Source organism: Paraburkholderia sp. TE9906, from assembly GCF_056279605.1.
The window spans coordinates 799,864-855,617 of sequence record NZ_JBWCCT010000002.1 but is presented as its reverse complement, the minus strand read 5'-3'; the positions used below and the strand labels follow the sequence as shown (position 1 = coordinate 855,617).

The window sequence follows — 55,754 nt, the reverse complement described above, 5'->3', positions numbered from 1 at the left end:
GATAGTGGCGGCCCAAAGCAAAAGAGGCGCACGCGTCACCGTGCGCCTCTTTTTTCCCAGCGTTCGTTTCAGGCAAACGTCTCCACGTGCCGCAAAATCGCCTGCAACATCGCGGCGCCAAGCGACGCACTGCGCTCGCCGTTCCAGCCCACCCGCTCGTCGGGCAGATTGGCGTTGTCCTTGAACGGCATCTCCAGCGTCAGTGACAGGCAGCCGAATTGGTTGCCGATGTACTTCGACGCGAGCTTCAGCGCATCCTCGCGATACTTGCTCGCGGCATAGCCGTACTTGTCCTGGAAATCCGGACTCGCGTGCTTGAATGCGTCGATGAACGCCTTCTGCTCCTGACCTTGCCGTTCGGTGAAACCCGGCAGCATTTCGGAACCGGCCACGAACACATAGGGCAGCGCTTCGTCCCCGTGAATATCGAAGAACAGGTCGCAGCCGGTCGCGTGAATCGCGTCGCGCACCAGCAGCACTTCAGGACTGCGCGCGGCGTCCGGCTCCATCCACTCGCGATTCAGGTTCGCACCGGCCGCGTTGGTACGCAGATTGCCGTGCACGCTGCCGTCCGGATTCATGTTCGGCACGATGTAGAACACCGCGTGATCGTAGAGTTTGCGCGCGACCGGATCGCCCGCCCAATCGCCCCAACCCACGAGGCGTTTGACGAGACCTTCGATAAACCACTCGGCCATCGTCTCGCCAGGATGCTGACGCGCGATCAACCAGATCTTCTTCCTGGGCGTCTCGCCGGTTTGCGGCGTGCCGAGCGTGAGCAGCGACATCGGCCGGCCTTCGACGCTCGTGCCCAGTTCGGTGAGCGTGGCCTGCGGCATCTGCTGCACGGCACCGAGAAACTCCGAATGACGCTCTTCGCTATACGGCTCGAAATACGCGTAGTAGATGCGATCGAAATCCGGCGTGTGATCGATCGTCAGCACGCGACCGTCGTACGCGGTCGGGACGCGAAACCAGTTCACCCGGTCATAGCTCGCCACCGCCTGATAGTCGCGCCAGCCTTCGGCGAACGCGCACGCGGCGGCATTCTCGAAAGTCATCACGCAGCGCGTGCCCGCCGCGCCCGACACGCGGAAATAGAACCATTGCGCAAACTCGGCGTGGCTGTCCGGCCGCACGCGCAGACGGATATTGCCGGCGTCCTCGCAGGACAACACTTCAATTGCGCCGGCGTCGAAATTGCTCGTAATCGATAACGTCATGATGTTCTTCCCTGCCTCCCTGCACGGTGCAACGCTTATTCAGCGACGCGGCGGCGGAATACGTAAGTGGAATCGTTCGAAGCCGCGGCGTCGAACCCATAGCCTTCGGCGTCGAATGCCTTCAACTGCTCGGGCCGCTCGAGGCGGTTTTCCACGGCGTAGCGCGCCATCAGGCCGCGCGCGCGCTTTGCATGGAAGCTGATGATCTTGTAGCGGCCGCCTTTCCAGTCTTCGAACACCGGCGTGACGACCGGCGCATCGAGCAGTTTCGGCTTGACCGACTTGAAGTACTCGCCCGACGCGCAATTCACCAGCACGCGCGACGCCTTGGCGTTCTTCTTCATTTGCGCATTCAACGCCTGCGTGATGCGCTCGCCCCAGAACGCGTACAGATCCTTGCCGCGCGGATTGGCGAAACGCGTGCCCATTTCGAGCCGGTACGGCTGCAGCAGATCGAGCGGACGCAGCAAGCCGTACAAGCCGGACAGCACGCGCACGTGATTCTGCGCATAGTCGAGGTCGGCCGACGAAAGCGTCTTCGCGTTGAACCCTTCGTACACGTCGCCATTGAATGCGAGCACCGCCTGCTTGGCGTTGTGCGTGCCGAACTGGGGCGACCATTCGGCGTAACGCTGGAAGTTGAGATGCGCGAGCTGATCGGAAATGTCCATCAGCGAAGCGATCTGCGCGGGCGACAAACGGCGCAATCCACCGATCAGTTCGGCCGCGTCGTCGACGAAATCGGGGATCGTGTGCTTGCTGACGTGCGGCGGGGTTTCGTAGTCGAGCGATTTCGCCGGCGACAGAACGATTATCATAGAGGCTTGCAGGCACGCCGTGCCTGGCGGTCAAAGACGAAAGCCAGATTGTAACGAATGCCCGGTTCCCATGCCTCACACGGCGCTTTGCGCGTCGTCCTCGATTCCAATGTATGGATCGATATTCTCGTGTTCGACGACCCGCACACGCGGCCGATCGCGGCCGCACTCGAAAGCGGCGCGCTGGCCGCGCTGATCGACGCGCGCTGTCTCGCCGAACTCACTTTTGTGCTCGACTATCCGCAATTCGTGCATCGGAACGTGGACAAGGCCGCCGCGCTCGCGGTCGTCGCACGTCTCGCGCAACTGGTCGAACCCGCTGCACCGGCGGGGGACGCCAAGCCCTTGCCCAAATGCAAAGACCGCGACGACCAGAAGTTCCTCGAACTCGCGCACGCGGTGCAGGCCGACTGGCTGGTGTCGAAAGATCGCGCGGTGTTGAAGCTCGCGAAACGGATCGCGCGCGACTTCGGCTTCCAGATCGCGCAGCCGGCGCCGTTCGTCGCCGCGCTCGGCGCTTCGATGAGCGCCGCCGGCGAGCCCGCACCCGCATGACTCCGACGCCATGACATCCTGGCCAAACGGCCAACGCGGAGCCCGTGGCGCGCACAGAGCGCCGCGATTCCCTACAATCAGGCTTCGTCCTTGTCGACGGCTCCGTTCGTCGATTTCGCCAACCCACTCGCCCACGCTCCGGACAGCGCCATGAATGCACCGCACGATACGCCCATGAGTCCCTCGTTTCCGTCTCGCCTGCCGAACGTCGGCACGACGATTTTCACCGTGATGAGCGCGCTCGCCGCCGAGAAAGGCGCGGTGAATCTGGGCCAGGGCTTTCCCGACTTCGGCTGCGATCCGCGCATTGTCGACGCGGTCGCGAACGCGATGCGCGACGGCCATAATCAGTACCCGCCCATGGCCGGCGTCGCACCGCTGCGTCAGGCTATTTCGGACAAGATTGAGAACCTGTACGGCCGCCGCTACGACGCCGCGAGCGAAATCACCGTGACGGCAGGCGCGACGCAAGCATTGCTCACGGCAATTCTCTGCACCGTCCATCCCGGCGACGAAGTGGTCGTGATCGAGCCAACCTACGACAGCTATCTGCCGTCGATCGAACTGGCCGGCGGCAAGCCGGTCTTCGTCACGCTCGAAGCGCCCGACTACGCGATCCCGTTCGACAAACTCGCCGCCGCGATCACGCCAAAAACACGGCTGCTGCTGATCAACACACCGCACAATCCGACCGGCACGGTGTGGCGCGCGGAAGACATGCGCAAGCTCGAAGAGATCGTGCGCGGCACCAACGTGCTGATCCTGTCCGACGAAGTGTATGAGCACATGGTCTACGACGGCGCGCCGCACGAAAGCGTCGCGCGTTATCCGGAACTCGAGCAGCGCAGTTTCGTGGTGTCGAGCTTCGGCAAGACCTATCACGTGACGGGCTGGAAAGTCGGCTACGTGGCGGCGCCCGCCGCGCTCACCGCCGAGTTCCGTAAGGTTCACCAGTTCAACGTGTTCACGGTCAACACGCCGATGCAGATCGGCCTCGCCGACTACATGAAAGACCCGGCGCCGTATCTCGACCTGCCGGCGTTCTATCAGAAAAAGCGCGACTTCTTCCGCGCGGGCCTCGCGAATTCGCGCTTCAAGTTGCTGCCGTGCACGGGCACCTACTTTCAGTGCGTCGACTATTCGGCGATCAGCGATCTGCCCGAAGCCGAGTTTGCGCAATGGCTGACTGGCGAGATCGGCGTCGCGGCCATTCCAGTCTCGGCCTTCTATCACGAAGCGCACGAATCGGGCGTGGTGCGCTTCTGCTTTGCCAAACAGGAAAGCACGCTCGCCACCGCGCTCGACCGACTGGCGCGGCTCTAGGATGTCCCGCGCGATGCTGCGAACGAACCCATGTTCCTCGCCATCGCGCGCCGCGGCCAACACGTGCGTGCCCCCTTGCCCCGCATGCAGCGGCCCGTTTCAACGGCGGCGCCTGCGCTCACGCGGAGCGCGTTGCCGCGATATACGCCTTGCGGTCTTCGGTCACGCGCTGCGCGGCCGGCCGGGCGCCGAGCGTCTTCACATAGCGCTTCCAGTCGATGCCCGCGTCGAGCAGAAAATCGCGGCCGTAGATGGCCTGCGTTGCCATGCCCACGAGCGGCAAGCTCACATACCCTGCCGTATCCGCGACGCCGAAGCGCTCGCCGCACAAATACGGCCCGAACTTCGCAATCCGCCTGAAGCCGGCGATGTGATGCGCGAGCAGCTTCTCGACACGCCCTTTGGTCGCATCGCTCACCGTCCCGCCGAAGAACGCTTCCTTGTAGAGATTTCGCACGGTCAGTTCGAGATGCACATCGACGAACATGATCATCTCGCGCTCCTTGGCTGCTTGCCACGGGTCGGCGGAGAAAATCGCCTTGTCGGGAAAGCGCGCGGCCAGATACTCGACGATGCATTGCGATTCGCACAGATCACCCTCTTCGGTTTGCAGGTAAGGCACCTTGCCGAGCGGCGAATGCGCGAGCACGGCCTCGTCCTGGCTCGGCAGCACCAACACCTCTTCGAACGCAATGCCGTGTTCGAGAAGCACGAACTTCACTTTGTTGTAGTAGTTGGACAGCGCGAAACCGCAGAGTTTGATCATCGGGTGTCTCCTTCGAGTTGTATGAGACCGCCTATCACTGCCGACGCGACAGCCAAAGCAACGGCCTTCGAACAATCATCCAGTAAATTGCACGATCGTGCTATTCTAAAATAACCATGGAGCCGAGCATCACAATGAACTCTCGCAATTTCAGCATCGAGACTATCGGCATTGTCGGCACCGGCGCAATGGGCCGTGGCATTGCGCAAATCGCCGCGCTCGCGGGCCTCAAGGTGCGCCTGTACGACACCAACCCCGCCGCTGTCGGCGCCGCGCGCGACTATCTCGCCGAGACTTTCGCCAAGTTGACGGCCAAAGCCAAGCTCGACCAGGCACGCTCGCTTGCCGCGCTGGCCAACGTGAGCGGCGCGCAGGCGATCGGCGAGATGGCGGGCTGCGACCTGGTCGTCGAGGCGATCGTCGAAAAGCTCGATGTGAAGCAGGCGCTCTTTCGCGAACTCGAAACCGTGGTGAGCGGCCGTTGCGTGCTGGCGTCCAACACATCGTCGCTATCGATCACGGCAATTGCTGCCGGTTGCACCGATCCGTCACGCGTGCTCGGCTATCACTTCTTCAATCCTGTTCCGTTGATGAAGGTCGTCGAGGTGATCGACGGTCTGCGCAGCGACCCCGCGGCGGGCGATGCGCTGATGGATCTCGCGCGCCGCATGGGCCACACGCCGGTACGCGCCAAGGACATGCCCGGCTTCATCGTGAATCACGCGGGGCGCGGCATGAACACCGAGGGCTTGCGCGTGGCGGGTGAAGGCGTCGCGAGTTTCGCGGAGATCGACCGCATCATGCGCGAACAGGCGGGCTTTCGCCTCGGACCGTTCGAATTATTGGACCTGACCGCACTCGACGTCTCGCATCCGGTGATGGAGTCGATCTACCACCAATTCTATGAAGAGCCGCGCTTCACGCCGTCGCCGATCACCGGTACGCGGCTCGCGGGCGGACTGCTCGGCCGCAAGACAGGCGAAGGCTTTTATCGCTACGTGGACGGCAAGCAGCAGGTGAGCGCCGAAGCGCCCGCACCGACGGCACTGCCGCCGAGCGTGTGGGTCAGCAAGCGTTATCCGCAAGCGTGTGAGGCCGTCGTGCAACTCGTCGGCAACGCCGGCGTGAAGCTCGACGACGGCGTCACCCCCGCAGCGGACTCGCTGATCGTCGTGACGCCGTTCGGTCACGATGCGACTACGTCCGCCGTCGACGAAGCGCTCGACGCGAGCCGCGTGGTCGCCATCGACGCCCTCTTCCCGCTCGTCGGCGCACAGCGCCGTACGCTGATGACCACGCCGGCCACCACACGCGCCACACGCGACGCCGCGCATGCGCTGTTCGCCGCCGATGGCGTGCCCGTCACCGTCATTCGCGACTCGACGGGCTTCGTCGCGCAACGCGTGGTGGCGACGATCGTCAACATCGGCTGCGAGATCGCGCAAAAGCAGATTGCCACGCCCGAGGACATCGATCTCGCCGTCACGCTCGGTCTCGGCTACCCACGCGGCCCGCTCGCGCTCGGCGACGCGCTCGGCGCCACCACCATCCTTACGATCCTGCGCAATATGTTCAGCGTGCTCGGCGACCCGCGTTACCGTCCGTCACCGTGGCTCGCACGGCGCGCACAACTGGGTCTGTCGCTGACGCAACGCGACGCGGCGGATAGTCAAACGCAAACGCAAAAGGAGACCCTCGCATGAGCGCCGAACTACTGACCTCGCGCCCGACCGAAAGCGAATCGACGCTGGTTCTCACGCTGTCGAACCCCGGCGCGCGCAACGCGCTGCATCCGGACATGTACGCGGCCGGCATCGAAGCGCTCGACTCGGCGGAGCGCGATCCGTCGATCCGCGCCATCGTGATCACCGGCGCCGACAACTTCTTCTGCGCGGGCGGCAATCTGAACCGCCTGCTCGAAAACCGCGCGAAAGATCCGTCCGTGCAGGCGGAGAGCATCGATCTGCTCGGCCAGTGGATTTCGGCGCTGCGTCTGTCGTCGAAACCGGTGATCGCCGCGGTCGATGGCGCCGCCGCCGGCGCGGGCTTCTCGCTCGCTCTCGCGTGCGACCTGATCGTCGCCGCGGACGACGCCAAATTCGTGATGTCGTACGCACGCGTGGGCCTGACGCCCGACGGCGGCGGTTCGTGGTTTCTCGCCCAGGCACTCCCGCGCCAGTTGGCCACCGAAGTGCTGATCGAAGGCAAGCCGATCGGCGCTGCGCGTCTGCATGAACTCGGCGTCGTCAACAAGCTGGCCAAGCCGGGTTCCGCGCGCGATGCCGCCGTCGGCTGGGCCGACGAACTCGGCAAGATCTCGCCCAATTCGGTCGCGCGTATCAAGGGGTTGATCGGCGCGGCCGGCACGCAGCCGCTCGCCGAGCATCTGGTCGCGGAGCGTGACAGCTTCGTCGCTTCGCTGCATCACCGCGAAGGGCTCGAAGGGATTTCCGCGTTCCTCGAAAAACGCGCGCCGGTCTATAAGTGAACCGTGAGTGAACCCTGAGTGAACTGCGATTGAACCGCGATTGAACGAGGAATGAACCCAGCGACCATGCCTGACTACCAACTGCCCAAACGCCGCCGCATCTTTCTGATGCGGCACGGCGACGTCACCTACTTCGACGACTCCGGCCGCGCGATCGATCCCGAGACCGTGCCGTTGAACGCGAACGGCCGCGAGCAGGCGAGCGCAGCGGGCCGCGTGTTCACCGGGCAAGGGGTGCGCTTCGATCGTGTGATCGTCAGCGGTTTGCCGCGCACGGTGGAAACCGCTCAGCGCGTGCTGGCCGAAACGGGCCAGCAGATCGAACTCGAAATCGAGCCCGCGTTGCAGGAGATTCGCGGCGGCAAGCTCGGCGGCATTCCCATGCAGGACCTGGAAGCCGCGTTTCTTGGCGTGTTCGACGGCATCGTGCCGGAAAGCACGCGCTTTCTCGATGGCGAAACCATTGGCGCATTGTTCGACCGCGTGCTGCCGGCAGTCGCTGCGCTGCGCGAAGACAGCTCGTGGGACACCGTGTTGCTGGTCCTGCACGGCGGCGTGAATCGCGCGATTCTGTCGCACGCGATCACCGCGGGCGGCCGCACGTTCTTCGGCCACCTGGCGCAGGCCACCGGCTGCATCAACGCGCTCGATGTCGGCGCGGCGCCGCGCGACTGGGTGCTGCGCACGCTCAACTATTCACCGCCGTCGCCGCTGCATCGCGACGTCCGCAACACCACGATGGAAATGCTCTACGCACAATTCATTCAATACAAGCGTAGCTGAACCCGAACTGGAGGAGACACATGGTGCAAGCCACATCGACTGGCGAACCCGCACACAAGCCGGACTATTCGGCCTTCGAGGGCACGCGCCCGGTCAACGAGCGGCAGCGCTTCGACACCGACGCGCTCGCCGCATGGCTCACCCGGCAGGTTGACGGATTTGCCGGACCGCTCACGCTCGAGCAATTCGCGGGCGGCCAGTCCAATCCCACGTTCAAGCTGGTTACCCCGTCGCGTTCGTATGTGATGCGCGCGAAGCCCGGTCCCGCGGCGAAACTGCTACCCTCCGCGCACGCCGTCGAACGCGAGTATCGCGTGATGCGCGCACTCGCCGATACCGGCGTGCCGGTCGCGCAAATGCTCGCGCTATGCGAGGACGAAAGCGTGATCGGCCGCGCGTTCTACGTGATGGAGTTCGTCGAGGGCCGCGTGTTGTGGGACCAGTCGCTGCCCGGCATGACGCCCACCGAGCGCGCGGCGATCTACGACGAAATGAATCGTGTGATCGCGGCGTTGCACAGCGTCGATGTCGAGGCCGCAGGTCTCGCCGACTACGGCAAGCCGGGCAATTACTTTGCACGGCAAATTGGCCGCTGGAGCAAACAGTACCTGGCGTCCGAGACCGAACCGATCGACGCGATGCAGCGGCTGATCGAATGGCTGCCGCAGCACATGCCGGCCGAGACCCGTGGACGCGCATCGGTCGTGCATGGCGACTACCGGCTCGACAATCTGATCTTCCATCCACACGAACCGCGCGTGCTCGCGGTCCTCGACTGGGAACTGTCCACGCTCGGCGATCCGCTCGCCGACTTCGCCTATCACTGCATGGCGTGGCATGTCGATCCGGCGCAGTTCCGCGGCATCGCCGGCCTGGATTGGGCCGCCTTGGGCATCCCCGATGAAGCGCAGTATGTCGCACGTTATTGCCAGCGCACCGGCTTTGAGATTCACGGCGACTGGAATTTCTATCTGGCCTACAACATGTTCCGCATCGCCGCGATCCTGCAAGGGATCATGAAGCGCGTCGTCGACGGCACCGCGGCCAGCGCGCAGGCGCTCGATGCAGGACGTCGCGCTAAGCCGATGGCCGAACTTGCGTGGCGCTATGCGCAGAAGGTGCGCTAACTGAATTCGCGCGCGGGGCCGGGTGTCCGGAGCGATGCGCTACGGGCTCTGCGTCCCACACGACGCGCTCCGAACCCACATCATCCGCTGTCCGTTATCCGCGAGGTCCTAGATGAATTTCGATTACACCCCGAAGGTTCAGGCGTTGCGCGAAAAGCTGCTCGCCTTCTTCGACGAGCACATTTATCCGAACGAGCAGGCGTTCTATGCGGAGATTGCGCGCAATCGCCAGAACGGCAACGCATGGCTGCCGACCGAGCTGATCGAGGAACTCAAACAGAAGGCGCGCGACGCGGGCTTGTGGAACCTGTTCCTGCCGGACTCCGTGCGCGGCGCCGGGCTGACGAATCTCGAATACGCGCCGCTGTGCGAGATCATGGGCCGCGTGCCCTGGGCGCCCGAAGTGTTCAACTGCAACGCGCCCGACACCGGAAACATGGAGACGATCGAACGCTACGGCAGTGAGGACAACAAACGCGAGTGGCTTGAACCGCTGCTGCAAGGCCACATCCGTTCGGCGTTTCTGATGACGGAGCCGGAAGTGGCGTCGTCGGATGCGACCAACATCCAGACCCGCATCGTGCGCGATGGCGATTACTACGTGATCAACGGCCACAAGTGGTGGTCGTCGGGCGCGGGCGATCCGCGCTGCAAAATCTATATCGTGATGGGCAAGACCGATCCCGACGCGCCGCGCCACCAGCAGCAGTCGATGATCCTCATCCCCGCCGACGCCACCGGCATCACCGTGCACCGTCCGCTCACCGTCTTCGGTTACGACGACGCACCGCACGGCCACATGGAAATCACGCTCGATAACGTGCGCGTGCCCGCCACCAACCTGCTGCTCGGCGAAGGCCGCGGCTTCGAGATCGCGCAAGGCCGCCTCGGGCCGGGGCGCATCCATCACTGCATGCGCTTGATCGGCCTCGCCGAGCGCGCCATCGAACTGATGGCGAAACGCTCGCTGCAACGCATCGCGTTCGGCAAACCGGTCGCGGCGCAAGGTGTCACGCAGGAGCGCCTCGCCGAGGCGCGCTGCATGATCGAGCAGGCGCGCCTGCTCACGCTGAAGACCGCGTACATGATGGACACCGTCGGCAACAAGGGCGCACGCGGCGAGATCGCAATGATCAAGGTGGTCGCGCCGAACATGGCGTGTCAGGTGATCGACTGGGCGATTCAGGCGCACGGCGGCGGCGGTGTCAGCGACGACTTTCCGCTCGCGTATGCGTACGCGTCGGCCCGCACACTGCGCTTCGCCGATGGTCCCGACGAAGTGCACCGCAACGCCATCGCCAAACTCGAACTCGCGCGTCATATGGATGCGGGCGCGGCGGCTCGCGTGGAGATGCCGGTTACGCGTGTTTGAGCACGCCGGCGTTTGAGCCGGCGTTAATGCACGGCTCGAAGGGATCGTAGCGTCGAGTGTGGCTCGCGGCGCCGCAAGCAGCTTCGTGCGAACTATGCTCTAATTTTCGTCAATGGCGGCGCCTTGTTCGGCGCCGCTTTCACGAACAATGGAGCCAGGATGATCGACGTCTATAGCTGGGCGACCCCGAACGGCCACAAGGTCCACATCATGCTCGAGGAAACGGGCCTCGCGTATACCGCGCACGCGGTGAATATCGGCGCGGGGGACCAGTTCAAACCCGAATTTCTCGCCATCAGTCCGAACAACAAGATCCCGGCGATCGTCGATTCCGACGGCCCGAAAGGCGCCGACGGCAAACCGTTCGCGTTGTTCGAGTCGGGCGCGATCCTGATTTATCTTGCCGAGAAAACCGGCAAGTTTCTGCCGACCGATCCGGCCGCGCGCTATTCGACACTGCAATGGCTGATGTTCCAGATGGGCGGCCTGGGTCCGATGCTCGGGCAAACTCACCACTTCCGTATCTACGCGCCTGAGCCGATCGAATACGCGATCAACCGCTACACGAACGAGACGCGGCGCCTGTATGGCGTGATGGACACGCAACTCGGCAAGACGCAGTACCTCGCGGGCAACGACTATACGATCGCGGACATCGCCGCGTTTCCGTGGACCCGCTCATGGAAAAATCAGGGTGTCGACCTCGATGCGTTTCCAAACGTGAAGCGCTGGCATGAAGAGATCGCGACGCGGCCGGCGGTGATGCGCGGTGTCGAAGTGCTGGCGTCTGCCCGAGTACCGCTGATGGACGACAAGGCCAAAGAGATGCTGTTCGGCGCGACGCAGTACGCCAAGCATTAGGCATTTCCGCTGCATTGGCGGGGGCGCTGCCGCTTCTTAGGCTCGACCCATTCCTCACTGCTCATTGCTGTTAAAAAAGCGCGAGCCGGCATGCATGCCGGCTCGCGCTTTTTTACGACATGTCCGCGCTGAAGCGCTAGAAGTAATGCCGCGTGATGAACTCTGCCACACACACCGGCCGTTCGCTGCCCTGCCGCTCCAGCGTGACGCTCCATTGGACTTGCACGCCGGCGTTATCGACATCCGTGACCGCCTCCACCGCGAATTTCGCGCGCAGGTGCGAGCCGACCAGGACCGGCGATGTGAACCGCACGCGGTTCAGGCCGCAGTTGACGCCCATGCGCTGGTCAATCGCCAACGTCTTGCCGAGCAGAGCCGGAATCAACGACAACGTCAGAAAGCCATGCGCGACCGGACCGCCAAACGGCGACTCGCGCTGGGCACGCTCCGGGTCGACATGAATCCATTGATGGTCGCCCGTGGCCTCGGCGAAACGATCGACCCTGGCCTGACCGACGGTCAGCCATTCGCTGACCAGCGGCTCAGCGCCGATCAGCGCACGCAAAGCCGCCGCATTATGCAGAGTCGCCGCAGGCGCCGCGACGGTCGTCATGCTGCGGCTCCCGGATGACGTAGTCCAAACATGCCCTTCGAGCGCACCGTGATCACCGTTTCGCCATGCTGATTGATGCCCTCCCAGCGCGTCGACACGATGCCGCGATCCGGCTTGCTTTCCGATACCCGCTTGTCGACCACGACGTTCATCATCGTGATCGTGTCGCCGACACGCACCGGCTTCAACCAGCGAATCTCGTCGATACCGGGCGAGCCCATCGACGTGGAGCCCGCCAGCACGTTGCGCACCAGCATGCCCATCATCACCGAACAGGTGTGCCAGCCGCTTGCCACCAGGCCGCGAAACGGCGACTCGGCCGCTGCGGCTTCGTCCAGGTGGAACGGCTGCGGGTCGAACTTCTGCGCAAACTCGACGATCTCTTCACGCGTGAACGTGTGCTTGCCGACTTCCGTGGTCGTGCCGGCTTCCATGTCCTCGAAACTCAATCCCATCGTCGCACCTCTTTTTTGTCCGGTTGAAGGAGCTGATCAGGCTTCGGCCGTGATGAAGCCAGGCAGCGCGGCGAATCGCGCGAGATGATGATCGACATCGCCCAATGTGGTTTCGATGATGGCGAGGCGCTTGAACAGATGCGCCGCGGCCACTTCGTTCGTCACGCCCATGCCACCATGCAACTGCACCGCCTGTTGCCCAACGAACCGCGCGGCCTGACCGACCCGCACCTTCGCGGCGGAAATGGCGCGGCGGCGCTCATCCACGTCTTCGCTCGAATAGCGCATCGCGGCCAGATACGTGATCGAACGCGCCTGCTCGGCGTGGATCAGCATCTCGACCATGCGATGCTGCAACGCCTGGAAGCGCGCGATCGGCTGGCCGAACTGTTGCCGCGTCTTCGTGTAGTCGACCGTGGCAAGATTCAGCGCGTCGAGCGCGCCGATCGCCTCCGCGCACAGCAGCAACGTGCCGTAGTCCGCGATATGTTCGAGCGCTGCCGCGCCTGCATGTTTGCCGGCGAGCCGGCGCCCGGGCGTGCCGTCGAACTCGAGCGTCGCGGCGCGTTGCCCGTCGATCGTGCGGCAATCCGTGACCTTGACGCCGGCCGCGTCGCGCGCAACGACAAAGAGCGCGATTTCGCCGTTCAAACGGGCCGGCACGATCCACGCATCCGCTTGCGCGCCGTGCAGCACGACCGATTTCGTGCCGGTGAAGGTGTGCTGCTCGCCCTGCCCGCTTGCTGTCGTCTTTACGTCGAACAGCTCATAGCGCGCGTGCGGCTCGTGAAATGCCACGGCCAACTTGAGCTCGCCTTGCGCCGCGCGCTCCAGCAGCGACGCCTCTTCCCCCTCGCCCGTGCCCGCGAGGCGCAGCGCCTCGATGCCCACCGCGGTCGCCCAATACGGCTCGACGACCAATGCTCGGCCAAGCTCCTGCATCACCACCAGCATGTCGATCGGACCGCCGTTGAAGCCACCCTGCGCCTCCGGCACCGGCAGCGCGGTCAGACCCAGTTCGGTAAAGGCCGCCCAATGCGTATCCGACACGCCGGACTCCGAGCGCACGATCGCCTGGCGCGCTTCGAACCCATAACTCTTGTCCAGATAACGGCGCAGCGCGTCCGCGAATTGCTGCTGCTCGTCGTTGAATGTGAAGTCCATGCGCCGCTCCTCAAAGTCCGAGAATCATCTGCGCGATGATGTTCTTTTGAATTTCGTTCGAGCCGCCGTAAATCGACGTCTTGCGGTAATTGAAGTAGTAAGCGGCCAGCGGCGCGGCATCGTCGTCGCCGGCGAGGCTGTGCTCGCGCTCGCCTTCGAGGAACGGCACGTCGAACGGTGCCGCGAGCGGCCCGACGGCGTCGAACATGAGTTCGGTCAGGCTCTGCTGCACTTCCGTGCCCTTGATTTTCAGCATCGACGCCTCCGGTCCTGGCCCGCGTCCGCCGGCCTCATTGGCGACCACGCGTTGCACGGTGACTTCGAGCGCCATCAGCTCGATCTCGAGACTCGCGACTTTGGCGGCGAATACCGGGTCCTGCAGCAGCGGTTTGCCGTTTTTTTTCTGATTCAGCGCAACGCGTTTCAGGAACGCGAGCTCGCGCTTCGACGAACCGACGCGCGCGATGCCCGTGCGCTCGTGGCCGAGCAGATACTTCGCATAGGTCCAGCCGCGATTCTCTTCACCGACCAGATTCTCGACCGGCACTTTCACGTCTTCGAAAAACACTTCGTTGACTTCGTGATCCTCGTCGAGCGTGATGATCGGCCGCACGGTGATGCCCGGCGTCTTCATGTCGATCAGAAGGAAAGAGATGCCCTCCTGCTTCTTCGCGCCACTGTCGGTGCGCACGAGGCAGAACATCATGTCGGCGTACTGACCTAACGTGGTCCAGGTCTTCTGACCGTTGACCACGTAGTGGTCACCAACGCGCTCGGCGCGTGTGCGCAGCGACGCGAGATCGGAACCTGAGCCCGGCTCGGAGTAGCCTTGGCACCACCAGTCCGTGCCGTCGAGAATGCGCGGCAAATAATGGCGCTTCTGCGCGTCGTTGCCGTATTTCATCAGCACCGGCGCGACCATCGAGACGCCGAACGGCAGCACCGACGGCGCGCCGATACGCGCGCACTCTTCTTCCCAGATGTGTCGTTGGGTCGCGTCCCAGCCCGGGCCGCCGTACTCCTGCGGCCACGCAATCGCCGACCAGCCGCGCGTGCCGAGCAGTTTGTGCCAGCCTGCGAAGTCTTCGCGGCCAAGACGCTTGTGATTGAGTACTTTATCGCTTAGCTCGCGAGGCAGGTTCGCTTCGAGCCAGGCGCGGATATCGGCGCGGAATGCGTCGTCAGCGGCGGAATAGTCCAGATTCATGCGTCGTGTCTCCTGGCCGCCACCACCCGCCGCCACGGAGCCACTGCGCTATTGCAGCGGTTCCTTCAGGGCAGCCGGGACCGGAAGCGGCATCACTTCGATGCCTTCTTCGACCAAGGCACGCGCATCCTCAGGTGTCGTGACACCGCGAATGTTGCGTGCAGGCGCTTCGTTGTAGTGAATGCGCCGCGCTTCCTCGGCGAAGCGGTCGCCCACGTTCTCGGTCTTTTCCAGTACCTCGCGCAACGCACGCATGACACGCGCCTGCATATCGCCTACGCCCGCCGGAACTTTCGCTTCGGTCGCGCCCGACAGATTCAGTCGGGGTGCCGACGGCAAACGGCTGACTTCATTCGCACCGCAAATCGGACATTCGACGAGCTTGCGGGACTGCTGCGATTCGAAGTCATCAGCCGAAGCAAACCAGCCTTCGAACCGATGGCCATGCGGACACTGTAAATCGAGGACCTTCATGTGGAATCAGGGCTTGCGTGCCAGTTTAGCGCAAAACGAAATTTTGTGAACGGTCGTTCGTAAATTTTTACGGACGATGCCCCGACGTTAGATGCTGCGGATAAATCCAACGCGGTGCGCGATTTTAACGCTTTGCGCAAAGGGCTGCCGAAGGCAATCCGACGTATAAAACAGGAGGCAGCCCGGACGAAAAGCGGAGTCGCTACTAGTATCGACCGCCACGGCCTTCGCGTGCTGCCCGCCATCATGGCTTCTATGCCACGAGACTCGCGAGTTCGCGGTTGAACCGCGGTTCGAGTTGATGTGCTTCCCTGGCAAGGTTGATTTGCTTCGCCGATTTTGCGACATCCGCCACGTCGGCCTTGATGTCATATCCACCGCGCTCGGTCAGCCAATCCAGAATGTCCGACAGATGCCATACCGATGCGCTGCCCTCGTGGACCGGAGGCGGGAAATCGATTGAGTGGCTCAGCATCAGCTTGCGCATGTTTTGCCGCGACACGCCGGCAACCTCGGCAACATCAGTGAGGCCGACAAAATCGGGACCCGCTTCGACTAGCCGCGCCGACGGCACTGCTCGTTTGATATCTTTGAGCGCGCTGACCAATGCCTCGAACGCGGACGCCGCTTCGCGCGAAAAAAGCAGCGCGATACGGCCAGATTGCCCCACGCCCACTGTCGCGTCGTCGCACCCTGCTTCGCCCAGGCGTTCGACGATCTCGTCGGAATCGCAATCCTCCGCCGCGAGCCGGTACTTCAAAGTGAACACATATTCCATACGTTACTCCTGCGTCATTCACGCCTTAGCCCTTCGCCGTTGAACAACCCTACCGCTACCGACGAGCAGTACAGTTGTCGACGATGCGCCGTAAGTGCCGTGCGTGGTTGCCGGGATTCTTCGGCGTACTCCACACACTCGATATGCAGAACTCGCCGCAACGACACTCCGCGTCGTTGTAAGGACAGTAGATTTTTCCCCACGCGTGGCCTTTACCACCGCTTTGAACCCGCCAGCCGTGTTCCTCCGCATGGGCCAATGCGGCCTCGATCTCTTTCTTGGCGTGAGTTCCTCTCACCATCGATACCCTCCCAATTTAGCAGCTTCAAGTTTGGTTGTCAAATGACAACCAAACTTGAAGCCAATCCGGCCACGCCCACATGATTCGTTATCCAAAGCAAATGGGACTCAACCGCCCTCTCTCGGAAGATCCATACTAGCGCTGCGACAGGCGCCCGGCGAGACTGCCGGATGGCATAGGAAAATGACACCTTTTTTCAGACACGCAAAGGCCCTCGCTCGATATCTCGCCCACCAAGACAAAGCCCCTGCCGGTCATGGACCGACAGGGGCTTCTTCCGGCGGACGTCAAACCGATGCGCGCCGCACACGCATCCCGCCCGACAGCGTTACTCCGGCGCCGCCATCGGCCACTCACCCGACAGCACCTTCTCCAGCCAGAACGTGCCGATGATCGTCTTCACATCCGTGATCTTGCCGGTGCGCACCCACTCGGACATATCGGCGATGGTCGCGGTGAAAAGTTCGAGAAACTCGCCCTCGTCGAGGCTGCGCTCGCCCGCCGTCAGACCGCGCGCGATGTAAATGTCGATAAACTCGGTGGAGTAGGAAATGATCGGGTGAATGCGCGTCAGATACACGTATTCACGCGCCGTATAACCGGTTTCCTCGCGCAGCTCGCGTATTGCGCACGCCAGCGCCCCCTCGTTCGGATCGAGCTTGCCGGCCGGATACTCGACCATGACCTTGCCCATCGGATAGCGGTACTGGCTTTCCAGCAGCACGCGGCCGTCGTCGAACAAAGGAATCACCATCACGGCGCCCGGATGCTGCACGTATTCGCGGGTCGCGTGCTTGCCGTCCGGCAGGCGGACGGTATCGCACTTGAGCGTCAGAAACGGGCCTTCATGGACCGTCTTGCTGTCGACACAGGTCTCGGTAAGCGCGGCGTCGTGATTGGGAAGTTCAGCCATATGCGGACCTCGGGACTGCCTGGTGCGCGACGGCGATACGCCGTCAGCGGCGTTTGACGAGATATTGGAAGGTAAAGCCAGGGAAGGCGAACACGACGAAAAGGGCGAACGTGATCGCGTAGAACTGCCAGCCCTGCTCGAAGCGGTTTCCCGCTCGCGCTTCGAGCAAAAACCCGAGCGCGCCGACCACGAAGTACAGCACGATCAACTCGGCGATCCGGATCCATGCGCTCTTCTTCGCCGCTTTCAGCGGCACCGCAGCGAAGAGGCGCTGATTCAGGAAAGGCAGGTTGGCGCCGACGAGCGCCAACAGCACGATAAACCAACCCGCAGCCGACATCAGAGCAGCAGCGTGTGCTGGATAGCCTGCAGGCAGGCGCGCAGCAGCGGATCCGGGACGATACCGAGCACCAGCACCGCGACACCGTTGAGCGCGAGCAGCGCACGCGTGCCGGTGTCGGCGACGATCGGCGACTTGTCTTGCGGCTCGTCAAAGTACATCAGCTTGACGATACGCAGGTAGTAGAACGCGCCGAACAGCGACGTGATCACCGCCAACACCGTCAGCCAGGTCAGGCCAGCGTTCATGGTTGCCTGCAGCACCGCGAGCTTCGCATAGAAGCCGACCGCGGGCGGAATGCCGGCGAGCGAGAACATCATGATCATCATCACGAAGGCAAACACCGGGCTGCGCTGATTCAGGCCCTTGAAGTCTTCGAGCGTGTCCGCTTCGAAATCGCGGCGCGCCAGCAGCATGATGACACCGAAGGTGCCGAGCGTCGTGATCAGGTAGACGATGCTGTAGAACATTGCCGAGCCGTACGCGCTCGCGGCGCCTACGGTCTTCTGGTCGACCACGCCGGCCAGCAGACCGAGCAGTACGAAGCCCATGTTCGAGATCGCCGAGTACGCGAGCATGCGCTTGACGTTGCGTTGCACGATACCGGTGATGTTGCCGACGATCAACGACAGCGCCGCCAGAATCACCAGCATCTGCTGCCATTCGACCGCGAGCGGCAGCAGGCCCATCACGAGGAAACGCAGGCCCCACGCGAATGCCGCCACCTTCGGGCCACCGCCGACGATCAGCGTCATCGCCGTCGGAGCGCCCTGATAGACGTCGGGCACCCACATGTGGAACGGCACCGCGCCCATCTTGAACGCCACGCCCGCCACGATGAAAATCACACCGAACAGCAGCACGCTCGGATCGTAATGGCTCGAGCCGATCGCCTTGAACACCTCGTTCAGGTCGAGCGAGCCGGTTGCGCCGTACAGCATCGAGATGCCGTACAGCAGGAAACCGGAAGCCAGCGCGCCGAGCACGTAGTACTTCATCGCAGCTTCGTTCGACTGCGGCACTTCGCGGCGCAGCGCGATCACTGCGTAGAGCGACAGCGACATCAGTTCCAGACCGAGATACAGCGTCAGGAAGTTGTTGCCGGAGATCATCACGAGCTGGCCGAGCAGCGCGAACATGCCCAACAGGAAGAAGTCACCGCGGAACAGATTGCGATCTTCGAGGTAACGGCGCGAATAAACGATCGATACCGCGTAGCCGAGCGACACCACCGCCTTCATCACGCTGGCGAACGGGTCCACCACGTACATGTGGCCGAAGAAGTAGCGGACTTGCGGGTCGAACGCATTCACCGCAAACCAGATGCCGGCAACCAGCGTCGAGAAGAATGCGATGAAATACGTGGTACGGCGACCGTCCTGGCCGACGAACGTGTCGTTGAGCCACGCGACGACAACGGCGAGCATCACCAGTGCGTCGGGCAACAGAGCAGTCATAGGGGCGTTTTGCATGGTCTTTAAATTCCTCCGCTCGGCGTTACTGAGGCAACGGCAGCTTCGATTGCGCAACGTGGGAGAGGAGGTTTTCCACGGATACGTGCATCACATCGGTAAAGGGCTTCGGATACAGGCCCATGAACAGCGTCAGTGCAGCGAGCACTGCCAGCATGAAAAATTCGCGGCGGCTGATGTCGAGCAGGCTCTTCACGTGATCGTTGGCGATCGCGCCGAAGTACACGCGCTTGTACATCCACAGCGTGTAGGCCGCGCCGAGAATCAGCGTAACTGCCGCACCGCCGGCAATCCAGAAGTTGTACTGGACGGCCGCGAGAATCACCATGAACTCGCCGACGAAACCGGAGGTGCCCGGCAAGCCGCAATTGGCCATCGAGAACAGCATCGCGAACGCGGCGAACTTCGGCATCACGTTGACGACGCCGCCGTAATCCGCGATCTGGCGCGAGTGCATACGGTCGTACAGCACGCCGATGCTCAGGAACATCGCGCCCGACACGAAGCCGTGCGAGATCATCTGTACGATCGCGCCTTCCGCACCGAGCTGGTTGAAGATGAAGAAGCCGAGCGTGACAAAACCCATGTGCGCGATCGACGAATACGCGACCAGCTTCTTCATGTCGGCCTGCACCATCGCGACCAGGCCGATGTAGATCACCGCGATCAGCGACAGCGTGATGACAACCGGTGCCAGAAAGTGGCTTGCGTCCGGCGTGATCGGCAGCGAAAAGCGCACGAAACCGTAGGCGCCCAGCTTCAGCATGATCGCGGCCAGCACGACCGAGCCGCCGGTCGGCGCTTCCACGTGCGCGTCAGGCAACCACGTGTGCACCGGCCACATCGGCACCTTCACGGCGAAAGCCATGAAGAACGCGATGAACAGCAGCACCTGAGGCGTCATCGCGATCTGGGCGTGCTGCCACGTGGCGAGGTCGAACGTGCCGGTCTCGACGTACAGGTACAGCAACGCGACCAGCATCAGCAGCGAGCCCATCAGCGTGTACAGGAAGAACTTGAACGCCGCGTACACGCGGTTCGCCCCGCCCCACACGCCGATGATGATGTACATCGGGATCAGCGTCGCTTCGAAGAACACATAGAACAGCATGCCGTCAGCCGAGCTGAACACGCCGACCATGATGCCCGACAGGATCAGGAACGCCGCGAGGTACTGCGCGACGTTCTTCGTGATCACCTCCCACGCGGAGATCACGACGATCACCGTGATCAGCGCGGTCAGCACGACAAACCACATCGAGATGCCATCGACGCCCAGGTGATACGAGATGTTGAAGCGCTCGATCCAGTTGGCCTTTTCGACGAACTGCAGATCGGCGGTGCTCGAGTCGAAACCGGTGATCAGCGGGATCGTCACGAGGAAGCTGACGACCGAGCCGATCAGCGCGATCCAGCGTGCGGGTGCCGGATTACGGTCCGAACCGACAGCCAGAACCAGAAGACCGACGAGGATCGGTAACCAGATCGCGATACTGAGAATCGGATAAGCGTGCATTAGTGTCCCTCGCCTTATTTGCCGCCGAGCGTTACAAACAGGGTCAGGAGCCCCAACATGCCGATAATCATGGCAAACGCGTAGTGGTAGATGTAGCCGGATTGGAGGAAGCGGATCACGCCGGCAAACCAGCCGATAAAGCGTGCGCTGCCGTTGACGATGCCGTCGATCACGACGACGTCGCCTTCCTTCCAGAGACCACGGCCAATTGCCACTGCGCCCCGCGCAAACACGACTTCGTTGATCTTGTCCATGTAGTACTTGTTATCGAGCAACGTGTAGATCGGGCCAAATGCGCGCTTGATGACAGCCGGCAGGTCCGGACGAACCAGGTATAGGAACCACGCGACCACCACGCCCGCGAGCGCGAGCCACACCGGCAGACCCGACACCGAGTGCAGGCCCATCGACGCCCAGCCGCGGAACTCCTCGGCCATCTCGTGCAGCGCCGGATGGTTCTCGCTGATGTAGATCACCTTGTCAAACGCCACGCCATGCTGGAAGAAGTCGCCGAACAGCATCGGACCGACGCCGATCGCGCCGATCACCACCGACGGAATGGCCAGCAGCACCAGCGGCAGCCACACCACCCACGGCGTTTCATGCGGCTCGTGCGCGTGGTCGTCGTGACCGTGGCCATGGCCGTGCGCGTCGTGACCATGCGCGTCATGCGCATGCGCCGCGGCTTCGATGCCCATCGGCGATTCCGGATGTTTCGGACCGCGGAAACGCTCCTTGCCGTGGAACACCATGAAGTACATACGGAACGAATACAGCGCAGTGACGAACACGCTCGCCACCACCGCGAAGTACGCGAAACCCGAGCCCGGCAGATGCGACAGCTTCACTGCGTCGATGATCGAGTCTTTCGAGTAGAAGCCCGAGAAGAACGGCGTACCGATCAGCGCCAGCGAACCGACCAGCGACGTGATCCACGTGATCGGCATGTACTTGCGCAGGCCGCCCATGTTGCGGATGTCCTGATCGTGGTGCATGCCGATGATCACCGAGCCCGCGCCGAGGAACAGCAGCGCCTTGAAGAACGCGTGCGTCATCAGGTGGAACACGGCCACGGAGTACGCCGACGCACCGAGTGCGACTGTCATGTAGCCGAGCTGCGACAGCGTGGAATAAGCCACCACGCGTTTGATGTCGTTCTGGACGATCCCGAGGAAACCCATGAACAACGCGGTAATCGCGCCGATGACCATGACGAACGACAGCGCCGTGTCCGACAGTTCGAACAGCGGCGACATGCGCGTGACCATGAAGATACCGGCCGTCACCATGGTGGCCGCGTGAATCAGTGCGGAGATCGGCGTCGGGCCTTCCATCGAATCCGGCAGCCAGACGTGCAGCGGGAACTGCGCCGACTTACCCATCGCGCCGATGAACAGGCAAATGCAGGCAACCGTCAGCAAACCCCAGTCCGTGCCAGGGAAAGTCAATGCCGCGAGTTCGGTGCGCTTCGCGAACACGTCGCCGTAGTTCATCGAGCCGGCGAATGCGAACAGCAGGCCGATACCCAGCAGGAAACCGAAGTCGCCGATGCGGTTCACGATGAACGCTTTCATGTTCGCGTAGATCGCGGTCTCACGCTTGAAGTAGAAACCGATCAGCAGGTACGACACCAGGCCCACCGCTTCCCAGCCGAAGAACAGCTGCAGGAAGTTGTTGCTCATCACGAGCATCAACATCGAGAACGTGAACAGCGAGATGTACGAGAAAAAGCGCTGGTAGCCGTCGTCGTCGGCCATGTAGCCGATCGTGTAGATGTGCACCATCAGCGACACGAAGGTCACCACGCACATCATCATCGCGGTCAGCGAGTCGACCAGGAAGCCGATTTCGAACTGCGTCTTGCCGATCGCCATCCATTGATAGACGGTCGCGTTGAAACTCGCGCCATTCAGCACCTGGAAGAACACGATGGCCGACAGGATGAACGAGATCGCGACGCCGAGGATCGTAACCGAATGCGCGCCCGCTCGCCCTACCGCCTTGCCGAACAGCCCTGCAACCAGGCAGCCGGCGAGCGGTGCCAGCGGGATCGCCAACAACAGGTTTTCATTGAGTATCGTGGACATAACCGCTTTTCCTGAAATTAACCTTTGAGCTGATCGAGATCCTCGACATTGATCGTGTCGAGGCTACGGAACAGGGTCACCAGAATTGCGAGACCGATCGCCGCTTCCGCCGCTGCAACCGTCAGCACGAAAAAGACGAAGATCTGGCCATGCACGTCGCCCAGGTAATGCGAGAACGCGACGAAATTGGTGTTCACCGCGAGCAGCATCAGTTCGATCGCCATCAGGATGATGATGACGTTGCGGCGGTTCAGGAAAATGCCGACGATGCTGATCGCAAACAGGATCGCGCCGAGGACAAGGTAATGGGCAAGGGTCAACATGATTTCTATCTCCTGTCCGCTCAGCTGTTCTTGGCAGAGGCCTGTTCGGCCGCTGCCGCCGCTGCGGCGGCTTCTTCTGCCGCGACGGTTGCCGCGGTTTTTTCCGACGCCATCTTCACCACACGCACACGGTCCTGAGCGCGCACCTTGACCTGCTCGCTGACGTTCTGGCGCTTGCTATCTTTCTTGTGGCTCGTGGTCAGTGCGATCGCCGCGATGATCGCCACCAGCAGCACGAGGCCGGCGATTTCGAACGCGAAGATGTAGTCGGTGTAGATGACCTTGCCGATCAGGCGCGTGTTCGACCAGTCGCCCATGCCGTTCGCGGCCGCCGTGGTGTCGCGCAGCGCGGTGCCGGTCGCGCCGTAGCCGTGCCACAGGATCAGTGCGGTTTCGATCACGATGATCGCGCCCACCAGCGTGGCCATCGGCACGAAGCGCTTGAAGTCTTTGCGCAGCACGTCGAGATTGATGTCCAGCATCATCACGACGAACAGGAACAGCACCATCACCGCGCCCACATAGACCAGCACCAGCAGGATCGCAAGGAACTCGGCCTCCAGCAGCATCCAGATCGCGGCTGCGTTGAAGAACGCCAGCACCAGAAACAGTGCGGACGACACCGGGTTGCGCGAGGTGATCACCTTCAGCCCCGAGACAACCAGGAGCAGCGCGAAGATGTAGAACAGTACGGTCGTGAATTCCATGATTACCGGTTCATCGTTAGGCCATCGTCAGGCATTGTTCTTTGGCACGCGTGGTTAGCAAAAGCGGACGAAACCGCCAGAACTGCCGCACAGGTGCGCCGTGCCGCGGCGTTCAGGCCGCGGCGTCCGGCCCGACAACAGGCCGTGTTACTGCTTTGGGTGCCGCATTTGCCACTGCTCTTACAGCATTAACAGCGGGGCGCTTCAACGATACGGTGCGTCGGCTGCCTTGTTCGCAGCGATCTCCGCTTCGTAGCGATCGCCGACTGCCAGCAGCATGTCCTTCGTGAAGTACAGGTCGCCGCGCTTTTCGCCGTGATACTCGAGAATGTGCGTCTCGACGATCGAATCGACCGGGCAGCTTTCTTCGCAGAAACCGCAGAAGATGCACTTGGTCAGGTCGATGTCGTAGCGCGTCGTGCGACGGGTGTTGTCCGCGCGCGTTTCCGATTCGATCGTGATGGCGAGCGCCGGGCACACCGCTTCGCACAGCTTGCAGGCGATGCAGCGCTCTTCGCCGTTCTCATAGCGGCGCAGTGCATGCAGACCACGGAAACGCGGCGAGATCGGGGTCTTCTCCTCCGGGAACTGCACGGTCACCTTGCGCTGGAACGTATAACGTCCGGTCAGTGCGAGGCCCTTGAGCAGCTCCGTCAGGAAGAAGGTCTTGAAAAAATTTTGGATTGCGGTCATGGGTTCATCCGCCCTTTATTTCCAGATGTTCAACGGCGACATGATCCAGAATCCGACCACCACCAGCCACACCACGCAGACCGGAATGAAGACCTTCCAGCCCAGACGCATGATCTGGTCATAGCGGTAGCGCGGGAATGTGGCGCGCGCCCAGATGAACACCGACAACAGCAAGAAAACCTTGAGGACGAGCCAGAAGATGCCCGGGATGAACGACAGAAACCCGAACGGAGCGCTCCAGCCACCAAGGAACAGCGTTGCAGCCAATGCCGAGATCACGATCATGTTGATGTACTCGGCGAGGAAGAACAGCGCGAACGCCATCCCCGAGTAATCGATCATGTGGCCCGCGACGATTTCCGACTCGCCTTCCACCACGTCGAACGGGTGACGGTTCGTTTCAGCGATGCCCGAGATGAAGTACACGACGAACATCGGCAACAGCGGCAGCCAGTTCCACGACAGGAAGTTCAGACCGTGCGACGCGAAGAAGCCATGCTCCTGCGAACCGACGATTCCCGACAGGTTCAGCGTGCCAGCCGTCATCAGCACGACGACGAGGGCGAAGCCCATCGAGATTTCGTACGACACCATCTGGGCCGCGGCGCGCATCGCGCCGAGGAACGCGTACTTCGAGTTCGATGCCCAACCGGCCAGAATCACGCCGTACACACCGATCGACGAGATCGCCATTGCGTACAGCAGACCCGCGTTGATGTCGCCGAGCACCGCGCCCGCCTGGAACGGAATCACCGCCCAGACCGCGAAGGCCGGCACCACCACCATGATCGGCGCGATCAGATAAATCCAGCGGCTCGCCTGGGCCGGCTGAATCACTTCTTTCAGCAACAGCTTCAGCACGTCGGCGATCGGCTGCAGCAAACCTGCAGGACCGACGCGGTTCGGGCCGAGACGCACGTGCATCCAGCCGATCAGCTTACGCTCCCACAGAATCAGGTAAGCCACGCACAGCAGGATCACGACGGCTACCACCAGGATGCGCACCAGCGCCCACACCGTGGGCCATGCCACACCGAGAAGCTGGGTGCCGCCCGAGTTGATCGTATCGAACAAGCTCATTTACGCCTTCTCCACCACCAGTTCACCGAACAGGCTGCCCAGCGCTGCACCGGCAGGCGTAGCCGCCGATACGCGGACGACCGTCTCCGCAAGATTCGCGTCGCGCACGGCCGGCAACTGCACCGATTGCTCGCCCTGGCGCACGCGCACTGCGTCGCCTTCCTTCAAACCCAGTTTGTCGAACAGCGCTGCAGGCAGCCCAACCGAGTTCGCCGCACGCGCCGCCGCGGTGAGGTGCAGCGAATCCGCGCGACGTGCCAGCGCATCGGCGTGATAGATCGGTACATTGGCGATGCGCTCGAACTTGCCCTCGGCCGCTTTGGCCGCCTTGCCACGCGCCACCGAAACACCTGTCCTGTTCGACAGACGCGAGCTCAGATCGCCGTCGCCGAGAGCCGCCACGCGCACTTCTTCTGCCGTGTCGAATTCGAAGCCCGGTGCGCCGAGCAGGCTGCCCAGCACGCGCAACACCTTCCATGCCGGACGCGTGTCGCCCAGCGGCCGCACGACGCCGTTGAACGTCTGCGCCGTACCTTCGGCGTTGACGAACGTACCGGCCGTCTCGGTGAACGGCGCGACCGGCAACAGCACGTCGGCGTATTCGGCGCCGATCTGGAACGGCGACATCACCACGACCATTTCAGCCTGCTTCAGCGCGGCAAGCGCCTGCGCCGGGTTGGCCGTGTCGAACTCCGGCTCGACGTTCAGCAGCACATAGCCCTTGCGCGGTTGCTGGAACACGTCGCGAGCGTTCAGACCGCCTTCTCCCGGCAGCGCGTTCACGAGATGCGCGCCGACCGTGTTGGCTGCTTCAGTGAGGAAGCCCAGCGTTGCGCCGGTCGCGTCCGCGATCCACTGCGCGGCGGCGTGAATGGCCGCGAAGTCCGGATGACGGACCGCGACGTTGCCGAGCAATACGAGACGACGTTCGCCGGTAGCGAGCGACTTGGCGACCTGCTTATTGGCATCCGTAGGCTGCGTGCCGGCAAATGCTTCAGGCAGTGCAACACCGTTGGCTTCCGCAATCGCGCCCGCGATACCGGCCAGCGCGTCGAGCCATGCCGACGGCGCCGCGACCACGCGTTGCGCTTGCGGAATCAACGCGTCTTCGCTGGTGGCTTGCACGAGCGTGAGCTTCGCGCCATTCTTCGCCGCCTGGCGCAGACGCGCTGCGAACAGCGGATGATCGCGGCGCAGATCCGAACCGATCACGAGCGCCGCATCGACGTTCGACAATTCGGCGATAGCCGTACCCAGCCACGGCGCACCGTTGACGGGTGCGGAGAAATCCGACTGACGCAGACGGAAATCGACGTTCGGCGTGCCGACCGCTTGCGCGAGCTGCTTCAACAGGAACAATTCTTCGACCGTGCTGTGAGCGCTGCCGAGCGCGGCCAGCGCGTTCGCGCCGTGGTCGCCCTTGATGCCCTTCAGGCCCTTGACCACGTACTCGAGCGCGGTCTGCCAGTCGGTCTCGACCCACTTGCCGCCTTGCTTGAGCATCGGCTGCGTCAGACGCTCGGGGCCGTTGAGGGCTTCATACGAGAAGCGGTCCTTGTCCGAAATCCAGCATTCGTTGATGGATTCGTTTTCGAACGGCAAAACCCGCATCACGCGATTGTTCTTCACTTGCACCACGAGGTTCGCGCCGACCGAATCGTGCGGGCTCACCGACTTGCGGCGCGACAGTTCCCACGTGCGGGCGCTGTAGCGGAACGGCTTGCTGGTCAGCGCGCCGACCGGGCACAGATCGATCATGTTGCCCGACAGTTCGGAGTCGACCGTCTTGCCGACGAACGAGGTGATTTCCGAATGCTCGCCGCGGCCCAGCATGCCGAGTTCCATCACGCCGGCAATTTCCTGGCCAAAGCGGACGCAACGCGTGCAGTGGATGCAACGCGACATTTCTTCCATCGAGATCAGCGGGCCGACGTTCTTGTGGAACACCACGCGCTTTTCTTCGCTATACCGCGACGCCGACTTGCCGTAACCCACGGCCAGATCCTGCAACTGGCACTCGCCGCCCTGGTCGCAGATCGGGCAATCCAGCGGGTGGTTGATCAGCAGGAATTCCATCACGGCTTGCTGGCCCTTGACGGCCTTGTCCGACTTGGTGCGCACGATCATGCCCGCCGACACCGGCGTCGCGCATGCAGGCACGGCCTTCGGCATCTTCTCGACATCGACCAGACACATCCGGCAGTTGGCCGCAATCGACAGCTTCTTGTGATAGCAGAAGTGAGGAATGTACGTGTCGACCTTATGCGCAGCCTGGATCACCATGCTGCCTTCAGGCACCTCTACTTTCTTGCCGTCTATTTCAAGTTCAACCATGATGGTCAATCTTCCTTAACCTGTTACCGCTCAATCGTTCGCCTGTTCATCACCGTGTCAGGCGATGAATCCCGCGGTTGACGTGTTCGTCTGGTGGTTATCTGGTGAGCCAGCCCAGCTGGCCAACTCAAGCGGCCACTGTTTCCGTCGCCGCTGCCGCGCCGGCATGACCGCCGGTGAGGCACTGCTTGTGGGCGACGTGATATTCGAATTCGTCCCAGTAGTGCTTGAGCATGCCGCGAACCGGCATGGCCGCTGCATCGCCGAGCGCGCAAATCGTGCGGCCCATGATGTTTTCCGCGACCGAGTTCAGCAGATCCAGGTCTTCCGGACGGCCGAGCCCATGCTCGATACGATGGACGACGCGGTACAGCCAGCCCGTGCCTTCACGGCAAGGCGTGCATTGTCCACACGACTCTTCGTAATAGAAATACGACAGACGCAGCAGCGAGCGCACCATGCAGCGCGTCTCGTCCATCACGATGACTGCGCCCGAACCAAGCATCGAGCCGGCCTTGGCGATCGAGTCGTAATCCATGTCGGTCTGCATCATCATCTCGCCCGGAATCACCGGCGCCGACGAACCGCCAGGAATCACGGCCTTGATCTTCTTGCCGCCGCGGATGCCGCCGGCGAGTTCCATCAGCGTGGCGAACGGCGTGCCGAGCGGAATTTCATAATTGCCCGGACGCTCGACGTCGCCCGACACCGAGAAAATCTTCGTGCCGCCGTTGTTCGGCTTGCCGATTTCGAGGTAATTCTGCGGACCGATCGCGAGCAGGAACGGCACCGCCGCGAACGTCTCGGTGTTGTTGATCGTGGTCGGCTTGCCGTACACGCCGAAGCTCGCCGGGAACGGCGGCTTGAAGCGCGGCTGGCCTTTCTTGCCTTCCAGCGATTCGAGCAGCGCGGTTTCTTCGCCGCAGATGTAGGCGCCGTAACCGTGATGCGCATGCAGTTCGAACGAGAAGCCCGAACCCATGATGTTCTCGCCGAGGAACCCGGCGCGGCGCGCTTCGTCCAACGCCTGTTCAAAGCGTCGATAGACTTCGAAGATTTCGCCGTGAATGTAGTTGTAGCCGACCGTGATGCCCATCGCGTACGCGCCGATGGCCATGCCTTCGATCAGCGAATGCGGATTGAAGCGCAGGATGTCGCGGTCTTTGAACGTGCCCGGTTCGCCTTCGTCCGAATTGCAGACGAGGTACTTCTGCCCCGGGAACTGACGCGGCATGAAGCTCCACTTCAGACCGGTCGGGAAGCCTGCACCGCCACGGCCGCGCAGACCCGACGCCTTGACGTCGGCAATCACCTGCTCGGGCGGAATCTTTTCTTCCAGAATGCGGCGCAGCTGGGCGTAACCGCCGCGCGCCACATAGTCTTCGAGATGCCAGTTGTCGCCGTTCAGGCCGGCGAGAATCAGCGGTTTGATGTGACGATCGTGTAAAGACGTCATTTCGAAAGTTCCTCGAGCAGCTGGTCGATCTTCGCGCGGCTCATGAAGCTGCACATGCGATGGTTGTTCACCAGCATCACCGGCGCGTCGCCGCACGAACCCATGCACTCACCTTCTTTCAGGGTGAACTTGCCGTCGGGCGTGGTTTCGCCGAAGTCGATGCCGAGCTTCTGCTTCAGATATTCAGCGGCGCTGTCGGAACCGCCGTCCGGGCCGAGCTGGCACGGCAGGTTCGTGCAGAGCGTGATCTTGTGCTTGCCGACCGGCGAGGTCTCGTACATCGTGTAGAAGGTAGCCACCTCCTGCACGGCGACCGCCGGCATGCCGAGATAGTCCGCGACGAACTGCATGAGTTCGGGCGACAGCCAGCCATGCTCTTCCTGAGCAACGGCCAACGCCGACATCACGGCGGACTGTTTCTGATCGGCGGGATACTTCGCGATCGCACGATCGATTTCTTTCAGGCCTTCAGCTGAGATCATTTTCAGACACGACTCTTTCAATTCCTACCGAACGAAAACCCGTCGCTCATTCATGCTGCGACAGACCCGGCGTTCCTTTGCTTGACGCGTGTCCCGGTGCAATCTGAAGACACGCGCCGATGAATACGTCCTAGCGATCCACTTCGCCGAACACGATGTCCTGCGTGCCGATGATCGTCACGGCGTCGGCAATCATGTGCCCGCGCGCCATTTCGTCCAGCGAGGACAGGTGCGCATAGCCCGGTGCGCGAATCTTCAGGCGATACGGCTTGTTGGCGCCGTCCGAGATCAGGTAGATGCCGAACTCGCCCTTCGGATGCTCGACCGCCGCGTACGCCTCGCCTTCGGGAACGTGGAAGCCTTCCGTGAACAGCTTGAAGTGGTGAATCAGCTCTTCCATGTTCGACTTCATACCGACGCGCGACGGCGGCGCAACCTTGTGATTGTCGATCATCACGGGGCCTGAATTCTTGCGCAACCACTCAACGCACTGTTTCACGATCCGCGTGGATTGGCGCATTTCTTCGACGCGCACCAGATAGCGGTCATAGCAGTCGCCATTCACGCCGACCGGAATGTCGAAATCCATCTTGTCGTAGACTTCGTACGGCTGCTTCTTGCGCAAATCCCATTCGATGCCCGAGCCGCGCAGCATTGCGCCGGTCATGCCGAGTTGCAGCGCACGTTCCGGGCTGACCACGCCGATGCCGACCAGACGCTGTTTCCAGATCCGGTTGTCGGTGAGCAGCGTTTCGTATTCGTCGACGCACTTCGGAAAACGCGTGAAGAAATCGTCGATGAAGTCGAGCAGCGAACCTTGACGGTTCTCGTTCATCTTCGACAACGCCTTCGCATTGCGGATCTTCGAAGCCTTGTACTGCGGCATCGCGTCGGGCAAATCGCGATAGACGCCACCCGGCCGATAGTAGGCCGCGTGCATCCGTGCACCGGACACCGCTTCGTACACGTCCATCAGGTCTTCGCGTTCGCGGAACGCATACAGAAACACCGCCATCGCGCCAACGTCGAGCGCATGCGCGCCGATCCACATCAGGTGGTTCAGCACGCGCGTGATTTCGTCGAACATCACGCGAATGTATTGCGCGCGCACCGGCACGTCGATGCCGAGCAGCTTTTCGATCGCCATCACGTAGCCGTGCTCGTTGACCATCATCGACACGTAGTCGAGACGGTCCATGTACGGCACGGACTGGATGAAGGTTTTGGTTTCGGCGAGCTTTTCAGTCGCGCGATGCAGCAGACCGATGTGCGGATCGGCGCGCTGGATGACTTCGCCGTCGAGTTCGAGCACGAGACGCAGCACACCGTGCGCTGCCGGATGCTGAGGGCCGAAGTTGAGCGTGTAGTTCTTGATCTCTGCCATGGCGTTCTCTTAGTGTTTCAGACCGCCATAGCGATCCTCGCGGATCACGCGCGGCGTGATTTCCCGCGGCTCGATCGTCACAGGCTGATAGACGACGCGCTTCTCTTCCGGGTCGTAACGCATTTCGACGTAGCCGGAGACAGGGAAATCTTTACGGAACGGGTGACCAATGAAACCGTAGTCGGTCAGAATGCGGCGCAGGTCCGGGTGGCCTTCGAAGACGATGCCGTACAGGTCGAATGCTTCGCGCTCGTACCAGTTGACCGAATTCCAGATTTCGACGACAGACGGCAGGATCGGCACTTCGTCGTCCGGTGCGAACACGCGCAGACGCAAGCGCCAGTTGTTCTGCACCGACAACAAATGCAGAACAGCCGCAAAACGCGGACCGTCATAAGCACCGTCGGCGTAAGTCTGATAGTCGACGCCGCACAGATCCACGCATTGCTCGAAACCGAGCGAGCGATCGTCACGCAGACGCGTTGCCACGTTGAGGTAGTCGCTTGCCTTCACGACGATCGTCAACTCACCGATTGCTTCGGTAGTGCTCAGCAGGAGGCCGCCAAAGGCCGCCTCGAGGTTCGCTTTCAGGGTCTCGAGTTTGCTTGCCATATTGTGGGGGAGGCGTTGGCCTTATTGACGGGCGATGGTGTTAGTGCGGCGAATCTTGGCCTGCAACTGGATCACGCCGTACACCAGCGCTTCCGCGGTAGGCGGGCAACCCGGCACATAGACGTCGACCGGCACGATCCGGTCGCAGCCGCGCACTACCGAATACGAGTAGTGGTAATAGCCGCCGCCGTTCGCGCACGAGCCCATCGAGATCACCCAGCGCGGCTCGGCCATCTGGTCGTAGACCTTGCGCAGAGCGGGCGCCATCTTGTTACACAGCGTGCCGGCGACGATCATCACGTCCGACTGACGCGGACTCGGACGAAACACCACGCCGAAGCGGTCGAGGTCATAGCGGGCGGCGCCCGCATGCATCATCTCGACCGCACAGCACGCAAGACCGAACGTCATCGGCCACAGCGAGCCGGTGCGCGTCCAGTTGATCAGTTTGTCTGCCGTGGTGGTGACAAACCCTTCCTTCAAGACCCCTTCGATACTCATTTGCTTTCCACTCCAGACGGGGCGGCAAGCCTTGGCCACCCACGCAAACCGGCGATTAATCCATCATTCCCAGTCGAGGCCGCCCTTCTTCCAGATATAGGCAAAGCCAAGCAGGAACTCGAGCAGGAAAATCATCATTGCCATGAAGCCAGGCCAGCCGATGTCACGCAAGGCCACGCCCCACGGGAACAGGAACGCGGTTTCAAGGTCGAAAATGATGAAGAGAATGGCGACGAGGTAATAGCGCACGTCGAACTTCATGCGCGCATCTTCGAATGCTTCGAAGCCGCACTCGTACGGTGCGTTTTTCTCGGTATCGGGCTTGTTGGGACCAAGAATCTTACCGATACTGACCAGCGCTACGCCTAAACCGGTGCCTACAATGAGGAACAACAAGACGGGGAAATAGGCTGCGAGGTTCAAGACTATCCTCAATCGGTTGGTTCTAAAGTGCCGCCAAGAGCATAGCACTCCTGACGCGAAATCACTTCCGAAACGCACATGCCGCAAGCCCAACGCAGACCGTGCCCTGAAAGTGAAAATGCCAGCCGAAGCGAAGCAAGCGGCTGGCATTTAGATAACATTTTGGTGCCGACGGCGAGACTCGAACTCGCACAGCTTTCGCCACTACCCCCTCAAGATAGCGTGTCTACCAATTTCACCACGTCGGCACTGCATGCAATCCGGGAAAACAACTTGTAAAACCCGCGAATCGCTTCAAGACTTGAATTGTAACTTGTTTAAACAGTTTGTTCAACGCACCAAAGGCACTTTGAACGAAAATTTTATTTCGGCACGCCCGTAGCCGGAACGGACGCTGGCGAGGCAGGCGAGGCCGGCAGTGCAGCCGAGCCAGCGACCGGCGCGGAAGCTGCAGGCGTGGCACTCGGCGCAGCCGGTGCGGTCACCGCCGCGCCCAGCAAGCCCGCGGAAGGCTTCGACCGATACGCGCCGAGGTAAGTGAGCGCGAGCGTCGTGACAAAAAACACTGCGGCGAGCACGGCCGTCGTACGCGACAAAAAGTTTGCCGAACCGGTTGCACCGAACAGGCTGCCCGATGCGCCGCTACCGAAAGCAGCGCCCATATCGGCGCCTTTGCCGTGTTGCAGCAAAACAAGGCCGATGACCCCGAGAGCCGACAACAGCTGAACGACGATAATCAATGTTTTCAAATACAGCATCACACTCACCTGAGTCTTTATTTAACCGCGCCACACACAGTGTGTTTCGCGGGATGGGGTCATCCTCGACAAGGCGCCCTGCTAACCGGCGACGCTGGTTGCGGCCGCCGCCTTGCAGATCGCCAGGAAATCCTGGTCCTTCAACGACGCGCCGCCGATCAGGCCGCCGTCGATATCCGGTTGACGGAACAATTCTTCCGCGTTTTCCGGCTTCACGCTGCCGCCATACAACAGCGGCACATCCGCCACCGCCGCGCCCTTTGCCGCCAGACGCGCGCGCAGGAACGCATGAACGGCCTGCGCCTGCGCCGAGCTCGCGCTCTTGCCAGTGCCGATCGCCCAGACCGGCTCATACGCGACGACCAGACGGGCCGCTTCCTGCACCGACAGCTTCGCCAGCACTTCATCCAGCTGCGCGCCGACTACCTGCTCGGTCGAACCGGCTTCGCGCTCCTCGAGCGTTTCACCGACGCAGACGATCGGCGTCAAACCCGCTTCCAGCGCACGCTGCGTTTTCACCGCGACCAGCTCGGCGCTTTCGCGATGATAGGCGCGACGCTCGGAGTGCCCGACGATCGCGAACGTGGCGCCGAAGTCGGTCGCCATGGGTGCCGCCACTTCACCGGTATAGGCGCCATGCGTGAACGCGGACACGTCCTGCAGACCCCACACAACCCGACTGCCTTCCAGCAACGATTGAGTCTGCGCGAGATACAGGCTCGGCACACACACGCCCACGCGTACGTCGGCCGGCAGATCGCCCGAGCCTTGCGCCACAGCCTGCAACAGCGTGGCATTCGCAGCGAGACGCCCGTGCATCTTCCAGTTACCGACTACCAGTTTGGCTCGTTGTTGTTTCGACATCGTCTCGTCTAGTCTTGGCGGGCGGACTTTGTTTGCGCTCACAGTCCGCCTTTCGGATTCATTCGGCGTGCGCAAAACGCGCAATTTTACTGCGTGGGGTGGATCGGGTCAAACCGACCGTGTCAAGCGCCCTGACCCCAAGCCAGTACGATCTTGCCGACGTGCGTGCTGCTTTCCATCAGCGCATGCGCGTCAGCGGCCTGCGCGGCCGGAAACACGCGGTGCACGACAGGCTTGATACGGCCCGCTTCGAGATGCGGCCACACCTGCTCTTTCAGTCGCGCGGCGATCTTCGCCTTGAATTCGATCGGCCGCGGACGCAGCGTCGAACCAGTCACGGTCAAACGGCGGCGCAGCACCTCGTTCAAATTCAGTTCCGCCTTCGCGCCGCCTAGCAAGGCGATCACGACGATGCGGCCCCCGTCGGCGAGCGCCGTGAGTTCGCGCGGCACGTAGCTGCCCGCCACCATGTCGAGCACCACATCGACGCCACGATCGTTGGTCAGGGACTTGATCACTTCGACGAAATCTTCCGTCTTGTAGTTGATCGCCCGCTCGGCGCCCAACGCCTCGCACGCACGGCACTTTTCATCCGACCCGGCAGTGGCGAACACGCGAAAACCGAGCGCATGCGCAATCTGGATCGCCGTCACGCCGATGCCGCTCGAGCCACCTTGCACCAGCAGCGTTTCGTTCGGCGCGCCCTCACCCTTGCCGAGCTGCGCGCGGTCGAACACGTTGCTCCATACCGTGAAGAAAGTCTCCGGCAGCGAAGCCGCCTCGACGTCCGACAAACCCGCCGGCACCGGCAAGCACTGCAACAGCGGCGCGGCCGCGTATTCCGCGTAACCGCCGCCCGCCAGCAATGCGCACACACGGTCGCCGATTTTCAAGCCGAACGGGTTGTTCTTCTCGTCGATCGTGCCGCCGACGATCTCACCCGCCACCTCCAGCCCCGGCAGATCCGACGCACCCGGCGGCGGCGCATAGCCGCCCTTGCGCTGGAACACATCCGGGCGATTGATGCCGGACGCCGCCACCTTGATCAGCACCTCGCCCGCTTTCGGCTGCGGCGTGGGTCGCTCCGCCAGCTTGAGGACATCCGGCGCACCGAATTCGGTGATTTCGATCGCTTTCATCTGCGTCAACTCCAAGATTGGATTGCGTTGCATACCCGTTGCTCACCGCCAGGGACGCGAATCGTCCGACTACGGCAAAGCGCCCGACGCAAACAGAGTACCCGCTTGTCGCCACTTGCACTCATCTGCAACGCAATCCACCCTGCATGAAAAACGGCCGGCGCGCATTCACGCTGCCGGCCGTTGCTCCGCTACCGCATTACTGCGGCGTCGGCTCGCCTTGCGGCGCGCCGTTCGCGGCGTCGTTCAGCAACGCCTTGGCCGACAAACGCACACGGCCCTTCTCGTCCGTCTGGATGACCTTGACCTTCACCTGCTGGCCGTCCTTCAGATAGTCGTTGATGTCCTTGATACGCTCGTTGGCGATTTCGGAGATATGCAGCAGACCGTCCTTGCCCGGCAGGATGTTCACGATCGCGCCGAAATCGAGCAGCTTGAGCACGGTGCCTTCGTACACCTGGCCCACTTCGACTTCCAGCGTGATGTTCTCGATACGCTTCTTCGCTTCGGCCATCCCTTCGCTGCTCGTGCTCGCGATGGTGACGACGCCGTCGTCCGAAATATCGATCGTTGTGCCCGTTTCTTCGGTCAGCGCGCGGATCACCGAACCACCCTTACCGATCACGTCGCGGATCTTTTCCGGGTTGATCTTGATGGTGATCATGCGCGGTGCGAACTCCGACAACTGCGTGTTCGCGCCCGACACCGCCGAGGTCATCTTGCCGAGGATGTGCATACGGCCTTCCTTCGCTTGCGCGAGGGCGACCTGCATGATTTCCTTCGTGATGCCCTGGATCTTGATGTCCATCTGCAGTGCGGTCACGCCTTGCTCGGTGCCCGCCACCTTGAAGTCCATGTCGCCGAGGTGATCTTCGTCGCCGAGGATGTCGGTCAGCACCGCGAAGCGGTTGCCTTCGAGAATCAGGCCCATTGCGATGCCGGCGACGTGCGCCTTCATCGGCACGCCGGCGTCCATCAGCGCGAGGCAGCCGCCGCACACCGAAGCCATCGACGACGAACCGTTCGATTCGGTGATTTCCGACACGACGCGGATCGAGTAGCCGAATTCGTCGGCGCTCGGCAGGCACGCAGCCAGCGCGCGCTTGGCCAGACGGCCGTGGCCGATTTCACGGCGCTTCGGCGAACCGACGCGGCCCGTTTCGCCGGTCGCGAACGGAGGCATGTTGTAGTGGAGCATGAAGCGTTCGCGGTACTCGCCTTCGAGCGCGTCGATGTTCTGCTCGTCGCCCTTCGTGCCGAGCGTGGCGACCACCAGCGCTTGCGTTTCGCCGCGCGTGAACAGCGCCGAACCGTGCGTACGCGGCAACACGCCGGTACGGATTTCGATCGGGCGCACGGTGCGCGTGTCACGGCCGTCGATACGCGGCTCGCCGTTCAGGATCTGCGTACGGACGATCTTGGCTTCGATGTCGAACAGCACGTTGCCGACGGTGGCCTTGTCGGCCGCCGGCGTGCCGCTTGCCGCTGCGTCTTCTTCGAGCTTCGCCGACGTCGCTGCGTAGACTTCCTTCAGCTTGGCCGAACGCGCCTGCTTGTCGCGGATCTGGTAAGCGGCGAGCAGGTCGGCTTGCGCCAGTTCCGTCACGCGTGCGATCAGCGGTTCGTTCTTCGCCGCCGGTTGCCAATCCCATTCCGGCTTGCCGCCTTCGCGGACCAGATCGTGGATCGCGTCGATCGCGATCTGCATCTGCTCATGGCCGAACACCACGCCGCCGAGCATCACTTCTTCGCTCAGTTGCTGCGCTTCCGATTCCACCATCAGCACCGCGCGTTCCGTACCGGCGACGATCAGGTCGAGCGCCGATTCCTTCATTTGCGGACGCGTCGGGTTCAACACGTATTCGTTGTTGATGTAGGCCACGCGTGCTGCGCCGACCGGGCCGTTGAACGGCAGACCGGACACCGCGAGCGCCGCCGACGCGCCGATCAGCGCGGGGATGTCGGCGGGGATTTCCGGGTTCAGCGACAGGACGTGGATCACCACCTGGACTTCGTTGTAGAAGCCTTCCGGGAACAGCGGGCGCAGCGGTCGGTCGATCAGGCGGGAAGTCAGCGTTTCGCCTTCCGACGGACGGCCTTCGCGGCGGAAGAAGCCACCCGGGATCTTGCCGGCGGCGTAGGTCTTTTCGAGGTAGTCGACGGTCAGCGGGAAGAAGTCCTGGCCCGGCTTGGCTGTCTTGGCGCCGACCACGGTTGCCAGCACGACGGTGTCTTCGACGTCGACGATCACCGCACCGCTTGCCTGGCGAGCGACTTCGCCGGTTTCGAGGCGAACGTTATGTTGTCCCCACTTGAACTCTTTGACGATCTTATTGAACATAGTCATTGCTTTTCCTCATCGTAATGCCGCGCGGACCAGAAGCGGCGCGGCAACGCCAGACCGGCGCCACATGGGAAGAGTAGTGTTATGCCATTCCAGAGAACCACGCGCTGCGTCGGGTACACGCGCGAACCGCTGGAATGACACAAAGCTCCGCCCTGGGGCCCGGCCGTGTTTCTTTCTTGCTGCTTGCTCTACTGCTTTGATTGCTGCCTGGGTTACTGCAAATACTGCTCTTGCCTGCCCCGCCGCATGAACCGGCACGCCACTGCGGACGACAGGCGATGCGCGTCACATGAAGCGCATTGTGCAAAAGCAAAATGCCTGTATCAGCGGAACTGACACAGGCATCTTGCTGAACGACTGGCCGATTACTTACGCAGACCCAGCTTCTCGATCAGGCTGCGGTAACGATCCGCGTCCTTGCTCTTCAGGTAGTCGAGCAGCTTACGACGGCGGCTCACCATGCGCAGCAGACCGCGGCGGCTGTGGTGATCTTTCGTGTGTGCCTTGAAGTGAACGGTCAGTTCGTTGATGCGGGTCGTGAGCAGCGCGACCTGAACTTCGGGGGAGCCGGTGTCGTTAGCTGCGCGTGCGAATTGCGCAACGACTTCGGACTTCTTGCTTGTTTCAACTGCGGACATGTCTATTTCCTTAAGAACTGGACAGGCGGTCACGGAAGAAAGGCCGTGCCGTGGATTACCCCGTATGTATGACAGAATCACAACCCTGCCTCACAACGGGACGCGTATTGTAGCACAGCCCAATCCGGCCGCGAACCCCGCCGAGCCGGGGCGAATCGTCTGCGGCGCCGCGTCCTCGCCACACGCACGCCGACGTCAGGGTCGCCGCATCTTGCAGACCGTCGGCGCGACGGTGCGCTCGGGCGGCACCGCCAGCACCGTGCGAAAGCCGTAGCCGGAGCCTTCATTGTCGAAGCGCACGCCCGGCGTGCCGGCTTTGTCCATCTCCATCACATAAAGGGGCTGAATCAGCTGATGGTCGTCGGCGCGCATCCACGATGCGTGAAAGCCGTTGTCAAATCGCAGCCCCTCCAGCGCGCGGGCGACGGCTGTCGGATCGGCGCTGCCGATGCGGTTCATCGCCGCGGCGAGGGTTTCGATCATCAAGGGCATGCGCAGCACCGGGTAGTCATCCTGCGCGGCGGGGAAACGGGCGCGGAACGCGGCGTACCATGCGTCGGAAGCGGCACCGCCCGCGTTCGGATGCCAGTCGGCGACCGCAATCACGTGACCGACACCGGCGTCGCCCAGCGCGGCCGGGGCACCGAGGCTGTTGCCGTAGAACGTGTAGAACTTCGTGTCCAGCCCCTGCTCGCGCGCCGCCTTGACGAGCAGCGTCAGGTCGTTGCCCCAGTTGCCGGTGACGACCGCGTCGGCGCCGCTCGCGCGGATTTTCGCAATGTAGGGCGCGAAATCCTTGACTCGGCCGATCGGATGAAACTCGTCGCCGACCACCGCGATATCCGGCCGCTTCGCCGCCAGCGTCGAGCGCGCGAGGCTGCTGACGTCGTGGCCGAAGCTGTAATCCTGATTCAGCAGATACACCTTCTTCACCGCCTTGTCGCGCTGGATCACGTCGACCAGGGCGTCCATGCGCATGCCCGCGTGCGCGTCGAAGCGGAAGTGCCAGAAGCTGCAGTTGGCGTTGGTGAGCGCGGGGTCGTCGGCGGAATAGTTGAGGAATAGCGCGCGGTTGCCGGGCTCGCGGCTGTTCTGCTTGTCGATCGCGCCGATAAGCGCGGCGGCGACCGCCGAACTGTTGCCCTGCATGACGTAGCCGATATGACGGTCGGCGGCCGCGCGCAATTGCGTGAGCGCCTCTTCGGTGCTGCCCTTGCTGTCGAGCACGACCAGTTCGAACGGGTGAGCGCCGTCAGCGAGCTTGACGCCGCCCTGAGCATTCACCTGCTCGACGCCGAAGCGCAGATTGCGCTCGACCGCCGCGCCTGCGTTCGCGAACGGCCCGGACATGCCTTCGATCAGCGCGAGCCGGATCGGCGCACCGGCGGGTTTCGGGGCCGCGTTCGCGGCCGAATTCGCGCCCGGAATCGCCGCCGTCTGGCCCGCCGCATAAGCCGCCGCGGCCATCGAGATCGCTGCTAACGCCACTGCCGCCGCCCGTTGCCACATCGCCATCGTCATTGCCCCGCCTGAATCGTCGAAGCGCGGATCATAGGACGTAGCGGATGGAATAAGCAAGCCGGCACAGCCGTTACCGTACCAGGCGCACGGCTTGCGCGAAGCGCAGATCTTTTGTCACAGCGCGTGTCAAAATGATGCGTCTCGATGATAAAAACCGCTACTCAAACACCATCGGAGGAATCCATGTTGAACCGTCATCACGCCACAGCGGCCTCGAGCGCAGCGCCGGCCGCCGGACGTCTGCGCCGGGCGGCGCTCGTCTGTCTGAGCGCGTTGACACTCGCCGGCTGCGCGCAGCCCTGGCAGCAGTATCAACAGGGAGCGGACGAATCGACCATCGTCGCGCGCCTCGGCCCGCCGCGCGAAGTCTACGACCTGCCGAACGGCGGCAGGCGCCTGATGTGGCCAACCCAGCCGATGGGCGAAACCACCACTGCGGCCGACATCGACGCGGCCGGCAGGATCGTCAACGTGCGCCAGGTGCTGCAACCGAACGAGTTCTATCGGGCCGAAATCGGCAAATGGACCAAGAGCGACGTACTGGTGAATTTCGGCCGCCCGGTCGAAACCGCGTATTTCCCGCTGATGAAGCGCGAAGTCTGGACCTATCGCTACCTCGAAGACAACGTCTGGTACATGATGTACAGCTTCTATTTCGACGAACAGGGCATCGTGCGGCTCACGCAGAAAACGCCTGACCCGTTGCACGATCCGGGGCGCCGCTCGCTGTTCTGAGCGCTTGCGCGAATGCGCGGCGCCCCTGGCTGATCGCGTGTGCGCAAAGCTCTCGCCGCAAAGCAAAATCCCCGTGCCTGCATGGGCACGGGGATTTTTTGATTCAGACGACCGCTCACGCGCTCGCCTTACTCCGAGCGTTGCGGATTCAGCTTGTCGAAATTCGAATACAGCTTGTTGAGCGCCGAGATATACGCTTTCGCGGAAGCCGCGACGATATCCGGATCGGTGCCCACACCGTTGACGATGCGCCCGCTCTTCGACAGGCGCACGGTCACCTCGCCCTGCGCCTGGGTGCCGGTCGTGATCGCGTTGACCGAATACAGCAGCAGTTCCGAACCGCTGCCCACCTCCGTTTCGATCGCGTTGAGCGTGGCGTCGACCGGGCCGTTGCCACGCGCCTCGCCGGTGATCTCCTTGCCTTCCACCGAGAACACGACCTTCGCATGCGGCTGCTCGCCGGTTTCCGAATGCTGCGACAGCGCCACGAACTTGTAGTGCTCCTTCTGCTGCGCTTCGGCCGACTCTTCGGTGACGATCGCGATGATGTCCTCGTCGAAGATTTCAGCCTTGCGGTCGGCCAGTTCCTTGAAGCGCGCGAAGGCGGTGTTCAGTTCTGCTTCGCTGTCGAGCGCGATGCCGAGTTCCTGCAAGCGCTGCTTGAACGCGTTGCGGCCCGACAGCTTGCCGAGCACAATCTTGTTCGCGCTCCAGCCCACGTCTTCGGCGCGCATGATTTCGTAGGTGTCGCGCGCTTTCAGCACGCCGTCCTGGTGAATCCCGGACGCATGCGCAAACGCGTTCGCGCCGACCACCGCCTTGTTCGGCTGCACGACGAAACCGGTGATCTGCGACACCAGTTTCGACGCCGGCACGATCTGCGTCGTGTCGAGGCCGACTTCAAGCCCGAAGTAATCCTTGCGGGTCTTCACCGCCATCACGATTTCTTCGAGCGACGTGTTGCCCGCGCGCTCGCCGAGACCATTGATCGTGCACTCGACCTGGCGCGCCCCACCGATCTGCACCCCGGCCAGCGAGTTCGCCACCGCCATGCCGAGGTCGTTATGGCAATGCACCGAGAACACCGCCTTGTGCGAGTTCGGAATGCGTTCGCGCAGCGTCTTCACCAGCTGGCCATACAGTTCCGGCACGCCGTAGCCGACCGTGTCGGCGATGTTGATGGTGGTCGCGCCCTCGGCGATCACCGCTTCGAGCACGCGGCACAGGAAGTCCATGTCCGAGCGACTGCCGTCTTCCGGCGAGAACTCGACGTCGTCCGTGAACTTGCGCGCAAAACGCACCGCCAGCTTCGCCTGCGCGAACACCTGGTCCGGCGTCATGCGCAGCTTCTTTTCCATATGCAGCGGCGACGTCGCGATGAACGTGTGGATGCGGAAATGATCGGCCGGCTTGAGCGCATCGGCGGCGCGCTGGATGTCCTTGTCGTTCGCACGGGCGAGCGAGCAGATCGTGCTGTCCTTGATCAGCCCCGCGATCGTGTGGATCGAATCGAAGTCGCCGTTCGAACTCGCCGCGAAGCCGGCTTCGATCACGTCCACTTTCATCCGTTCGAGTTGCCTGGCGATGCGAATCTTCTCTTCCTTCGTCATCGACGCGCCGGGCGATTGCTCGCCGTCACGCAACGTCGTGTCGAAAATGATCAGTTTGTCGGACATGTCGGGGCTCCTCAGGAGTCGTTCGGATGTGGGGATCGGATATTGGAGTGCTGGTGTTTGGCGTGCGCTGGCGACGCTCGAGCGCAGACGCGGCAGACGGAGGGCGAAATGATTGTCGGCGACTGGCGACGATCAGCGCGGCAGCCACGCCGGCACTCGCATGCGGGGCGCTGCGCCGGCCTGCCGACGCTCGCATTGCGACTCAAAAGCAAGCCTGAACGCACGTTATCCGACGACTATAGCGGCATTCCCTCCGCCACGCAATTGGCGTCGGACCTGCCTTGGAAGCGTCGCCGGGCGGGCCTGGCAAAAGAAAAACGGCACCTCGAAGGATGCCGTTTTTGCATATCGTGGGCAGCTGAAAAGCCGCGGGCCGTTACCTGTCGTGCGCCACCGATCGGGCCGGATTCGCCCTGCCCCGCAACGCCTGGTAGCCCCAGAACACATAGCCGGACAGACCATACAGCACGAACAGGCCGAACAGCATCAGCGGCGGATCGGACGACACCAGCACGAACGCCACCACCACCAGCAGGATCACGCCGAACGGCACGCGATGCCGCACGTCGAGCGCCTTGCCGCTATAGAACGGCGCATTCGACACCATCGTCACGCCGGCGTAGATGGTCAGCACGAACGCGACCCACGGCAGCCAGACCAGCTTCAGCGGCACGCGGTTGTCGGTGGCGAGCCACACGAAACCGGCGATCAGCGCCGCCGCAGCCGGGCTCGGCATGCCCTGGAAGAAACGCTTGTCGACCACGCCGATGTTGGTATTGAAGCGCGCAAGCCGCAACGCCGCGCCAGAACAATAGACGAACGCGGCGAGCCAGCCCCAGCGGCCGAGATCCTTCAGAATCCACTCGTACATGACGAGCGCTGGCGCGACGCCGAACGACACCATGTCCGACAGACTGTCGAATTGCTCGCCGAATGCGCTTTGCGTATGCGTCATACGCGCGACGCGACCGTCCATGCCGTCGAGCACCATCGCCACGAAGATCGCGATGGCCGCGATTTCGAAGCGCACGTTCATTGCCTGCACGACGGCAAAGAAGCCGCAGAACAGCGCCGCCGTGGTAAATGCGTTCGGCAACAGATAAATGCCGCGCTTTCTCAGGAACTGCTGGCGCTGCGCGCGCCGACTCTCGACGGCCGGCGACTCCGCCCCCATCGGCTTGTTGCGGCGGAACGGACGCGGTAGCGGTCCGCCGCTATTACGGGGTCGACGCGGTTTGAATGCGGCCATTCGGAAACCTCCTGTGTGCCGCTTTAGAGTTCAGCGAGGATCGTGGACGATGCGGACACCTTCTCGCCGATCGACACACGCGGACGGCTGCCCACCGGCAGATACACGTCGACGCGCGAGCCGAACCGGATGAACCCATAACGCTGGCCACGGGTAAGCGGCTCGCCTGCCCTGACGTAGCAAAGAATACGCCGCGCGATCAAACCGGCGATCTGCACCGACGTCACCGTCTGGCCGCCGGCCATTTCGATCACCACCGCATTGCGCTCGTTTTCGGTCGAAGCCTTGTCCACTGCGGCATTCAGATACGCGCCAGGGAAGTATTCGACCTTGGAGATCGCACCATCCACCGGCGAACGCTGCGAGTGGACGTTGAAGACATTCATGAACACGCTGATCTTCAGCGCTTCACGATTCGCGTACGGATCGTGCGCGGTTTCGACTGCGACGATGCGGCCGTCGGCCGGGCACAGCACGGCGTTCGCCTGGGTGGGGATCGGGCGAGCCGGATCGCGGAAGAACTGCACGACGAAGATCAGGATCAGCCAGAACAGCCATGCAATGCCGAACCCCGCGAAGGCGTGAACCAGTAATGCAACGACAGCCGCGATGGCGATGAACGGCCAGCCTTCTCGCGCGATGATCGGATGAGGGTAATTCATGGATGGCTTCTGTGTTTTTGTAAAACCGTAGGATAGCAAAAGCCGCCCAGGGTTCAGCACCCTTGGACGGCTTTTTGATTTGTCCGGCCCACGCGCAAGTGCGCATGACCGGACTTCAGGGGTAATTCGCTTAGTTCTTCGACTGGTCGACCAGCTTGTTCTTCGCGATCCACGGCATCATCGCGCGCAGCTTCGAACCGACCTGTTCGATCTGGTGCTCGGCCGTCAGACGGCGGCGCGATTGCAGCGTCGGTGCGCCAGCCTTGTTTTCGAGGATGAAGCTCTTTGCGTACTCGCCCGTCTGAATGTCGGTCAGCACAGCCTTCATCGCCTTCTTCGTTTCAGCCGTCACGATACGCGGACCCGTCACGTACTCGCCGTATTCGGCGTTGTTCGAGATCGAGTAGTTCATGTTCGCGATGCCGCCTTCGTAGATCAGGTCGACGATCAGCTTCAGTTCGTGCAGGCACTCGAAGTACGCCATTTCCGGCGCGTAGCCCGCTTCCACCAGCGTTTCGAAGCCGGCCTTGATCAGGTCGACCGTACCGCCGCACAGAACAGCCTGTTCGCCGAACAGGTCAGTTTCCGTTTCTTCGCGGAAGTTCGTTTCGATGATGCCGGCACGGCCGCCGCCGTTCGCCGCCGCGTACGACAAAGCGATGTCACGTGCTGCGCCCGACTTGTCTTGCGCGACAGCGATCAGGTGCGGCACGCCGCCGCCTTGCGAGTAGGTGCCGCGAACCGTGTGGCCCGGCGCCTTCGGCGCGATCATGATCACGTCGAGGTCGGCACGCGGAATCACTTGACCGTAGTGCACGTTGAAGCCGTGCGCGAATGCCAGCGCTGCGCCTTGCTTGGCGTTGGCGTGCACTTCCTTTGCATAGACTTCGGCGATCTGCTCGTCCGGCAGCAGCATCATGACGACGTCCGCGCCCTTGACGGCTTCCGCCACTTCCTTGACTTGCAGGCCGGCGTTCTCAGCCTTGCTCCACGATGCGCCGCCCTTGCGCAGACCGACCGTGATGTTCACGCCGCTTTCCTTCAGGTTCAGCGCGTGCGCATGGCCTTGCGAGCCATAGCCGATGATGGTGACTTGCTTGCCCTTGATCAGGGAGAGGTCGGCGTCCTTGTCGTAGAAAACTTTCATGTCGGTTCCTTGGCTAAATTCGTTGAATCAGTGAAATGCAAATACTGCGAATAGTGTGTTGCTGGCCGGGTTCATGATGCGCTGCCCGACCTCGATCGAAACGTTCGGTCACGGCCCCCAGGCACGACACCCGGGTGCCGCGCGTCAGACCTTCAGAATGCGCTCGCCGCGCCCGATGCCCGAGCTGCCCGTACGGACCGTCTCGAGAATCGCCGTGGAATCGAGCCCTTCGATGAAGGCGTCGAGCTTGTCGCTCGCACCCGTCAGTTCGATCGTGTAGGTCTTTTCGGTGACGTCGATGATGCGGCCGCGGAAAATATCCGACATCCGCTTCATTTCCTCACGTTCCTTGCCGACCGCCCTCACCTTGATCAACATCAGCTCGCGCTCGATGTGGGCGCCCTCGGTAAGGTCGACCACTTTCACCACCTCGATCAGGCGGTTCAGATGCTTCGTGATCTGTTCGATCACGTCGTCCGAGCCAATGGAGACGATGGTCATGCGCGACAGCGAACGGTCTTCGGTCGGAGCCACCGTCAAGGTTTCAATGTTGTAGCCGCGTGCCGAGAACAGACCCACCACGCGTGACAACGCGCCCGGTTCGTTTTCCAGCAGGACGGAAATGATGTGTCTCATGATTCGCTTCTTCCAGATGTTTGTCGATGTCTGCGAGCCGCCTTGCGCCGCTTCGTCCGCGTTCGCCCTTCGTGAAGGCGCACGTGACGAAGCCCGCGTCAGAAACGGTCGTTATAGATCTTCCGAACCCATGAGCATCTCGGTGATGCCCTTGCCGGCCTGGACCATCGGCCAGACGTTTTCGGTCGGATCGGTCTGGAAATCGAGAAACACCGTGCGATCTTTGAGGCGCAGCGCTTCCTTCAACGCCGGCTCGACATCGGCCGTGCGCTCGATACGCATGCCGACGTGGCCGTACGCTTCGGCGAGCTTCACGAAGTCCGGCAGCGCATCCATGTACGAATGCGAATAGCGCTTGCTGTATTCGATCTGCTGCCACTGGCGCACCATGCCCAGATAGCGGTTGTTCAGCGAAATGATCTTCACCGGGGTGTCGTACTGCTTGCAGGTCGACAACTCCTGGATGCACATCTGGATCGAACCTTCGCCCGTGATGCAGAGCACGTCGTCGTCCGGGTGCGCCATCTTCACGCCCATCGCCGCCGGCAGGCCGAAGCCCATCGTGCCGAGGCCACCGGAGTTGATCCAGCGGCGCGGCTTGTTGAACTTGTAGAACTGCGCGGCCCACATCTGGTGCTGACCGACGTCGGAACACACGAAGGCATTGCCGTCGGTCAGTTCCCAAGCCTTTTCCACCACGTACTGCGGCTTGATGATGTCGCTCTTGCGGTCGAACTTCAGGCAGTCTTTCGCGCGCCAGGCTTCGATGTCCTTCCACCAGTCGGCGAGTGCCGCGGTGTCCGGGCCATGCTCGGCGGTCTGCAACTGCTCGATCAGTTCTTTGAGCACTTCCTTCACGTCGCCGACGATCGGAATGTCGACCTTGACGCGCTTGGAAATGGAAGAAGGATCGATGTCGATATGAATGATCTTGCGCGGACGCGACGCGAAGTGCGCCGGGTCGCCGATCACGCGGTCGTCGAAGCGCGCGCCGATTGCGATCAGCACGTCGCAGTGCTGCATCGCCATGTTGGCTTCGTACGTGCCGTGCATGCCGAGCATGCCGAGGAATTTCTTGTCGCTCGCGCGGTAGCCGCCCAGACCCATCAACGTGTTGGTGATCGGGTAGCCGAGCAGGTCGGCGAACTGGTTCAGCTCACGCGACGCATCCGCGAGAATGATGCCGCCGCCGGTGTAGATATATGGACGCTTCGCCGACAACAGCAGCGAGACCGCCTTGCGGATCTGGCCGGAGTGGCCCTTGGTCACCGGGTTATACGAGCGCAGCGAAACGCTCTTCACGGGTTCGTACTGGCAAGGCGCTTTCGACACGTCTTTCGGAATGTCGATCAGCACCGGGCCGGGACGACCGGTACGGGCAATATAGAAAGCTTTCTTGACGGTGGCGGCGAGATCGCGCACGTCCTTCACGAGGAAGTTGTGCTTCACGCAAGGACGCGTGATGCCGACCGTGTCGCACTCCTGGAACGCATCCTGGCCGATCGCGGCAGTCGGCACCTGGCCGCTGATCACCACCATCGGAATCGAATCCATGTAGGCGGTGGCGATGCCGGTCACCGCATTGGTGACGCCGGGGCCGGAGGTCACGAGGCACACACCGACCTTGCCGGTGGAACGCGCATACGCGTCGGCGGCGTGGACCGCGGCCTGCTCGTGGCGTACGAGGACGTGCTGGAATTTGTCCTGCTTGTACAGCTCGTCGTAAATGTAGAGTACCGAGCCGCCGGGATAGCCCCAGATGAACTCGACGTCTTCGTCGGCCAGTGCTTTCATGAGCACGGTGCCGCCAATAGAGTCAGCTTCCTGATGGGGAGTCGTATCCGACGTGGAGAATTCCGCGCTGGGCATATTCATTTATTCACCTTTCGAATTTTCGGCAAAAAATTGATCGGGTGCTCTCTGCCGGGCTTATGGCTCGGGTTCAAGCGGCGCGTCCAGTTGACAGGTGAGCTTCTTGGGCCACACCTCAATTGAGACAAGTCACTTATGTTGCGAACCAGCGAAGATATCTGCTGACGCGCATGCGGTCAAGCAAATATTGCCTTGGCGCCCTGCCCCCATACTCCAGGATTGACCGTAATCGCCCCGAATCCTGTTATGTAGATGCAAGGTTCAGCACGTTTCGCCCCGGGCCGCGCAAAAGTTTGTTAGCATCCGCGAGCTTTGCGACATTTTTCGACATATTACGCGCACGCTCGCTGCGCCGACCCCCAAACGGATGGCATCAGACAAGGAACTCGCCGATTTTCTGGCGGGCGTCGAAAGGCGCGCATTCAAGCAGACGGTCTACGCCGTGCGGGACGACGACGCCTCTCTCGACATCGTGCAGGACGCGATGATCAAGCTCGCCGAAAAATACGGCGACCGTCCGGCCGCCGAGTTGCCGCTGCTGTTTCAGCGTATTCTGCAGAATGCGATGCACGACTATTTCCGTCGTGCGAAAGTACGCAATACGTGGGTTAGCCTGTTCTCGTCGCTCGGCAATGCCGACGACGACGAATTCGATCCGCTGGAAACCTTCGAGGCCCAGCAAGGCTCGGCAGGGGCCGAGAGCAACGAGCGGAAACTCGAGCGCGAGCAGATCCTGCAGTTGATCGACGACGAGATCCAAAAATTACCGGCACGTCAACGGGAGGCGTTTCTCATGCGTTATTGGGAAGATATGGATGTCGCCGAGACTGCCGCCGCAATGGGCTGCTCCGAAGGCAGTGTGAAGACACACTGTTCGCGGGCCACCCACACGCTGGCGCAAGCGCTCAAGGCCAAAGGAATCACCCTATGAGCTCCCTCGAAACCAAAGAACTCGAGTTCGCGCGCCAGGTGCGCCGCGCGCTCGACGAAAACGCCGCCAGCATTGCCCCCGCCACCGTCGATCGACTCGCCGCGGCGCGCCGTGCCGCGCTCGCCCGCAAGAAGCCCGAAGCCGTCAGCGCGCCGGTGCTGGTGCCCGCTTTCGCCGGCATGCCGGCCGGTCTGCCGCCAGTCGAATTCCCGCAGCGCCGCCGTTCGCCGCTGCGCCGCTTCGCGCTCGCGTGGCCGCTCGCCGCGCTGGTCGTGAGCCTCATCGGCATTGCCTACTGGGAAGACCAGCAGCGCACCGCCGAACTCGCCGATATCGATGCCGCCATGCTAAGCGACGACCTGCCGCTCAATGCCTATCTCGACCACGGTTTCAACGCGTACCTTTCACGCGCCCACCACTGAGCGGGAGATTTTTCGGGTGAGTTACAAGCGCGGCCTGGCCGTTGTTTTCGGATGTGCGATCGCGGCCCTGGTGTCGTTCGCCGCGACGTATCCGCGCTTTTACCCGAGCCCCTCGCCCGTCGGCGCTCACTCGGCCGGCGGCAACGCCACGGCCAGGACGCCCGCCCCGACCCTCGCCGTCGAACTGCCGAGCCTGCCCGGCAGCAACAGCCCGATGGCGTGGTCGCGCCTCACCTCGGCCGAGCATCTCGCGCTCGCGCCGTTCGAAGCCCAGTGGGATTCGTTCAGCGACGAACGCAAACGCAAGTGGATCAAGATCGCATCGCGCTATCCCAAGATGTCGCCCGATGCGCAAAAGCGCCTGCATGAGCGCATGAGCGAATGGGTGCGCATGACGCCCGATCAGCGGCGTGTCGCACGCGAGAACTATCAGGTGTCGAAGGAATTACCGCGCGAGACTCGTCAGAACGCGTGGAAGGCCTATCAGCAGTTGCCCGAAGAACAGAAGCAGCGGCTGGCCGCGAGCGAGCGCAAACGGCGGCCGAGCGTCGTCAGCGCGCCGCCGTCGGCGCGCAACGAAATCAAGGGTCTCGACCGGATCGTCAATGCGCGCGAGCACGGCGCGAGCAGCGTAGCGGCGGCGAGCGCCGTCGCGGCCGCATCGTTGCCGGCCCCGGCCGCCGCGCCCGCGATTCCGGCCGCGGGCAGCTTCGTGCCCGCCACGCCGCTGCCGGTGTCGCCGGCCGAGGCGCCGTCGATCTTCAACGGCTCCTGATCCGGCTGCCCGTGTCCCAAACGCGCACGACCTCGACACCGCCCGCCGATGCGTCCCGCATCGCCCCCTCCGTTCGACGGCGCCTCGCCGCGCTGCTCTACGAAGCGCTGATCCTGTTCGGGGTGGTGTTCGTCGCCGGCTATCTGTTCAGCACGCTGACGCAGCAACGCAACGGACTGACCCATCACAACCTGCTTGCCGCATGGATCGGCCTCGTGGTCGGTCTGTACTTCGTCTGGTTCTGGACGCACAGCGGCCAGACCCTGCCGATGAAGACCTGGCGCTTGCGGGTCGTCGCCGCCGACGGCTCGCCGCTGTCCACGAGACGGGCGATCGCCCGTTACGTGCTCGCGTGGCTGTGGTTCCTGCCGCCGCTCGCGCTGCATCCGCTGCTCGGGCTGCGCCTGCCGCAAACGCTGGCGATCGCCGGCATCTGGTTCGTGCTGTGGGCCGCGACCGGCCGCTTCGACCCGCAACGTCGGTTCCTGCACGACCGGCTCGCGGGTACGCGCGTGGTTGCGGTCGCGCGCTGAGCGAAGGGGCGCGCGTCCTCCGGGTGGCCGCGCCTGCCCGGTATGCCTGGCAGTCCATGAAATAGCCGTTCACGCGCTCACCCGCCGCCGGTCGCGCCACCGGCGCCGACCACGCGTCTCTGCCGCGCACCTGAAATTCCCCCGGCTGCCCACGCGATCCACGCCTCATCTCCCGCCGCAGTAATAAGAACTTCTCATGACTGTCACGGCACAGTCACGCGCGCCCGGCCCAATACAGGCACCGCAACTCGACGCGTGAGCCATGGACCCCAAAACGTCCGCGACTTCCCTGTTCCGCCAGACCGGCCCGAGCGTCGACACCGTCGCGTTCCGCCCGGACCCCAGCCCCGCTCACCACGGCTTGCCGTTGCCCGTGGCACCGCCTCTCGACGCGCACGCCGCCCATCCCGAAGACGAGCACGCCGACCCGCACCGTTACCGCACCATCTGGCTGTCCGACATCCATCTCGGTTCGAGCGGTTGCCAGGCGCCCTATCTGCTCGACTTCCTGCGTCATAACGAGTCGGAGTATCTGTACCTCGTCGGCGACATCATCGACGGCTGGCAGTTGAAGAAAGGCTGGTACTGGCCGCAGGCGCACAACGACGTCGTGCAGAAAGTGCTGCGCAAGGCCCGCAAAGGCACCCAGGTGATCTACGTGCCCGGCAATCACGACGAAGCCGCGCGCCAGTTCTGCGACCTCGCATTCGGCGACATCCACGTGCGCGGCGAAGCGTTTCACACGACGCTCGCCGGCAAGCGGCTGTGGATCGTGCACGGCGATCTGTTCGACGGCGTGATCCAGCACGCGAAGTGGCTCGCGTATCTCGGCGACACGCTCTACACGATGATCCTGGTCCTGAACCGCTGGTTCAATCGCATCCGCAGCAAGCTCGGCTTTCCGTACTGGTCGCTGTCGCAGTACCTGAAGCATCAGGTGAAAAACGCGGTGAACTTCATCTCGTCGTTCGAAACGGTAATGACCGACGAAGCGCGCCGCCGCGGCTGCGACGGTGTGGTCTGCGGACACATTCACAAAGCCGAGATGCGCGACATCGACGGCGTGCTGTATTGCAACGACGGCGATTGGGTCGAGAGTCTGTCGGCACTCGTCGAGACCTATGAAGGCGAACTCAAGGTGATCTACTGGACCACGCTGCGCGCGCCGCAAGTCGGCACGCAGAAGGCCCGGGCGACCGCGTAGTCCCCCTAACTTCGTTTGGACCCGAATCGAGGAACAAGCCGATGAAGATCATGATCGTCACCGACGCATGGGAACCGCAGGTCAATGGCGTCGTGCGCACGCTGAAGAACACCACGCGCGAGCTCACCGCGCTCGGCCATCGCGTCGATCTGCTGACGCCGCTCGAATTCAAAACGATCCCCTGCCCGACTTATCCCGAGATCCGTCTGTCGCTGCTGCCGCGCCGCAAGCTGCGCGAGCGCATCGCCACGTTCGCGCCCGACGCGTTGCACATCGCCACCGAGGGTCCGCTCGGCATGGCCGCGCGCGCTTATGCGCTGCGTCACAAGCTGCCGTTCACGACCGCTTATCACACGCGCTTTCCGGAATACGTGCAGGCACGCTTCGGCATACCGCTCGCCGCGACCTACAAGTTTCTGCACTGGTTTCACAAGCCGTCGCTGGCCGTGATGGCGCCCACGCCGGTGGTCAAGCAGGACCTCGAACAATTCGGCTTCACGAATGTCGTGCTGTGGACCCGCGGTGTCGACCTCGAGATCTTTCATCCGATGGACTCGAAGGTGCTCAACTCCGCGCGGCCGATCTTTCTGTACGTGGGACGCGTGGCGGTCGAGAAGAACGTCGAGGCGTTTTTGAAGCTCGATCTGCCCGGCTCGAAATGGGTCGCCGGCGAAGGCCCGGCGCTCGCCGAGCTGAAGTCGCGCTATCCGCAAGCGAATTATCTCGGCGTGCTCACGCAGGCGGAACTCGCGAAGGTGTACGCGGCAGCCGACGTCTTCGTGTTCCCGAGCCGCACCGATACCTTCGGGCTCGTGCTGCTCGAAGCGCTCGCATGCGGCACGCCGGTGGCGGCCTATCCGGTCACCGGTCCGATCGACGTGCTGGGCGACGGCGGCGCGGGCGCGATGCACGAGAATCTGCAAGAGGCCTGTCTCGAAGCGCTGAAGATCGATCGCCATCATGCGCGCGCGTGGGCGGAGCGTTTCTCGTGGGCGGCGGCTTCCGCGCAATTCGCAGCGCATCTGAAACCCCTGCCGCATGCGTCGTATCGCGAGGAAAGCGCCGCCGCCTGACGCGGCGCGCGAGCCCTCCATGCGAACCAGCCAATCCACCCGGGCCACGTCAAGGCGCGCGTCGACCGGCGCGCTGCGCGCCGTCGCTTCCGAGCACGATTCCGAGCACGATATCGAGCGCGATGTCGGCCGCGATATCAAACGCGGCACCGCCGGCCTCGAGCCGTTCGACGATATCGGCGAACCCGGCGCGCAGGATCATGCGGACTCGGCGCACGATTCAAACGGAATCGACAGCACCGCCCACGAGCCGCTCAGCCCCGACGATCCGCTCGCGCCCCTGCCATTCAATCCGTACAAGGGCAACCGCGGCCTCACCCGCGCATGGCACGCGATGAAAAACTCGCTCGCCGGGTTCCGTGTCGCCATCCGTGAGGAAAGCGCGTTTCGCCAGGAACTGACGCTCGCCGCGATCCTGATTCCGTGCGGCCTGCTGGTGCCGGTCGAACCGGTGTCGCGTGTGCTGCTGCTCGGTTCGGTGCTGCTGGTGCTGATCGTCGAGCTGTTGAATTCGAGCGTGGAGGCGGCGATCGACCGGATCTCGCTCGAACGCCACGAACTGTCGCGCCGCGCCAAGGACCTCGGCAGCGCGGCCGTGATGGTCGCGCTCGGCATGTGCGTGATGACCTGGGCGTTGATCGTCGGCCCGCTCCTCGCGCGTTGGCTGCGCGCATGGCTATGACGGCGCGCCGCGCACTGGCCGCAAGCGTTTGAAACGCAGTCACTGCGATCGCAGCCTATTTTCGGCGCGCGCAAACCCTCGCCGGGGATGAAAACCCTGAGTATCCGCTTGGTATACGAACGCTCGGTTTATAATCGTTCGATAGTCTCATGAGACAACGCCGGGCCGCCCGACGTTGTCTTGCTCCCGCGGGGGCCCTGTCGCCGAGCGGCAGGTTTGCAGGCGCTCATATACCAACCGCATCCGGGTGGACCACGCAGCAGCGGCACGCCGCCGCGCGACCAGCCCGGCATAACCAGGGCCGGACGACATGGAAGCCAAACCTCCCCGCCGCACGCGCGAACGGATTCTCGAACTGTCGCTGAAGCTGTTCAACGAAATCGGCGAGCCGAACGTCACGACGACGACGATCGCCGAGGAAATGGAAATCAGTCCAGGCAATCTGTACTACCACTTCCGCAACAAAGACGACATCATCAACAGCATCTTCAGCCAGTTCGAGCAGGAGATCGAAAAGCGCCTGCGCTTCCCCGAAGACCATCGCGCGACCATCGACGAAATGTGGTCGTATCTGCAGTACATGGTCGATTTCACGTGGCGCTATCGCTTCCTGTATCGCGACCTGAACGACCTGCTCGCGCGCAACCGCACGCTCGAAACGCATTTCAAGCAGATCATCAGCCACAAGGTGCGCTTTGCGAGCCAGTTCTGCGAGCAGCTCGTCGCCGACGGCGAAATGGTCGTCACGCCGGAAGAACTGCATGTGATCGCCACCAACGTCGGCGTGATCGGCACGTACTGGCTGTCGTATCAATTCGTGATGAATCCGCGCAAATACAACGAGCAGGAAGCGATTCGCGCGGAACTGCATCAGGTGAGCGTGCAGATCGTTTCGCTGATGGCGCCTTATCTGCGCGGCCGCTCGCGGCAGATTTTCGACGACCTCGTGTCCGGCAAGCTGCCCAAGCGCGAGTTCTACGATTACCTGCCGCCCAAGGAAGGCGCCGCGCCCCGCAACGAATCGAAGGACGTTTGAGTATGAAGTCGGTGTGTGTCTATTGCGGCTCCGCCAATGGAGCCAAGCCGTTGTATGCGGAGGCGGCGCGTGCGTTCGGCCGCGCGCTGGTGCAAGCCGATCTTGCGCTGGTCTACGGCGGCGGCAAGGTCGGGCTGATGGGCGTGATCGCCGATACGGTGATGGCCGAAGGTGGCCGCGCGATCGGCGTGATTCCCGAGCTGCTGGTCAACAAGGAAGTCGGCCATAACGGGCTGACCGAACTGCACGTGGTGCCCGACATGCACCATCGCAAGAAGATGATGGCCGACCTGTCGGACGCGTTCGTCGCGATGCCGGGCGGCGCGGGCACGCTCGAAGAACTGTTCGAGGTCTTCACGTGGGCGCAGCTCGGCTATCACCAGAAAGCGGTGGCGGTGCTGAATATCGACGGCTTCTACGATCCGTTGGTCAAGCTGCTGCAGCACACGGTCGACGAAGGCTTCATGCGCCAGACCTATTTCGACATCCTGCAGATCGACGCCGATCCCGCCGCGCTGATCGGCAAGCTGCAACGCTACCAGCCGCCCGCGAGCGACAAGTGGGCAATCAAACGCGACGCGGTCTGACGCGACCCGGTCTGACGCGACCCGGTCTAACGCGACCCGGTCTCACGTGCCGCGTTTGATCGCGGGACCACGCTGATTCCCACGCGCCCGCTCAGGCGCTCGTCCCACCGGCCGCGCCGTTCGCGCGGCCCTCACCCGAACGATGAGGTTGCGATGACAAAAGCCGTTCTGATCACCGGTGGCAGCCGCGGCATTGGCCGCGCAAGCGCGCGTCTGCTTGGCGCGCGCGGCTGGTGCGTCGGCGTGAATTACGCGCGGAATCTGGCCGCCGCGGAGGCCACCGTCGCTGAAGTGGAGCGCGCCGGCGGCCGCGCCGTGGCGATCGAAGGCGACGTCGCGAACGAAGCGGACGTGATCGCGATGTTCGACACGCTCCAGCAGAAATTCGGCAAGATCGACGCGCTCGTCAACAACGCGGGAATCGTCGCGCCGTCGAGCGCGCTCGCCGACATGGACTTCGCGCGCCTGAAGCGCATGTTCGATGTCAACGTGCTCGGCGCGTACCTGTGCGCGCGCGAAGCCGCGCGGCGCATGTCGACCGATCGCGGCGGCGTGGGCGGTGTGATCGTCAATATCTCGTCGGCGGCGGCGCGCCTCGGCTCGCCGAACGAATACGTCGATTACGCCGGCTCGAAA

At 62.7% G+C, this 55,754-nt stretch carries 57 protein-coding genes and 1 tRNA gene (1 of these 58 running past the window's edge); 19 read left to right on the top strand and 39 right to left on the bottom strand.

Translation table 11 applies throughout. The annotated features are described in order from the left end of the window. Window positions 1–68: 68 nt before the first annotated feature. Window positions 69–1,223 (bottom strand): M14 family metallopeptidase, encoded by a 1,155-nt coding sequence (locus ACZ9H4_RS07745; RefSeq protein WP_476118642.1) that lies wholly within the window; start codon window positions 1,221–1,223, stop codon window positions 69–71. Between the two features lie 35 nt (window positions 1,224–1,258). Further along, window positions 1,259–2,041: a peroxide stress protein YaaA gene (gene yaaA / locus ACZ9H4_RS07740; RefSeq protein ID WP_408150663.1), complete on the bottom strand. Its 783-nt coding sequence runs from the start codon at window positions 2,039–2,041 to the stop codon at window positions 1,259–1,261. 57 nt (window positions 2,042–2,098) lie between these two features. Between yaaA and ACZ9H4_RS07735 the strand changes: the two genes are divergently transcribed. Both ACZ9H4_RS07735 and ACZ9H4_RS07730 read left to right on the top strand, forming a co-directional pair. Continuing rightward, window positions 2,099–2,596, top strand: coding sequence for a putative toxin-antitoxin system toxin component, PIN family (locus ACZ9H4_RS07735; protein ID WP_476118641.1), 498 nt, complete (start codon window positions 2,099–2,101; stop codon window positions 2,594–2,596). A 150-nt stretch (window positions 2,597–2,746) separates the two neighbouring features. Next, the gene (locus ACZ9H4_RS07730; RefSeq protein WP_408150667.1) at window positions 2,747–3,919 is read left to right on the top strand and encodes a pyridoxal phosphate-dependent aminotransferase; all 1,173 of its coding nucleotides are present in this window, start codon (window positions 2,747–2,749) and stop codon (window positions 3,917–3,919) included. Between the two features lie 118 nt (window positions 3,920–4,037). Here the strand turns inward: ACZ9H4_RS07730 and ACZ9H4_RS07725 are convergent, their stop codons facing one another. After that, on the bottom strand, window positions 4,038–4,685 hold the full coding sequence (locus tag ACZ9H4_RS07725) for a glutathione S-transferase family protein (protein WP_408154030.1): 648 nt from the start codon (window positions 4,683–4,685) through the stop codon (window positions 4,038–4,040). Window positions 4,686–4,819: 134 nt separating this feature from the next. Here ACZ9H4_RS07725 and ACZ9H4_RS07720 point away from each other — a divergent pair, with 134 nt between their 5' ends. The 6 genes from ACZ9H4_RS07720 to ACZ9H4_RS07695 all read left to right on the top strand — a co-directional run bounded on the left by ACZ9H4_RS07720 (window position 4,820) and on the right by ACZ9H4_RS07695 (window position 11,316). Further along, on the top strand, window positions 4,820–6,388 hold the full coding sequence (locus tag ACZ9H4_RS07720) for a 3-hydroxyacyl-CoA dehydrogenase (RefSeq protein WP_476118639.1): 1,569 nt from the start codon (window positions 4,820–4,822) through the stop codon (window positions 6,386–6,388). Continuing rightward, window positions 6,385–7,173 carry an oxepin-CoA hydrolase, alternative type gene (locus ACZ9H4_RS07715; protein ID WP_408150673.1) on the top strand — a complete coding sequence of 263 codons (789 nt, stop codon included), beginning with the start codon at window positions 6,385–6,387 and terminating at the stop codon, window positions 7,171–7,173. Before ACZ9H4_RS07720 ends, ACZ9H4_RS07715 begins: the two co-directional genes overlap by 4 nt. Before the next feature lie 66 nt (window positions 7,174–7,239). Then, entirely contained in the window at window positions 7,240–7,956 is a 717-nt protein-coding gene (locus tag ACZ9H4_RS07710) for a histidine phosphatase family protein (RefSeq protein ID WP_476118638.1), read from the top strand. A 20-nt stretch (window positions 7,957–7,976) separates the two neighbouring features. Beyond that, window positions 7,977–9,083, top strand: coding sequence for a phosphotransferase (locus ACZ9H4_RS07705; RefSeq protein WP_476118637.1), 1,107 nt, complete (start codon window positions 7,977–7,979; stop codon window positions 9,081–9,083). Between the two features lie 112 nt (window positions 9,084–9,195). Continuing rightward, window positions 9,196–10,455, top strand: coding sequence for an acyl-CoA dehydrogenase family protein (locus tag ACZ9H4_RS07700; RefSeq protein WP_408150680.1), 1,260 nt, complete (start codon window positions 9,196–9,198; stop codon window positions 10,453–10,455). Window positions 10,456–10,614: 159 nt separating this feature from the next. Beyond that, window positions 10,615–11,316: a glutathione binding-like protein gene (locus ACZ9H4_RS07695; protein ID WP_476118636.1), complete on the top strand. Its 702-nt coding sequence runs from the start codon at window positions 10,615–10,617 to the stop codon at window positions 11,314–11,316. A 136-nt stretch (window positions 11,317–11,452) separates the two neighbouring features. Here ACZ9H4_RS07695 and ACZ9H4_RS07690 read toward each other — a convergent pair whose 3' ends face one another. From ACZ9H4_RS07690 to ACZ9H4_RS07545, 30 genes are all read right to left on the bottom strand, one after another. Then, the gene (locus tag ACZ9H4_RS07690; RefSeq protein ID WP_476118635.1) at window positions 11,453–11,929 is read right to left on the bottom strand and encodes a MaoC family dehydratase; all 477 of its coding nucleotides are present in this window, start codon (window positions 11,927–11,929) and stop codon (window positions 11,453–11,455) included. Beyond that, window positions 11,926–12,384 carry a MaoC family dehydratase gene (locus ACZ9H4_RS07685; RefSeq protein ID WP_408328372.1) on the bottom strand — a complete coding sequence of 153 codons (459 nt, stop codon included), beginning with the start codon at window positions 12,382–12,384 and terminating at the stop codon, window positions 11,926–11,928. Before ACZ9H4_RS07685 ends, ACZ9H4_RS07690 begins: the two co-directional genes overlap by 4 nt. Before the next feature lie 36 nt (window positions 12,385–12,420). Continuing rightward, a complete protein-coding gene (locus tag ACZ9H4_RS07680; RefSeq protein WP_476118633.1) occupies window positions 12,421–13,548 on the bottom strand; it encodes an acyl-CoA dehydrogenase family protein in 1,128 nt (375 codons plus the stop codon). Window positions 13,549–13,558: 10 nt separating this feature from the next. Further along, entirely contained in the window at window positions 13,559–14,755 is a 1,197-nt protein-coding gene (locus ACZ9H4_RS07675; RefSeq protein WP_408148594.1) for an acyl-CoA dehydrogenase family protein, read from the bottom strand. 48 nt (window positions 14,756–14,803) lie between these two features. Further along, complete coding sequence (locus ACZ9H4_RS07670; protein ID WP_408148592.1) at window positions 14,804–15,229, bottom strand: DUF1178 family protein; 426 nt, start codon at window positions 15,227–15,229, stop codon at window positions 14,804–14,806. A 253-nt stretch (window positions 15,230–15,482) separates the two neighbouring features. Then, a complete protein-coding gene (locus ACZ9H4_RS07665; protein ID WP_408148590.1) occupies window positions 15,483–16,007 on the bottom strand; it encodes a helix-turn-helix transcriptional regulator in 525 nt (174 codons plus the stop codon). A 55-nt stretch (window positions 16,008–16,062) separates the two neighbouring features. After that, complete coding sequence (locus ACZ9H4_RS07660; protein ID WP_408148588.1) at window positions 16,063–16,308, bottom strand: hypothetical protein; 246 nt, start codon at window positions 16,306–16,308, stop codon at window positions 16,063–16,065. A 328-nt stretch (window positions 16,309–16,636) separates the two neighbouring features. Then, window positions 16,637–17,221: an NUDIX domain-containing protein gene (locus ACZ9H4_RS07655; RefSeq protein WP_476118632.1), complete on the bottom strand. Its 585-nt coding sequence runs from the start codon at window positions 17,219–17,221 to the stop codon at window positions 16,637–16,639. Between the two features lie 43 nt (window positions 17,222–17,264). Beyond that, window positions 17,265–17,561, bottom strand: coding sequence for a DUF2818 family protein (locus ACZ9H4_RS07650; RefSeq protein WP_007175603.1), 297 nt, complete (start codon window positions 17,559–17,561; stop codon window positions 17,265–17,267). Continuing rightward, window positions 17,561–19,033: an NADH-quinone oxidoreductase subunit NuoN gene (gene nuoN, locus ACZ9H4_RS07645; RefSeq protein ID WP_476118631.1), complete on the bottom strand. Its 1,473-nt coding sequence runs from the start codon at window positions 19,031–19,033 to the stop codon at window positions 17,561–17,563. Before nuoN ends, ACZ9H4_RS07650 begins: the two co-directional genes overlap by 1 nt. 25 nt (window positions 19,034–19,058) lie before the next feature. Next, window positions 19,059–20,549, bottom strand: a complete 1,491-nt coding sequence (locus ACZ9H4_RS07640) for an NADH-quinone oxidoreductase subunit M (RefSeq protein WP_408148580.1) — start codon at window positions 20,547–20,549, stop codon at window positions 19,059–19,061. 14 nt (window positions 20,550–20,563) lie between these two features. Further along, window positions 20,564–22,636, bottom strand: coding sequence for an NADH-quinone oxidoreductase subunit L (nuoL, locus tag ACZ9H4_RS07635; protein WP_408148578.1), 2,073 nt, complete (start codon window positions 22,634–22,636; stop codon window positions 20,564–20,566). Between the two features lie 17 nt (window positions 22,637–22,653). Further along, window positions 22,654–22,959 (bottom strand): NADH-quinone oxidoreductase subunit NuoK, encoded by a 306-nt coding sequence (nuoK, locus tag ACZ9H4_RS07630; protein WP_006052894.1) that lies wholly within the window; start codon window positions 22,957–22,959, stop codon window positions 22,654–22,656. 20 nt (window positions 22,960–22,979) lie between these two features. Further along, window positions 22,980–23,666 carry an NADH-quinone oxidoreductase subunit J gene (locus tag ACZ9H4_RS07625; RefSeq protein ID WP_121317079.1) on the bottom strand — a complete coding sequence of 229 codons (687 nt, stop codon included), beginning with the start codon at window positions 23,664–23,666 and terminating at the stop codon, window positions 22,980–22,982. A 204-nt stretch (window positions 23,667–23,870) separates the two neighbouring features. Further along, the gene (gene nuoI, locus ACZ9H4_RS07620; protein WP_012432383.1) at window positions 23,871–24,359 is read right to left on the bottom strand and encodes an NADH-quinone oxidoreductase subunit NuoI; all 489 of its coding nucleotides are present in this window, start codon (window positions 24,357–24,359) and stop codon (window positions 23,871–23,873) included. Between the two features lie 15 nt (window positions 24,360–24,374). After that, on the bottom strand, window positions 24,375–25,439 hold the full coding sequence (gene nuoH, locus ACZ9H4_RS07615; RefSeq protein WP_168666438.1) for an NADH-quinone oxidoreductase subunit NuoH: 1,065 nt from the start codon (window positions 25,437–25,439) through the stop codon (window positions 24,375–24,377). After that, window positions 25,440–27,773: an NADH-quinone oxidoreductase subunit NuoG gene (gene nuoG / locus ACZ9H4_RS07610; RefSeq protein WP_408154008.1), complete on the bottom strand. Its 2,334-nt coding sequence runs from the start codon at window positions 27,771–27,773 to the stop codon at window positions 25,440–25,442. A 127-nt stretch (window positions 27,774–27,900) separates the two neighbouring features. Continuing rightward, entirely contained in the window at window positions 27,901–29,229 is a 1,329-nt protein-coding gene (nuoF, locus tag ACZ9H4_RS07605; RefSeq protein ID WP_476118629.1) for an NADH-quinone oxidoreductase subunit NuoF, read from the bottom strand. Continuing rightward, entirely contained in the window at window positions 29,226–29,711 is a 486-nt protein-coding gene (gene nuoE / locus ACZ9H4_RS07600) for an NADH-quinone oxidoreductase subunit NuoE (protein WP_042327491.1), read from the bottom strand. Before nuoE ends, nuoF begins: the two co-directional genes overlap by 4 nt. A gap of 130 nt (window positions 29,712–29,841) precedes the next feature. Continuing rightward, a complete protein-coding gene (locus tag ACZ9H4_RS07595; RefSeq protein ID WP_408148572.1) occupies window positions 29,842–31,095 on the bottom strand; it encodes an NADH-quinone oxidoreductase subunit D in 1,254 nt (417 codons plus the stop codon). A 9-nt stretch (window positions 31,096–31,104) separates the two neighbouring features. After that, a complete protein-coding gene (locus ACZ9H4_RS07590) occupies window positions 31,105–31,707 on the bottom strand; it encodes an NADH-quinone oxidoreductase subunit C (protein WP_175161669.1) in 603 nt (200 codons plus the stop codon). Between the two features lie 21 nt (window positions 31,708–31,728). Beyond that, the gene (locus tag ACZ9H4_RS07585) at window positions 31,729–32,208 is read right to left on the bottom strand and encodes a NuoB/complex I 20 kDa subunit family protein (protein ID WP_006052903.1); all 480 of its coding nucleotides are present in this window, start codon (window positions 32,206–32,208) and stop codon (window positions 31,729–31,731) included. Window positions 32,209–32,271: 63 nt separating this feature from the next. Next, on the bottom strand, window positions 32,272–32,631 hold the full coding sequence (locus ACZ9H4_RS07580; RefSeq protein ID WP_007175615.1) for an NADH-quinone oxidoreductase subunit A: 360 nt from the start codon (window positions 32,629–32,631) through the stop codon (window positions 32,272–32,274). Window positions 32,632–32,794: 163 nt separating this feature from the next. Beyond that, window positions 32,795–32,879, bottom strand: a tRNA-Leu gene (locus tag ACZ9H4_RS07575). Between the two features lie 114 nt (window positions 32,880–32,993). Continuing rightward, complete coding sequence (secG, locus tag ACZ9H4_RS07570) at window positions 32,994–33,389, bottom strand: preprotein translocase subunit SecG (protein WP_476118627.1); 396 nt, start codon at window positions 33,387–33,389, stop codon at window positions 32,994–32,996. Between the two features lie 81 nt (window positions 33,390–33,470). Beyond that, window positions 33,471–34,253: a triose-phosphate isomerase gene (gene tpiA / locus ACZ9H4_RS07565; protein ID WP_408154002.1), complete on the bottom strand. Its 783-nt coding sequence runs from the start codon at window positions 34,251–34,253 to the stop codon at window positions 33,471–33,473. A 122-nt stretch (window positions 34,254–34,375) separates the two neighbouring features. Beyond that, window positions 34,376–35,392 (bottom strand): NAD(P)H-quinone oxidoreductase, encoded by a 1,017-nt coding sequence (locus ACZ9H4_RS07560; RefSeq protein ID WP_408148566.1) that lies wholly within the window; start codon window positions 35,390–35,392, stop codon window positions 34,376–34,378. A gap of 199 nt (window positions 35,393–35,591) precedes the next feature. Beyond that, on the bottom strand, window positions 35,592–37,739 hold the full coding sequence (gene pnp, locus ACZ9H4_RS07555; RefSeq protein ID WP_408148564.1) for a polyribonucleotide nucleotidyltransferase: 2,148 nt from the start codon (window positions 37,737–37,739) through the stop codon (window positions 35,592–35,594). Between the two features lie 365 nt (window positions 37,740–38,104). Next, the gene (gene rpsO / locus ACZ9H4_RS07550; protein WP_042327498.1) at window positions 38,105–38,377 is read right to left on the bottom strand and encodes a 30S ribosomal protein S15; all 273 of its coding nucleotides are present in this window, start codon (window positions 38,375–38,377) and stop codon (window positions 38,105–38,107) included. 195 nt (window positions 38,378–38,572) lie between these two features. Beyond that, window positions 38,573–39,898, bottom strand: a complete 1,326-nt coding sequence (locus ACZ9H4_RS07545) for a branched-chain amino acid ABC transporter substrate-binding protein (RefSeq protein WP_476118625.1) — start codon at window positions 39,896–39,898, stop codon at window positions 38,573–38,575. A gap of 183 nt (window positions 39,899–40,081) precedes the next feature. On the opposite strand from ACZ9H4_RS07545, the gene ACZ9H4_RS07540 reads away from it, so the two are divergent. Next, the gene (locus ACZ9H4_RS07540; RefSeq protein ID WP_476118624.1) at window positions 40,082–40,633 is read left to right on the top strand and encodes a hypothetical protein; all 552 of its coding nucleotides are present in this window, start codon (window positions 40,082–40,084) and stop codon (window positions 40,631–40,633) included. A gap of 128 nt (window positions 40,634–40,761) precedes the next feature. Here the strand turns inward: ACZ9H4_RS07540 and ACZ9H4_RS07535 are convergent, their stop codons facing one another. The 6 genes from ACZ9H4_RS07535 to ACZ9H4_RS07510 form a co-directional block, all read right to left on the bottom strand. Beyond that, the gene (locus tag ACZ9H4_RS07535) at window positions 40,762–42,309 is read right to left on the bottom strand and encodes a 2-isopropylmalate synthase (RefSeq protein WP_476118623.1); all 1,548 of its coding nucleotides are present in this window, start codon (window positions 42,307–42,309) and stop codon (window positions 40,762–40,764) included. A 376-nt stretch (window positions 42,310–42,685) separates the two neighbouring features. Next, the gene (gene pssA, locus ACZ9H4_RS07530) at window positions 42,686–43,558 is read right to left on the bottom strand and encodes a CDP-diacylglycerol--serine O-phosphatidyltransferase (RefSeq protein ID WP_408148555.1); all 873 of its coding nucleotides are present in this window, start codon (window positions 43,556–43,558) and stop codon (window positions 42,686–42,688) included. Between the two features lie 23 nt (window positions 43,559–43,581). Next, a complete protein-coding gene (locus ACZ9H4_RS07525; RefSeq protein ID WP_120345688.1) occupies window positions 43,582–44,220 on the bottom strand; it encodes a phosphatidylserine decarboxylase in 639 nt (212 codons plus the stop codon). A 130-nt stretch (window positions 44,221–44,350) separates the two neighbouring features. Then, window positions 44,351–45,367, bottom strand: a complete 1,017-nt coding sequence (gene ilvC, locus ACZ9H4_RS07520) for a ketol-acid reductoisomerase (protein WP_091795894.1) — start codon at window positions 45,365–45,367, stop codon at window positions 44,351–44,353. A 144-nt stretch (window positions 45,368–45,511) separates the two neighbouring features. Next, complete coding sequence (gene ilvN, locus ACZ9H4_RS07515; RefSeq protein ID WP_025602412.1) at window positions 45,512–46,003, bottom strand: acetolactate synthase small subunit; 492 nt, start codon at window positions 46,001–46,003, stop codon at window positions 45,512–45,514. 111 nt (window positions 46,004–46,114) lie between these two features. Further along, complete coding sequence (locus ACZ9H4_RS07510) at window positions 46,115–47,878, bottom strand: acetolactate synthase 3 catalytic subunit (RefSeq protein ID WP_408148552.1); 1,764 nt, start codon at window positions 47,876–47,878, stop codon at window positions 46,115–46,117. 364 nt (window positions 47,879–48,242) lie between these two features. On the opposite strand from ACZ9H4_RS07510, the gene ACZ9H4_RS07505 reads away from it, so the two are divergent. The 10 genes from ACZ9H4_RS07505 to ACZ9H4_RS07460 form a co-directional block, all read left to right on the top strand. Next, entirely contained in the window at window positions 48,243–48,806 is a 564-nt protein-coding gene (locus ACZ9H4_RS07505; protein ID WP_408148550.1) for an RNA polymerase sigma factor, read from the top strand. Next, complete coding sequence (locus ACZ9H4_RS07500; RefSeq protein ID WP_408148548.1) at window positions 48,803–49,228, top strand: DUF3619 family protein; 426 nt, start codon at window positions 48,803–48,805, stop codon at window positions 49,226–49,228. The genes ACZ9H4_RS07505 and ACZ9H4_RS07500 overlap by 4 nt, the downstream gene beginning before the upstream one ends. Before the next feature lie 16 nt (window positions 49,229–49,244). Next, window positions 49,245–50,003 (top strand): DUF3106 domain-containing protein, encoded by a 759-nt coding sequence (locus ACZ9H4_RS07495; RefSeq protein WP_408153996.1) that lies wholly within the window; start codon window positions 49,245–49,247, stop codon window positions 50,001–50,003. 11 nt (window positions 50,004–50,014) lie between these two features. Continuing rightward, window positions 50,015–50,536: an RDD family protein gene (locus ACZ9H4_RS07490; protein ID WP_476118622.1), complete on the top strand. Its 522-nt coding sequence runs from the start codon at window positions 50,015–50,017 to the stop codon at window positions 50,534–50,536. 262 nt (window positions 50,537–50,798) lie between these two features. Next, window positions 50,799–51,740 carry a UDP-2,3-diacylglucosamine diphosphatase gene (locus ACZ9H4_RS07485; RefSeq protein WP_408148542.1) on the top strand — a complete coding sequence of 314 codons (942 nt, stop codon included), beginning with the start codon at window positions 50,799–50,801 and terminating at the stop codon, window positions 51,738–51,740. A gap of 41 nt (window positions 51,741–51,781) precedes the next feature. After that, entirely contained in the window at window positions 51,782–52,813 is a 1,032-nt protein-coding gene (locus tag ACZ9H4_RS07480) for a glycosyltransferase family 4 protein (RefSeq protein WP_408148540.1), read from the top strand. 19 nt (window positions 52,814–52,832) lie between these two features. Beyond that, window positions 52,833–53,495, top strand: a complete 663-nt coding sequence (locus tag ACZ9H4_RS07475) for a diacylglycerol kinase (protein ID WP_476118621.1) — start codon at window positions 52,833–52,835, stop codon at window positions 53,493–53,495. Between the two features lie 310 nt (window positions 53,496–53,805). Further along, window positions 53,806–54,531 carry a TetR/AcrR family transcriptional regulator gene (locus ACZ9H4_RS07470; RefSeq protein WP_408148536.1) on the top strand — a complete coding sequence of 242 codons (726 nt, stop codon included), beginning with the start codon at window positions 53,806–53,808 and terminating at the stop codon, window positions 54,529–54,531. Window positions 54,532–54,533: 2 nt separating this feature from the next. After that, entirely contained in the window at window positions 54,534–55,118 is a 585-nt protein-coding gene (locus tag ACZ9H4_RS07465; protein ID WP_408148534.1) for an LOG family protein, read from the top strand. A gap of 153 nt (window positions 55,119–55,271) precedes the next feature. Next, window positions 55,272–55,754, top strand: the 5' portion of a protein-coding gene (locus tag ACZ9H4_RS07460; protein ID WP_408148532.1) for an SDR family oxidoreductase. It continues 264 nt past the right edge of the window; only the first 483 of its 747 coding nucleotides appear in the window; it begins with the start codon at window positions 55,272–55,274; its stop codon lies off the right edge, out of view.

What these genes read in the sequence shown, in the direction of transcription:
- ACZ9H4_RS07735 (WP_476118641.1), top strand. Translation starts at nt 2,099, where the DNA reads ATGCCCGGTTCCCATGCCTCACACGGCGCTTTGCGCGTCGTCCTCGAT.
- ACZ9H4_RS07730 (WP_408150667.1), top strand. Translation starts at nt 2,747, where the DNA reads ATGAATGCACCGCACGATACGCCCATGAGTCCCTCGTTTCCGTCTCGC.
- pssA (WP_408148555.1), bottom strand. Translation starts at nt 43,558, where the DNA reads ATGGCCGCATTCAAACCGCGTCGACCCCGTAATAGCGGCGGACCGCTA.
- ACZ9H4_RS07525 (WP_120345688.1), bottom strand. Translation starts at nt 44,220, where the DNA reads ATGAATTACCCTCATCCGATCATCGCGCGAGAAGGCTGGCCGTTCATC.
- ACZ9H4_RS07585 (WP_006052903.1), bottom strand. Translation starts at nt 32,208, where the DNA reads ATGAGTATCGAAGGGGTCTTGAAGGAAGGGTTTGTCACCACCACGGCA.
- ACZ9H4_RS07535 (WP_476118623.1), bottom strand. Translation starts at nt 42,309, where the DNA reads ATGTCCGACAAACTGATCATTTTCGACACGACGTTGCGTGACGGCGAG.
- ACZ9H4_RS07470 (WP_408148536.1), top strand. Translation starts at nt 53,806, where the DNA reads ATGGAAGCCAAACCTCCCCGCCGCACGCGCGAACGGATTCTCGAACTG.
- ACZ9H4_RS07710 (WP_476118638.1), top strand. Translation starts at nt 7,240, where the DNA reads ATGCCTGACTACCAACTGCCCAAACGCCGCCGCATCTTTCTGATGCGG.
- ACZ9H4_RS07715 (WP_408150673.1), top strand. Translation starts at nt 6,385, where the DNA reads ATGAGCGCCGAACTACTGACCTCGCGCCCGACCGAAAGCGAATCGACG.
- ACZ9H4_RS07485 (WP_408148542.1), top strand. Translation starts at nt 50,799, where the DNA reads ATGGACCCCAAAACGTCCGCGACTTCCCTGTTCCGCCAGACCGGCCCG.
- ACZ9H4_RS07745 (WP_476118642.1), bottom strand. Translation starts at nt 1,223, where the DNA reads ATGACGTTATCGATTACGAGCAATTTCGACGCCGGCGCAATTGAAGTG.
- ACZ9H4_RS07625 (WP_121317079.1), bottom strand. Translation starts at nt 23,666, where the DNA reads ATGGAATTCACGACCGTACTGTTCTACATCTTCGCGCTGCTCCTGGTT.
- ACZ9H4_RS07690 (WP_476118635.1), bottom strand. Translation starts at nt 11,929, where the DNA reads ATGACGACCGTCGCGGCGCCTGCGGCGACTCTGCATAATGCGGCGGCT.
- ACZ9H4_RS07700 (WP_408150680.1), top strand. Translation starts at nt 9,196, where the DNA reads ATGAATTTCGATTACACCCCGAAGGTTCAGGCGTTGCGCGAAAAGCTG.
- ACZ9H4_RS07590 (WP_175161669.1), bottom strand. Translation starts at nt 31,707, where the DNA reads ATGGCAAGCAAACTCGAGACCCTGAAAGCGAACCTCGAGGCGGCCTTT.
- yaaA (WP_408150663.1), bottom strand. Translation starts at nt 2,041, where the DNA reads ATGATAATCGTTCTGTCGCCGGCGAAATCGCTCGACTACGAAACCCCG.
- ACZ9H4_RS07660 (WP_408148588.1), bottom strand. Translation starts at nt 16,308, where the DNA reads ATGGTGAGAGGAACTCACGCCAAGAAAGAGATCGAGGCCGCATTGGCC.
- ACZ9H4_RS07465 (WP_408148534.1), top strand. Translation starts at nt 54,534, where the DNA reads ATGAAGTCGGTGTGTGTCTATTGCGGCTCCGCCAATGGAGCCAAGCCG.
- secG (WP_476118627.1), bottom strand. Translation starts at nt 33,389, where the DNA reads ATGCTGTATTTGAAAACATTGATTATCGTCGTTCAGCTGTTGTCGGCT.
- ACZ9H4_RS07480 (WP_408148540.1), top strand. Translation starts at nt 51,782, where the DNA reads ATGAAGATCATGATCGTCACCGACGCATGGGAACCGCAGGTCAATGGC.
- ACZ9H4_RS07540 (WP_476118624.1), top strand. Translation starts at nt 40,082, where the DNA reads ATGTTGAACCGTCATCACGCCACAGCGGCCTCGAGCGCAGCGCCGGCC.
- ACZ9H4_RS07560 (WP_408148566.1), bottom strand. Translation starts at nt 35,392, where the DNA reads ATGAAAGCGATCGAAATCACCGAATTCGGTGCGCCGGATGTCCTCAAG.
- ACZ9H4_RS07650 (WP_007175603.1), bottom strand. Translation starts at nt 17,561, where the DNA reads ATGTCGGCTGCGGGTTGGTTTATCGTGCTGTTGGCGCTCGTCGGCGCC.
- nuoK (WP_006052894.1), bottom strand. Translation starts at nt 22,959, where the DNA reads ATGTTGACCCTTGCCCATTACCTTGTCCTCGGCGCGATCCTGTTTGCG.
- ACZ9H4_RS07680 (WP_476118633.1), bottom strand. Translation starts at nt 13,548, where the DNA reads ATGGACTTCACATTCAACGACGAGCAGCAGCAATTCGCGGACGCGCTG.
- tpiA (WP_408154002.1), bottom strand. Translation starts at nt 34,253, where the DNA reads ATGTCGAAACAACAACGAGCCAAACTGGTAGTCGGTAACTGGAAGATG.
- nuoN (WP_476118631.1), bottom strand. Translation starts at nt 19,033, where the DNA reads ATGCAAAACGCCCCTATGACTGCTCTGTTGCCCGACGCACTGGTGATG.
- ACZ9H4_RS07720 (WP_476118639.1), top strand. Translation starts at nt 4,820, where the DNA reads ATGAACTCTCGCAATTTCAGCATCGAGACTATCGGCATTGTCGGCACC.
- ACZ9H4_RS07725 (WP_408154030.1), bottom strand. Translation starts at nt 4,685, where the DNA reads ATGATCAAACTCTGCGGTTTCGCGCTGTCCAACTACTACAACAAAGTG.
- ACZ9H4_RS07500 (WP_408148548.1), top strand. Translation starts at nt 48,803, where the DNA reads ATGAGCTCCCTCGAAACCAAAGAACTCGAGTTCGCGCGCCAGGTGCGC.
- rpsO (WP_042327498.1), bottom strand. Translation starts at nt 38,377, where the DNA reads ATGTCCGCAGTTGAAACAAGCAAGAAGTCCGAAGTCGTTGCGCAATTC.
- ACZ9H4_RS07665 (WP_408148590.1), bottom strand. Translation starts at nt 16,007, where the DNA reads ATGGAATATGTGTTCACTTTGAAGTACCGGCTCGCGGCGGAGGATTGC.
- ACZ9H4_RS07545 (WP_476118625.1), bottom strand. Translation starts at nt 39,898, where the DNA reads ATGACGATGGCGATGTGGCAACGGGCGGCGGCAGTGGCGTTAGCAGCG.
- ACZ9H4_RS07510 (WP_408148552.1), bottom strand. Translation starts at nt 47,878, where the DNA reads ATGAATATGCCCAGCGCGGAATTCTCCACGTCGGATACGACTCCCCAT.
- nuoG (WP_408154008.1), bottom strand. Translation starts at nt 27,773, where the DNA reads ATGGTTGAACTTGAAATAGACGGCAAGAAAGTAGAGGTGCCTGAAGGC.
- ACZ9H4_RS07675 (WP_408148594.1), bottom strand. Translation starts at nt 14,755, where the DNA reads ATGAATCTGGACTATTCCGCCGCTGACGACGCATTCCGCGCCGATATC.
- ACZ9H4_RS07655 (WP_476118632.1), bottom strand. Translation starts at nt 17,221, where the DNA reads ATGGCTGAACTTCCCAATCACGACGCCGCGCTTACCGAGACCTGTGTC.
- ACZ9H4_RS07685 (WP_408328372.1), bottom strand. Translation starts at nt 12,384, where the DNA reads ATGGGATTGAGTTTCGAGGACATGGAAGCCGGCACGACCACGGAAGTC.
- ACZ9H4_RS07475 (WP_476118621.1), top strand. Translation starts at nt 52,833, where the DNA reads ATGCGAACCAGCCAATCCACCCGGGCCACGTCAAGGCGCGCGTCGACC.
- nuoI (WP_012432383.1), bottom strand. Translation starts at nt 24,359, where the DNA reads ATGACCGCAATCCAAAATTTTTTCAAGACCTTCTTCCTGACGGAGCTG.
- nuoE (WP_042327491.1), bottom strand. Translation starts at nt 29,711, where the DNA reads ATGATCTCAGCTGAAGGCCTGAAAGAAATCGATCGTGCGATCGCGAAG.
- ACZ9H4_RS07505 (WP_408148550.1), top strand. Translation starts at nt 48,243, where the DNA reads ATGGCATCAGACAAGGAACTCGCCGATTTTCTGGCGGGCGTCGAAAGG.
- ilvC (WP_091795894.1), bottom strand. Translation starts at nt 45,367, where the DNA reads ATGAAAGTTTTCTACGACAAGGACGCCGACCTCTCCCTGATCAAGGGC.
- ACZ9H4_RS07695 (WP_476118636.1), top strand. Translation starts at nt 10,615, where the DNA reads ATGATCGACGTCTATAGCTGGGCGACCCCGAACGGCCACAAGGTCCAC.
- ACZ9H4_RS07670 (WP_408148592.1), bottom strand. Translation starts at nt 15,229, where the DNA reads ATGAAGGTCCTCGATTTACAGTGTCCGCATGGCCATCGGTTCGAAGGC.
- ACZ9H4_RS07640 (WP_408148580.1), bottom strand. Translation starts at nt 20,549, where the DNA reads ATGCACGCTTATCCGATTCTCAGTATCGCGATCTGGTTACCGATCCTC.
- ACZ9H4_RS07595 (WP_408148572.1), bottom strand. Translation starts at nt 31,095, where the DNA reads ATGGCAGAGATCAAGAACTACACGCTCAACTTCGGCCCTCAGCATCCG.
- nuoH (WP_168666438.1), bottom strand. Translation starts at nt 25,439, where the DNA reads ATGAGCTTGTTCGATACGATCAACTCGGGCGGCACCCAGCTTCTCGGT.
- ilvN (WP_025602412.1), bottom strand. Translation starts at nt 46,003, where the DNA reads ATGAGACACATCATTTCCGTCCTGCTGGAAAACGAACCGGGCGCGTTG.
- ACZ9H4_RS07705 (WP_476118637.1), top strand. Translation starts at nt 7,977, where the DNA reads ATGGTGCAAGCCACATCGACTGGCGAACCCGCACACAAGCCGGACTAT.
- nuoF (WP_476118629.1), bottom strand. Translation starts at nt 29,229, where the DNA reads ATGACGTCTTTACACGATCGTCACATCAAACCGCTGATTCTCGCCGGC.
- nuoL (WP_408148578.1), bottom strand. Translation starts at nt 22,636, where the DNA reads ATGTCCACGATACTCAATGAAAACCTGTTGTTGGCGATCCCGCTGGCA.
- pnp (WP_408148564.1), bottom strand. Translation starts at nt 37,739, where the DNA reads ATGACTATGTTCAATAAGATCGTCAAAGAGTTCAAGTGGGGACAACAT.